Below are 48,955 nucleotides of genomic sequence, written 5' to 3'. Positions count from 1 at the left end.
TCCGGCGTCGGCAGCGTCAGATGTGTATAAGAGACAGGTACGTAAACACCACGTTCCCCTCAATCTGCCCCGGGTCGCTCACCTTCAGGTGGTTCGGGTCGGTGTACATCGCGCTGACCGCACGGTGAATGGTCTCTTCACTGGCCGAAAGATGCAGCGTGTTGCCCAGCGATTTCGACATCTTGGCGCTGCCGTCGATACCGGGCAGGCGGCTGGTATCGCTCAGCATCGCCTTGCAGTGGCGCAGCACCGGAGCGGGCAGCAGGCTATTCATCTTGTGCACAATCTCGTTGGTCTGCTCAATCATCGGCAGCTGGTCGTCGCCGACGGGCACGCACTCGGCCTTGAACGCGGTGATGTCCGCCGCCTGGCTGATGGGGTAGGCCATAAACCCGACCGGCAGCGAGCGGGCGAAGCCCTTCTGTGCAATCTCGTTTTTCACCGTCGGGTTACGCTCCACGCGGGCGACGGTGACGATGTTCATATACAGCATCGTCAGCTCGGCGAGGGCGGGCAGGGCGGACTGCAGGCAGATCGTGGTCATGTTCGGGTCGATGCCGGCGGCGAGGTAGTCGGCCAGCACTTCGGGGATGTTGTCGCGAATTTTTTGCGGGTTGCTGCCGTTGTCGGTCAGCCCCTGCAGGTCGGCAATCAGCACAAACTGGTTGTGTGTGTGCTGGAGCGCCACGCGCTGGCGCAGCGATCCGACGAAGTGGCCGAGGTGCAGCGGGCCGGTTGGGCGATCGCCGGTGAGGATGGTGGGTGCGTTCATAAAGACTCCTTAACGTTGTAATGCCGAAAGGGGTCTTAGAAAAGTGAAAGCCGCCTTTCGGCGGCTATCTGAAAATGGGGAAAACTACTCCGTGCCGCCTTTAAGAAGGCAGCCACCAGCGGTTTACGGTGAGGACGGCGTGGTTTATGTTCATCTCTTTACCGTACCACGTCCGGCGCGAAAAACAAAAGGGCACGTCATGCTGCAATCTCTCAACCACCTGACCCTCGCGGTCAGCGACCTGCAAAAAAGCGTCACCTTCTGGCACGAACTGCTTGGTCTGACGCTGCACGCCCGCTGGAATACAGGGGCCTATCTCACCTGCGGCGATCTGTGGATCTGCCTGTCGTACGACGAGGCGCGCCGGTATGTGCCGCCGCAGGAGAGCGACTACACCCACTACGCGTTTACCGTGGCGGAAGAGGATTTTGAACCGTTCTCGCAAAGGCTTGAGCAGGCGGGCGTCACCGTCTGGAAGCAGAACAAAAGCGAGGGGGCGTCGTTCTATTTTCTCGACCCGGACGGGCATAAGCTGGAGCTGCACGTGGGCAGCCTCGCCGCGCGGCTGGCGGCGTGTCGCGAGAAGCCCTACGCGGGCATGGTGTTTACCTCAGACGAGGCTTGATGCGCGCACTTTCAGCCTGCCCGCCAGCGTCACGTGCGTGGCGGCATCTTCCTCATTGCACAGGTACTCCACCGCCAGCCGTCCCAGCTCGCTGTAGGGCAGTTGAATACTGGTCAGCGGCGGGGTGAGCTGCTCGGAGATCTTCTGGTCGTCGTAGCCCGCCAGCAGCATGTCCTGCGGAATGCGCACGCCGTTCACCGCCAGCGCCTGATAGCAGCCAATCGCCAGCCAGTCGCTGGCGCAGAAGATGGCGTCCGGGCGTTCGGCCAGTTCCAGCAGAGAGGTGGTGGCGGTAAAGGACTCGCTGAACTGCCAGTTGGTCTGGCGCACCAGGCCGTCGTCGCACGCGAGTCCGGCCTGCTGTAGCGCCGCCTGGTAGCCTGCCAGTCGCTGGCGGGAGGCCTCCATCCAGCTCTCGCCGGTGATGTGGGCGATGCGCGTGGCCCCGCAGGCGATGAGGTGTTTAGTGACCTGGAAGGCGTTTGCGTAGTCGTCCGGGATAAACGACGGCAGCAGCGGCGAGCCGGGGTCTCGCTGGTTGAGTAGCACCAGCGGGATGCGGGTACAGTCGTGAAACGCCGTCATGTCCACCAGCGTGGTGACCGGAGAGGCGAGAATAATCCCGATGCAGTTGCGCTTCTCCAGCTGGCGGATAATGTTCAGCGCCAGCTCGATGTCGTCGCCGTAGTCGTAGACGGTGAGCAGGGTCTCGTTGCGCCACGCCGCTTCCCGCGCCTGGCTGATGGCGTCGATAAACGGGTCAAAGCTCTGCAGCGAGCTGACCAGCAGGGCGATCTCTTCCTGGTTGCGCGGCGCGTGAACGGTGGGGAGGCGGTCGTAGCCGAGCTCGGTGGCGACGCTAATCACCCGCTGGCGGGTGTCGTCGCTGAGCTTGATGTTGCGGGCCTGGTTAAGCACCAGCGATACCGTCGCCTGCGACACCCCTGCCGCCCGCGCAATATCATTCATCGTCACTTTTGTTTTTCGCTTCATCCGTCCTCTCCCTTTCGCGACTTCGCATCATACCCTAACCGCACGCTTTAGCGCCGTCGATCACGTTTCTCATTCATCGAAGCGTGAACTTTGTGAGGGGCATCGCTTTTCTAAACGCCGTGATTTGCGCATTTATCCCGCAGCTAATATTTATTAGCTAAACATTATCAGTAAGAGGATGCGTAATGAAAGAGCAGTGGAGCAGGGAGCAGGCACAGGCGTGGTATGAGCAAAAAGGCTGGCTGTGCGGGTTTAACTATTTGCCGTCGACGGCGGTGAACTGGACCGATATCTGGCAGGCAGAGACCTTCGATGCCGCAACCATTGACCGCGAGCTGGGCTGGGCGGCGGAGGCGGGCTACAACACCCTGCGCATCAACCTGCCGTTTATCGTCTGGGAGCATGACCGCGACGGGCTGATGGCGCGCATCGACCGCTTTTTGACGATTGCCGACGGTCACGGGTTCAGCACCATGCTGACCCTGATGGACGACTGCGGCTTCTCCGGCGACGAGCCGTACCTCGGCCCGCAAAAGCCGCCCGTTCCGGGCAAGCACAACAGCCAGGCGGCGGCGAGCCCCGGTCGCGATAAGGTGTGCGATCCCGACTGCTGGGCAGACATTGAACGCTATATCCGCGACGTTGTCCGCCAGTTCCGCGACGATAAGCGCGTGCTGCTGTGGGATCTGTATAACGAGCCGGGCAACCGCGGCATTTTCGCGACGGGCACGCAGGAGGTGCAGTACGACGCGAAGCTGGAGACCTGCGCCCACGCGCTGATGAAGCTGGCGTTCCAGTGGGTGCGTGAAGAAGACCCGACCCAGCCGCTCACCGTCTGCGCGTGGCGCGTCCCGCCGGAAGAGGAGGGCGAGACGTTCTTCCAGCACCCGCTGGACCAGACCGCGCTGGCGCTCTCGGACGTGGTGAGCTTCCACGCCTACACCCACACGGGGCGCATGACGGCGATGATTCAGCAGCTGCAAAAGCTCGGTCGCCCGCTGTTCTGCACCGAATGGCTGGCGCGCCACGTGGGCAGCACCATCGAAGAGCAGCTTCCTCTGATGTACATGGCGAAGGTTGCGCCCTATCAGTGGGGGCTGGTGCGCGGCAAGACCCAGACGTGGCTGCCGTGGCCGGTAGTGATGAAGGAGTCCACGGACTATTGTCGCCTCTGGTTCCACGACGTGTTTGAGGAGAACGGGATTCCGTTCTCACGCGCTGAAATTGCGCTGATGAAGAAGCTGCGCAAAATCGCCCCGAATCCGCAGGGCTAATAATAACGACCCGGCGCGCTGTCGCCGGGCAACCAGGTACGCACTATGGCAACGACAATGAAAATACCGTCTCGCGAGTTGTGGTCTTATTTTGGCTATGGTTTAGGTCAGTGTTTTAGCTTTGGTTTAGTGGGTTCGTTTATTAACTATTTTTACACCGACGTGCTGGGGATCTCGGCGCTGGCGGCGAGCACCATCTTCCTGATTGCCCGCGCGTGGGACGCGGTTCACGATCCGCTGTTTGCCAGCATAATGGACACCATTAACAGCCGGTTCGGCAAGTTTCGCCACTTTTTGCTGATCGCGCCGCTGCTGATTACCGGCGTCACGCTGCTGTCGTTCTATAAAATCGAAGCGGACATGACCACCAAAATCCTCTACGCCGGGGTGACGTATATCCTGTGGGGGACGCTGTACGCCATCTCCGATATCCCGTTCTGGTCGATGTCGTCGGTGATGACCAACGACTCCGCCCAGCGCACCCGCGCGGTGACGGCGGCAATGCTCGGGGTGAACGCCGGGATTGCCTGCGCCAATATCTTCTTCCCGAAGCTGGCGGCGTTCTTCGCCCAGTACAGCAACGATAAAGGCTACTTTATGGCGGCGCTGGTGATGATGCTGGTGGGCCTGCCGCTGATGCTCAACGGCTTTATGCAGATCAAAGAGCGCGTACCGCCGAGCCCGGAAAAGGTGACCATTCGCGACACCTTCCACAACCTGCGCCAGAACAAGCCGCTGTTTATCGTCCTGCTGTCGTTCTTTTTCTGCGTGTTCCACAACGTGGCGGGCGGGCTGTATATCTACTTCTTTATCAACAACCTGGGCGACGGCAGCCTGCAGATGGCGATTGGCGTGATGGGCATTGTGGCGGCGGTGCTGTGCCTGGTCGCCCCGATGCTGACGCGCCGGATGCAGAAGCGGAAGCTATTTATGATCCTCTGCGGGCTGGACGTGGCGGTGCGCGTGGTGATGTGGTTTGTCGGGTATCAACAGGTGACGATGCTGTTTATTCTGCTCGGCCTGAGCACCCTGTTCGTGATGATGACCAACATCCTCACCTCGTCGATGATTGCCGACACCATCGAGTACGCGGAGTACCACACCCACAAGCGCTGCGCGGCGATCACCTTCTCCGGGCAGACCTTTACCGGCAAGATGTCGGTGGCGGTGGGCGGCGGGCTCATCGGCGTGTTTCTGACGATAATTGGCTACGTGCCGCAGGCGCAAATCCAGAGCGAAGGCGTGCTGTCTGGGCTGTTCTTCGGGATTTGCCTGCTGCCGGCGATTGGGTCGCTGATCCGCATGGGCTTTATGTCGCGCTTTACCTTTACCGAGGAGAAGCATGCGGAGGTTTGTCGGTTGCTGGCGGAGCGCGAGCACGGCGTTGTACAACGCGGTGAGCCTGGGCAGAAGCATGAGCCTCCGCTTACGGTGAATTGATTAAGTAGCGCCCGCGCTGCGGGCGTTTCTTAAAAGCTACTTGATATCATGAAGCAACTTTAATAAAAGGCTATCATCGGTAGATTTAATTTTCTGAAAATAAACAGGCTCAGCTATAGGCGAATCCCATTGATGTATCTCATCCTTCTTAAACGGGATACATTTCATAGCGGTGTTTTTTAACCGTTTTATGCGAAGGTCATATTCGTCAAAGTTGTCTGGCGTAGTTTTCAGGCTCAGCGATCTGGCATGATTGATTTGCGTAGGGCAAATAAGCTGAATGTTTCCAAGCGAGAAAATGTTTACGCCGGTGATAAAGAATCTCGAAGGGATATCTTTATAGTAACGTGTGTTCCATGTTAAACCATCAAACATCGCTGGCGGGTGAGTGTGAGTATCTATGTAATATTGATGTGTGCGCCAGTCGCTAATGCCGGAAAGGTTCATGGTCATGTTAATGATCATATTGGGGGTGGGGCGGAAAATCATTGTCAGGACAAGCATGCTGACAGGAATAATAATTAGTGTATAAGTGATTATTTGCAATAAACTTTTATTTTTCTTTTCGTTTATCAGGATCATTCCTGGGAAAATACCCACAATAATCATCGCGACCGAGAGTGCAAGGAAAATGATAACCTGTAATAACGTATTACTTTCTTCGCTAAAATCTAGTTGACCCGCGATAAAAATGAGTGGGAAGATTTGTGTAAATGCAGGGGCAATCAATAACAGAGGCAGCCAGTTTCTGACGGCGTTTTTCTGTAAATATTTTACATCACGCGTATCATCAACATCCTTATATGACTGAACGTTGAACATAAGCCTGTAGGATAAGCCATACGATGCGGCCAGTATTATGGCTATCGCTAAGGCAAGAACGATAAAACCATTTATATCAAGAAAAAATTGTAAGCAGAACGCTCCGATAAGCACAACGCACATCACAACGCTATTACCAAAACAGATTGAGGTAAAGCTATGTGTCAAACCTTCGTATTTAACAAACTCTTTCTCATGTGCGGTGTAAATTAAGTAAGCAAGGAAAGATGAGATAAAAATGACAAGGCTGAAACCAAGTAGTGAGACAAGGGTAAACCCAAATATTATTCCTACTGCGCTACTCACGCTCAACGCATCATATAAAATATCAAGCCGGTCAATATTCGCAAGATAGAACCATATAACGCTAAATGTACAGGCTGTGACAAATGAAGAGGATGTTAAAATAGCGATGATAAACTTTCGTGTTAGCCGCTTAAGAAACTGGATATTCATCTTATGTAGTCTCCCTTTGAAATGAAGGAATACTAGTCACAAGGGAGAGGGAGTTCTACGCTCAAATTTAGTATGCCGGGAAGTGCATATTCAGGCTGACGCCTGCTGGCGTCAGCCCCGGGACCTTACAGCGACTTCACAAACGCCAGCAGATCTTCGTTGAGCTGATCCTGGTGGGTCAGCGCGAAGCCGTGCGGCGCGTTGTCGTACACCTTCAGCGTGGCGTTTTTGATCATCTCCGCCGCCAGCTTGCCGGTGCTTTCAAACGGCACGATCTGGTCGTTGCTGCCGTGGATCACCAGCGTCGGCACGTCGATTTTCGCCATATCCGGGCGGAAGTCGGTTTCGCCGAACGCGGTCACGCAGTCGATGGTGCCCTTCAGGGATGCCAGCAGGGCGATGTTCAGCGTCTGGGTCAGCGCGCCTGCGGAAACGGTCTGCCCTGCGTTGATGCCGTAGAACGGCGTGGCGAAGTCGCTGATGAACTGGGCGCGATCTTTACGTAGTCCGTCGCGAATGCCGTCGAACACGCTCTGATCCACGCCCTGCGGGAAGGAGTCGGATTTACCAAAGATCGGCGTGACCGCGCCCAGCAGCGCCAGACCGGCCACGCGCCCGCTGCCGTAGTTGTTGATGTAGCGGGTCACGTCGCCGCCGCCCATGGAGAAGCCCACCAGCGTCACGTCCTGGAGGTCCAGGGTGGTGATCAGGTCGTTAATGTCGGACGCAAAGGTATCGTAGTCGTAGCCGTTCCACGGCTGATCCGAGCGGCCAAAGCCGCGACGGTCAAAGGCGATGGCGCGGAAGCCGCGCTCCGCCAGGTAGTTCAGCTGGCTATCCCACATGTCGCCGTCCAGCGGCCAGCCGTGGCTGAAGAGAACCGGTTTGCCCGCGCCGCAGTCTTTGTAGTAAATCTGCGTGCCGTCTTTTGCCTTAAACGTTGCCATAGTGTGTTCCTGTACAGGTGATGGTTATGGTTATACCGGCGCGACCAGATAGCGAATTGCCGGTGATGTTGTGCCCTGATGAAAAGCCAGAACGCGGCTCTGCAGCAGGAGGTCATTCATGGTGTGGCGCTCCTGCTGGCGCAGATGCTCAATCCACGAGCCCATCAGGAAGGTCTCAATAAACAGGCCGGGGCGCTCAATATCCTCGTACACCGCCCAGCTCATCGCCCCGGCGCGGCGGCGCACCCGGCGCAGCTCGTGTACCGCCTCCAGGAAGGTTTTCGCGTTCTGCGGGTCTATGATGTACTCGTGCGACACCAGCACCGGGCCGCGCTCGTTCGGCAGCTCAATCTCCACGCCGTCCAGCGGCTGGCCGCTCAGGTCGAGGTTCAAATCAGGATCTTTCTCCAGCTTCCAGCGGAACACCGTTGCACTTGCCAGCACCATCCCCAGCGTGGCGACAACCAGCGAGGTTGGGGTGCCAAACTGAGAGGCGATCTGCCCCCAGATGGCGCTGCCCGTGGTCATCGAGCCGAAGAACACCGTCAGGTAGACCGCCAGCGCCCGGGCCTTCACCCAGCGGGCGGCGCTGCGCTGCGCGCCGAGGTTGAGGGTGGAGAGCACCGCAATCCACGCGAAGCCGGTGAAGAACTCAAACAGGTTCAGCAGCCAGACGTGGCGCACGAACGCCAGCGCCAGCATGGTGAGGGCAAAAACCAGGCTCGCGGCCACCATCAGCCGATCGGCGTTCAGCCGCTGGCGCAGGCGCGGCAGCAGGATCGCCCCGGCAATCGCCCCCAGACCAATGCACGCCAGCATCACGCCGTAGCCCGCCGGGCCTAAGCCCAGCTCGCGGCGCGCCACCAGCGGCAGCAGTGCCCAGCCCGCGCTGCCGAAAACGAAGAAGGCCACGGTGCGCACCAGCACGTTGCGCAGCACTGGCGCGGCGTGCACGTAGCGAATGCCGGAGCGCACCGCGGAGAAGAAGTGCTCCGGCGGCAGGCGCTGCACGGACGGGGCCGGACGCCAGCGCCACAGCACCCACGCTACGCCCACCACGGACAGCGCGTTCAGGGCAAACACCATCCACGGCCCGGCGAGCGAAAGCAGAAAACCGCCCAGCGCGGGGCCAATCGCCCGGCTGATGTTCACCCCGAGCGAGTTCAGCGCCACGGCGGCACCCAGCTCCGGCTTGCTCACCAGATCGGGCACCACGGCCTGGAACGGCGGCGAGCTCATCGCCGCGCCCACGCTCAGCAGGAACGTCGCCACCAGCAGAACGGTAGGGGTGACGTGTCCGGTGAAGGAGAGCACCGTCAGCCCGGCGGCGGCGATGAACACCCATAATTGAGAGAAGAGCAGGTATTTACGCCGGTCAACGATGTCCGCCATCACCCCGGACGGCAGTGCGAAGAGGAACATCGGCAGGCTGCTGGCGGCCTGCACCAGCGCGATATCCAGCGGGTCGGCGCTGAGCGTGAGCATGCTCCAGTTGATGCCGACGTCGCTCATCCATGAGCCGACGTTAGAGACCACCGTGGCGATCCACAGCATGCGGAACACCGGCTGGCTCAGCGGCTGCCAGGGCGAAACCGCCCGCGCGGGCGTCGTCTCAACGTGTGCGTCGCGAACGTCGTTAACCTGGGTCATGCGAACCTCTCCGTTGCCTTACGCTGCAGCCGCCACTGGCCCGGCCCGGTGAGGGCGAGAGTGGTGAAGATAATTAGCAGCAGCCAGCCAAACTGCCCTTCGGCAATCGACCAGTCCGGGTGTACCGCCAGCATCGCCACCAGCAGCACGGCGATAATCGGCAGGCACGCCAGGCGGGTGAAGACGCCCGCAATGATCAACAGCGGGCAGATGACTTCGGCGACGATCGCCGGGATCAGGCTCGCGTAAGGCCCGAAGCCGAACGGATCTTCAATACGCGTCAGCTCTTCGCTGAAGTGCAGCACCTTCGGCAGGCCGTGCACGTAGAGCAGCAGCAGGCTGCCGGTGAGGCGCAGGAAGAACAGCCCCAGGTCGACCCGAGGAGGCATAGTAGTGTTTTTCATCAGAATGCAAAGCAGCTGCAGCCCAGCGCCCCCCAGAAAGCGTTATCGTCGGACACCGGCATCTCTGACGTGCGGGCGAAATCATGCTGGTGGCTGTGAACCCCGCACGGGCCGCTGCAGTGGTGAGCCACACTCAAGCCGACGCGCGTGGCCTGCGGCGGCGCGCTGCGGTAGTGGCCCGGCACCTTCACCACCGGGGACCACTCGGGCAGAACCGGAATGGCCGGTGGCGCGAGCGGGCCAAAGCTGCCTGCGGCATAGACGATGTCGCCGTTCACCACGGTGAGGACGGACTCGATGCCCTTGATCTCCTCTTCCGGCACGCGGAAGTAGTCTTTGCTGAGCACCGCCAGGTCGGCGAGCTGGCCGACCTTGATCTGCCCCTTCTGGTTCTGCTCGCTGGAGAACCACGCGCTGCCCTGGGTCCAGAGCATCAGGGCGGTATCGCGGTCCAGACGGGCGCTGTGATCGTACATCTGCATCCCGCCGACGGTGCGGCCGGAGACCAGCCAGTAGAGCGCGGTCCACGGGTTATAGCTCGCCACGCGGGTGGCGTCCGTCCCTAAGCCCACCGGTACGCCGGTCTCGAGCATTTTTGCCACCGGCGGCGTGTGGCGGGTGGCTTCGATGCCATAGCGCTCGGCAAAGTACTCCCCCTGGAAGGCCATGCGGTGCTGGACGGCAATGCCACCGCCCAGCGCTTTGATGCGGTCGATGTTGGCCTGGGTAACGGTTTCCGCATGGTCGAAGAACCAGTGCAGGCCGTTGAACGGAATGTCGCGGTTAACTTTTTCGAACACGTCCAGCATGCGGCTGATGGATTCGTTGTAGGTGGCGTGCAGGCGGAACGGCCAGCGGTGCTCCACCAGATGGCGCACCACGCGCTCCAGCTCGTCCTCCATGCCCGGCGCGAGGTCCGGACGCGGCTCGAGGAAGTCTTCAAAATCGGCGGCGGAGAAGACCAGCATCTCGCCCGCGCCGTTGTGGCGGAAGAAGTCGCTGCCCTGGCCCGGCGTGAGCATGTCGGTCCATTTTTCAAAGTCTTCCAGCTCGTGGCCCGGACGCTGGGTAAACAGGTTATAGGCGATGCGGATGGTCATCTGCTTTTTCTCGTGCAGCTCGGCAATCACCTCGTAATCTTCCGGGTAGTTCTGGAAGCCGCCGCCCGCGTCGATGGCGCTGGTCAGCCCCAGACGGTTCAGCTCGCGCATAAACTGACGGGTGGAGTTAACCTGCTGCTCCAGCGGCAGCTTCGGCCCTTTGGCCAGCGTGGCGTAGAGGATCATGGCGTTCGGACGGGCAATCAGCATCCCGGTCGGGTTGCCGTTGGCGTCGCGCTGGATCTCGCCGCCCGGCGGGTTGGGCGTCTCTTTGGTGTAGCCGACCACCTTCAGCGCGGCGCGGTTGAGCAGGGCGCGGTCGTACAGGTGCAGAATGAAGACCGGGGTATCCGGCGCGGCGTCGTTAATCTCATCCAGCGTCGGCATGCGGCGCTCGGCAAACTGGAACTCGCTCCAGCCGCCCACCACGCGCACCCACTGGGGCGACGGCGTGCGCAGGGCCTGCTCTTTCAGCATCCGCAGGGCGTCGGCCAGGGACGGCACGCCTTCCCAGCGCAGCTCGAGGTTGTAGTTCAGCCCGCCGCGGATCAGGTGCAGGTGCGAGTCGTTCAGGCCGGGGATCGCGGTGTGGCCTTTCAAATCCACCACCTTAGTGCCGTCGCAGTGGTGCTGCATCACCTCGGCGACGGTACCCACTTCCAGAAATTTTCCATCGCGCACGGCAACGGCTTCCGCGACAGGGTTCTCGCGATCGACGGTGTGAAACTGGCCGTTAACCAGAATAAGATCGGCTTTACCGAGGGTAACCATAACTGCTCCTGACTGAGAGGGGGAATGGTCAGGATTATGGGAACCGGTTTCGGCAAAGATCCAGTTATACAATAGGATAGGTATACCAAAGTATAACTATACCTAAGGTTAACTATACGAAGAGATAATTACGCGCGGCGACGGAAAATCGCAGGATGAGGGTGACTTTATCGTCGCGGCGCTCGCGGCGATTTCTACCCTTAACCACTGGAAAATGCTATGACCTCTTCAAAGCTCGAAGTGTTAACCCCTGCGAACTGTCAGATCATCTTTATCGATCACCAGCCACAGATGGCGTTTGGCGTGCAGTCTATTGACCGCCAGGTGCTGAAAAACAACACCGTGGCGCTGGCAAAAGCGGCCAAAGTGTTCAACATCCCGACCATCATCACCACCGTAGAGACCGAAAGCTTCTCCGGCAATACCTATCCGGAGCTGCTGGACGTGTTCCCGGGCCAGGACATTCTGGAGCGTACCTCCATGAACTCCTGGGACGACCAGAAGGTGCGCGACGCGCTGAAGGCTAACGGCAAGAAGAAGGTGGTGGTTGCCGGCCTGTGGACCGAAGTGTGCAACAACAGCTTTGCCCTGTGCGCGATGCTGGAAGGCGACTACGAAATTTATATGGTGGCGGACGCGTCCGGCGGCACCTCCAAAGAAGCCCACGACTTCGCGATGCAGCGCATGATCCAGGCAGGCGTGATCCCGGTGACCTGGCAGCAGGTGATGCTGGAGTGGCAGCGCGACTGGGCGCGTAAAGAGACTTACACCGCGGTGATGGATATCGTGCGCGAACACTCCGGCGCGTACGGCATGGGCGTGGATTACGCCTACACCATGGTGCACAAAGCACCGTCTCGCCAGAAGAGCGAGCACCGCACCTTAGCGCCGGTCCCGGCTCGCTAAGTTCCGCTGGCGGGCTGGTCCCTCATCCGGCTCGCCGCTGCCTCTTTCTCTGGAGTTCACAATGAGTACTGGGCTGATATCCCTTGCCGCAGGCGTGTTGATTGGCCTGATGTATGCCGTGCTGAAGGTGCGCTCCCCTGCGCCGCCCGCGCTGGCGCTGATTGGCCTGCTGGGGATGCTGGCGGGTGAACAGGCGACGCGCCATCTGTTATCCCGCGACGGCGCGCCGCCTCCTCAGGTAACGGTTCCGCAGGTGAAATCGCAGACGGGAGCAACGTCATGAGAGCATGGATAATTTCGCTGGTGTGCGGCGTGGTTGCTGGGGTAATTTACGCCCTGCTCGACGTTCATTCCCCGGCACCGCCGGTTGTCGCCCTGCTTGGCCTGTTTGGCATGCTGGTGGGTGAACAGCTCATCCCGGTGGGACGGCGTTTACTGAGTCGCGAACCGTTTACCCTCGCCTGGTTTCGTCACGAATGCGTGCCGAAAATCAGCGGCACGGCGCCCCCTGCGCCCGCGAAGGACGATCGCGACGTTTAATGATTTTTTTGAGGAAAGACAGCATGACGCTGCCGTGGCGCATTGCCATCATTGATGACGAACGTTCCGTCCGCAGCGGGCTGAGTAATCTCCTGGAGTCGGAAGGGTATGCCGCCGATACGTTTGATTCGGCAGAGGTGTTTCTGAGCCATCCGCTCGCCCTGTCCGGCGCGGCGCTGGTGATCGCCGATATCAAGCTGCGGGGCATGAGCGGCCTGGAGCTGTTTGAAAAGCTGCGGCTGCTGGCTGTTCCCCCGCCGCCCGTGATCTTTATCTCCGGTCATGCTGATGAAAATATGCAGCGGTACGCTCTTAGCCTGGGCGCCGCTGCATTTTTGCGTAAACCCATTAACATCGATATTCTGCTGGATCATATACAGCGGGAGCTGGCCCGCCGACGATAAGGATCGCGGATGAACGAACACGAGCAGCCTGCATTCTGGCCCGCCCAGGGGAATCTTCACCAGGGGCGGGTTTTTGTCCTTAAAGAGGATGTGATTTTTACCGTGCTGGCGCAGGAGGGCGGTATCGCCTGGATGCACGCGCGCCATCCCCATTCAGGCGGCTCGTTCATCATTGCCACCGCGGTGAGCGACGAAGAGGAAGAACGGGCCACGCGGCTGCTAAAAAACGAATTTGCGCTGCGTGACGTGCTGCAGGACAGCTGGGCCATCCGCGCCGTTGCCTCCACCCAGTACCGGGGACGTTTCGCGCTGGTGTATGCGCCGTTTGCGTTTGAGCTGCTGGCGCGGCGCGCGGGCAGGGCGATCTCGGGGATCTCGCGCTTTATTGAGATGGCGATCCAGATCTGCGTTCCCCTGCGCCAGATGCACCTGCAAAACCTGATCCACGGCGATATCAAGCCCGGCGCGATTTTTGTTCATCACGATGCCACCTGCCGTCTGGGCAGCTTTGGCCTCTCCTGTAGCCTCTCCGGTGCCTTCTCCCAGACCCGGCTTGCCGTTTCAGGCGGTACGCCCGCGTATATGTCGCCGGAGCACACCACCCGCACCCGGCGTCCCGTTGACGGCCGCAGCGATCTCTACAGCCTCGGCATGGTGCTGTATGAACTCCTGACCGGACGCCTGCCGTTTGAGTTGGGGGAGGACGATCAAACCAACTGGGCGCACTACCATATTGCCTCGGAGCCGCTGGCCCCGGACGTGATTCGCCCGGACGTGCCGGGGATGCTCTCGACCATCATCCTCAAGCTGCTGGAGAAGCACCCCGATAACCGCTACCAGACGGTCGACGGGCTGATTGCCGACCTCCGCCGCTGCCAGGCGACGCTGACCTGTGAGGGCGAGATCGTCGCCTTTACCCCCGGCCAGCAGGACCGCACTCCCGCGATCCATCTGGCGGACTCCCTGTTCGCGACGCATCCGCAGGCGAATGACGTCATTGCCGCGTTTGAGCGGGTGGGGCAGAACCTGGTGCCGGAGCTGGTGACGATCGGCGGGCCGTCGGGGATTGGCAAATCGTCCATCATCGCGACGGCGCTCAAAACGCTGCAGCAGCGTCAGGTATTGCTGGCGGTGGGGAAAGTCGATCAGTTCTCGCCGTCTTTGCCCTACGGCGTATTAAGCTCCGCGTTCCGCACCCTGACGCTGCACCTGCTGGGGCTGCCCGCGGAAGAGGTGGCGAAGTGGAAAATCCGCCTGTCGCGCGCCCTGGAGGGGTACGAAGCGCTGGCCGTCAGCCTGGTGCCCGAGCTGGGGCTGCTCCTTGAGAGCAAGCCGCGCTACTCGGCGGATACGTTTTCCATTGATGCCCGGGCGCGCTTCAGCCATATGGTGCTGGCGCTGGTAAAAATCTTTGCTTCTCAGGGCTGCCCGCTGGTGCTGGTGCTCGACGATCTCCAGTGGAGCGACGCGGCCAGCCTGCATACGCTGAAACATCTGCTGGTGACCTGCGGCGCTATCCCGCTGCTGCTGGTGGTCGCCCACCGCGATATCGGTTCGTTGTCTGAACCGACGCTGCAACAGCAGCTGGCGAGCCTGCCGGAGGCGGCGCAAAACGCGACTGAAATTGTCCCGCAGGCGCTGTCCGTGAAGGCGGTGGCGCGCTGGCTGGCGACAATATTTCGTGCCCGCAGCGCGGCGACGACCGACCTCGCCACGCTGATCCACGAGAAAACCGGGGGCAACCCGCTCTTTGTGCACGAGTTTTTCCGCCGCATCGTGGATGACGGGCTGGTGGTGCACAACAAATATCAGGATAAGTGGCACTACGATCTGCAGGCGATCCGCGCCCGACACTACACCGAAAACGTCGTTACCCTGGTGCTGGAGCAGCTTGAAGAGCTGCCCGACGAGACGCGCCGCCTGCTGGGCAGCCTCGCCTGCCTCGGCGGCACGGGCGAGATGGAGATGATCTGCCGGGTGGTCAGCATGTCGATGGCGGAAATGCGCTATGCGCTGCATCCGGCGGTGATGGCCCAGCTCATTGTGCTGACGGAAAAAGAGTACGCCTTCACCCACGACCGGGTGCAGGAGGCGGCCTTTGCGATGCTGGATCAGCATGAGAAAAGCCATCTTCACCTGACCACCGCCAGCCTGCTGGCCGACGCCGCGCGTCAGGCCGCGGGGAACGAACTGCTGTTCCGCGCCGTTCACCACGTCACGGCCGCGCTGGACTGCATCCAGCCCGCGCCGCAGCGCCAGATGTTCCGCGAGCTGAGCCTGCTGGCCGCACGACGGGCAAAGCGTTCGGGGGATTATCCATCGGCGCTCAGCTATATCCAGACCGCCAGAGCGCTGGGCAACGCCGGGACGGTGTCAGACTTTATGCTTGATATCGAAGAGGCGGGCTGCGAGTTTGCTCTGGGGCACCTGGAGCGCACCCGCGAGCTGTGTGACGCCATCCTCGGCTGCCCCGGCGGGCTGACCGAAAAGGCGCTGGCGGCCAACCTGCTGGTGGAAGTGTACATTCGCCAGTCGGACAGCCGTCTGGCGCTGGAGGCGGCGCTCTGCTGGCTGGGGATTTTTGGTATTCAGATTGGCCGCCACCCTGAAGACGCCGACTGCGACGAGGCCTGGGAACACTTCTGCAACCGCACGGCCGACGCGCCGCAAAGCCTTTTTGCCCAGCTGTCGCGGATGGATAACCCGGAAACCGAAGCGGTGATGAACCTGCTCTACAGCGCCAGCATTTGCGCCAGCTTCATCTGCCCGCGCCTGCATTTTTTGCTGCTCTGCCGCATGATGCACCTGACCCTCGACCACGGCATCACTGGCGCCTCCACCACGGCGATGGCCTGGTTTGGCGTGCTGATTGGCCAGCGCTACGCCGAGTACCGCCTCGGGTTCCAGTACGGCACCCTGGCCCGCGAGCTGGTGAACCGCCACGGCTACGACGCGTTCGAAGCCAAAACCCTGCTGCCCCTCGACCAGCTCAGCGTCTGGACCCAGCCGCTGTCATTCACCATCGAGTGCGCAAAAGCCTGCTTCACCGCCGCCGTTACCCACGGCGATATGACGGTGGCCTGCTTTGCGGCCTGCCATCAGGTCATTAACTTCCTCTCACGGGGCGATCACCTGGACGGAGTGTTGACCAGCATCGATCGCGGCCTGGCGTTTGTACGTAAAACCCACTTCCAGGACGTAGAGACCATATTGATGCTCCAGCGCACCTTCGTGGAGTTTTTGCGCACGCCGACGATTGGCACCTGGACCGCGTCGCAGGCGCTGCCCGAGGCGCTGCTTCCCGCGTCGCCGGAGCAGGCCCCGGAGCAGACCTCCACCATGCTGTTCTGGTACTGGCTCTACCGTGGCATGGCGCACTTTACCTGCGGCGAGTATACCGACGCGCAGGCGGATCTTGAGATGGCGGGCTGGTACGCGTGGTCTGCGCCGGGCCATATCCATCTGCTGGATTACCATCTCTACAGCGCGCTGGCGCTCTCACGTCAGCTGACGCCGGAGACATTTTCGGCAAATCACCGCCGCAGCATTCACGCTCACTACGACAAAATCGCCCTCTGGGCGCGCATTAATCCCGGCACGTTCGCGGATAAAGAGGCGCTGATCTACGCCGAAATTGTCCGTCTGGACGGGATGAACAGCATTGCGCTTGAGCAGTATGAGAAGGCGGTCCGGCTCTCCCGCGAGGGTGGCTTTAACCCGATTAACGCCCTGGCCCACGAGCTGGCGGGCCGCTTTGCGCTGGCCTGCGGCTACCCGACCGCATCAGACGCGCACTTCCGCGGCTCGATTGCCGCCTGGGGCCGCGCGGGCGCGCAGGCCAAGGTGCGCCAGCTGGAGCAGGATTTCCCGCACCTGCTGGCCTCCGGGCAGGCCAGCGCCTACGACACGGTGGCGTTTGCCCAGAACGAGACGATCCGCGATCTGCAGAGCGTGATCAAGGCTTCCCGCGCGCTGTCGGAAGAGATCAATCTTGAGCGCCTGATTGAAAACCTGATGACCATCCTGCTCGAACGCGCCGGGGCGCAGCGCGGCCTGCTGCTTCGCGTGAGCGATAACCTGATCCCGGAGATCGAGGCCAGCGCCTGGACCAGCACCGACGGCGTGCGGGTGCGGATCCTGAAAGACGTGCCGATGGCGACCGACATGCCGCTGTCGGTGCTGGCTGCGGTGATCCGCACCGGGCAGGAGATCCGCACCGGCAAGCCGGAGGAGTTTCATCCCTTCAGCCAGGACCCTTATCTGGTGACCTCGGGGGCGGCGGTGATGTGCGTCCCGATGTTCAAACAGGCGCGGCTGGTGGGCGTGCTCTACCTGGAAAACCGCCTGATGCCGGAGGTCTTCACCGCCGAGCACTCGCGCGTGGTCAGCCTGCTGGGCGCGCAGGCAGCGGTATCCCTGGAGACGGCGCGGCTCTACGCCGAGCTGCTGGCGGAGAACATTCAGCGCCGCCGGGTGGAAAAAGAGCTGCGCGCCAGCCAGACCTCGCTGATGCTGGGCGAGCAGATCAGCCACACCGGCAGCTGGCGCTGGGAGCTGGAGCAGGATCTGATGTTTGTCTCGGAAGAGTACGCTCGCATTCTCGGCCTGCCCGACCAGCAAAAGATGATCTCCATGGCGGAGTTTTTAACCTTCGTCCACGAGGACGATTACGCCCGCATCAGCGCCATTGTCACCCAGAGCGTGCGCGACGGGCTCTCCATGCGTGCGGAGTTTCGTATTAAGCGCACCGACGGCTCAACGCGCTACATCCTCGGAATTGGCGATCCGGTGGGGGTGGGCAGCGAGGTGAACGAGTACTACGGCATTATTACCGATATCACCAGCCAGCGCGCCGCGGAGGATGCCATGCGGGTGGCGCAGGCGGATCTGGCGCGCGTTTCCCGCGCCACCACCGTCGGGCAGCTGACCTCCTCCATCGCTCACGAGATCAACCAGCCGCTGATGTCCATCGTCTCGAATGCCGGGGCGAGCCTGCGCTGGCTCAGCCGCGAGCCCGCCCGCCTGGATAAAGTGCGCGAAGGGCTGGAGGAGATCGCCGCGGAAGGCGCGCGTGCGGGGGAGATCATTCGCAGCATCCAGTCCCTGACGCGCAAGCAGGATCCCACCTTCTCGCGCATTGATATGCACTACCTGATCCACCATATCATCACGCTTTCGCGCAGCGAGCTGGAGCAGAGACACATTAGCGTTGATTATCTGTTGAACGCCAGCGACAGCTTTATCACCGGGGACAGCGTGCAGATCCAGCAGGTGCTGCTGAATCTGGTGATGAATGCGGTAGAAGCGATGGCCGAGGTGAGGGATCGCGCCAGCACCATCATCATCAGCACCGCCAACGCGGAAGGGAAAGTGATCGTTGAGATCGCCGATACCGGGAGCGGCATTGAGCCCGAACGGCTGGAGCAGATTTTTGACTCGTTCTACTCCACCAAGCCGCAGGGGATGGGGATGGGGCTGACCATCAGCGCCAGCATCATCGAGCGCCACTGCGGAAAGCTGAGCGCGCGCCGCCGGGAGCCGCACGGCACGGTGTTTACCTTCGCGCTGCCGCTGGCCGCGCAGGAAGGGTAAACGTTACTCCGCGGGCTGGCTTTTGGTCAGGCGCTCAACGGCCCTGACCAGCTCGGCCACGGAGCGCACCTGCATTTTCTCCATCACGCGGCGGCGGTGCACCTTCACCGTGATCTCGCTGACGCCCAGCTCGGCGGCAATCTGCTTGTTGAGCTTGCCGGTGATGGCAAGCTCAAGCACCTCGTGCTCGCGCGGCGTGAGGGACAGATGGCGCTGCTTCAGGGCGTAGTGCTCTTTATTGCGCTCGGCGTTGTTTTCCGCCAGCTGCAGCGCGGACGCAATGGCGTCGATCAGCGCGGCGGATTCAACGGGCTTGGTGAGAAATTCGTACGCGCCGCCTTTGATGGCGCGCACCGACATCGGGATAGTGCCGTGGCCGGTGAGAAAAATAATCGGGATCTCGCGCCCGCTGTCTTTGAGCGCGTCCGCCACCTCGAAGCCAGAGATGGCGGGCATCTGCATGTCGAGGATCACGCACGACGGCAGATCCTCAAACCGGTGTTGAAGAAACGTTTCTGCTGATGAAAAGCCGATGGCGTTTAAGTCTGCCGATTCCAGCAGCCCGATTACGGACTGCCTGACCGCGTCATCGTCATCAACCACATACACAATGTGTTCCATTCACCGCCCCGGTGCTGATTTAAATGTCGAGGATGCAAACAGTCCCAACGGTGGCGTAAGAGACTGTTTATGCTGACTTTCATCTTAACACATTAAATATCATTATCATTTAACAATATGATAACCATATGAAGTATAGCGAGCCGGGGCGGGGGCGGTGAAGGAATGAAACGCTGTTTTTATGCACCGACAAGCTCAATGCGGTTGCCGTCCGGGTCCGCGATTACCGCTTCATAGAAGCCGTCCCCGGTCATGCGCGGGGCGCTGAGCAGCGTGCCGTTTACCTGCGCCCGCTCGGCCATGCTGTCCACTTTTGCCTTGCTGCCGACGTTAATGGCGATATGCGCCCAGCCGATAAACTCCGGGTGCGACGGGGCATCGGGCAGGTCCGGCAGCGTCATCAGCTCGAGGGTCGGCCCGTCATCCAGGGTAATAAAATGGGATTCAAACCCCGGACGGTTTTTGCTGACGTAGCGTTCGTTACTGCGGCCATTAAACACCGTTTCCCAGAACTGAACCTGGGCCTCAAGGCTGCGGGTCCAGAGTGCGACATGTGCAATATTCATAAGATCCCTCGTTATTTGTCTGTGAGGACTTTCACCGATAAAACAGGCTACACTCTGGTTTTGAGCGCGACAAGCTGAGGAAACAACAATGCACTACACACTGAAAGAAAGCGACAAGGACAAAGCGGAAGGGTCAAGCGGCGCGGGCGCTCTGCAGCAAAAACTGCTGGAGTCCCGTTCGATTGTCATCTCCGGCGAGATCAACCAGGAGCTGGCGCAGAAGGTCATTACCCAGATGATCCTGCTGCAAAGCGTCAGCAACGATCCGATCAAGCTGTACATCAACAGCCAGGGCGGCCACGTGGAAGCGGGTGACACCATTCACGACTTCATCAAGTTCATCCGCCCGGAAGTGCACGTTATCGGCACCGGTTGGGTGGCAAGCGCCGGGATCACCATCTTCCTGGCAGCGAAAAAAGAGCACCGCTACTCGCTGCCGAATACCCGCTTTATGATCCACCAGCCGCTGGGCGGCGTGCGCGGTCAGGCGACGGATATTGAGATCGAAGCGCGCGAGATCATCCGCATGCTGGATCGCGTCAACAAGCTGATCGCTGACGCCACCGGCCAGCCGCTGGAAAAAGTGAAAAAAGACACCGACCGCAACTACTGGATGTCCCCGGCAGAAGCGCTGGACTACGGCATCGTGGGCAAACTGATTACCCATTACGACGAGCTGAACCTGGATTAAGTTTTACCGCCGTGTACGTGTCGGGTAGCGGCTTCGCCTTACCCGACCTACGCGCGCTCGTTTGACCCATGACAAGTTCCCCCTCTGCCTTCTTGCCTATAATCGCGCCTGTTTCCCCTCTCACTGGTGCTACCCATGGCGTATCAATTGAACCTGAACTGGCCGGAATTTCTTGAGAAATACTGGCAAAAACAACCCGTAGTGCTGAAAAATGCCTTCCCGAATTTTGTCGACCCGATTACCCCGGACGAGCTGGCAGGCCTGGCGATGGAGCCGGAAGTCGATAGCCGTCTGGTGAGCCACGCTAACGGCAAATGGCAGGCCAGCAATGGTCCGTTTGAGCACTTTGACGGTCTGGGCGAAACCGGCTGGTCGCTGCTGGCGCAGGCGGTGAACCACTGGCATATGCCCGCCGCGGAGCTGGTGCGTCCGTTCCGCGTCCTGCCGGACTGGCGTCTGGACGATCTGATGATCTCCTTCTCCGTGCCGGGCGGCGGCGTGGGTCCGCATATCGATCAGTACGACGTGTTTATCATTCAGGGGATGGGCAGCCGCCGCTGGCGCGTGGGCGACAAGCTGCCGATGCGTCAGTTCTGCCCGCATCCGGCGCTGCTGCACGTGGATCCGTTTGAGCCGATCATCGACGAAGATCTGGCCCCGGGCGATATTCTCTACATTCCGCCTGGATTCCCGCACGACGGCTTCACCCATGAAACCGCGCTCAACTACTCCGTCGGCTTCCGCGGGCCGAACGGCCGCGATCTGATCAGCAGCTTTGCCGACTACGCGCTGGAAAACGATCTGGGCGGCGAGCACTACAGCGATCCGTATCTGACCTGCCGCGAACACCCGGGCCGCGTGGAGCAGTACGAGCTCGATCGCATTCATCAGATGATGATCGACATGATTAGCAAGCCGGACGATTTCACGAAATGGTTTGGCAGCTTCGTCTCCACGCCGCGCCACGAGCTGGATATCGCCGCCGCCGAGCCGCCGTATTCGGCAGACGAGGTGCTGGACGCGCTGCAGGGCGGCGAAACGCTGTCGCGCCTGAGCGGCCTGCGCGTGCTGAACGTTAACGGCAGCTTCTTCATCAACAGCGAACAGCTGGAGACGGTAGACGCGAAGGGCGCGGATGCGCTGTGCCGCTACACCGAACTCGGCCAGGCCGAGCTGGGCGATGCACTGAAAAACCCGGCGTTTGTTGACGAACTCACCGGGCTGATTAACCAGGGGTACTGGTACTTCGACGAGTAACAGGAGGCGGCGTTTAGTCAGCCTAAACGCCGCTACGTTCAAACCAGCATATTACACGCCTTCCAGTAGTTCAAAAGCCGCTCGTCGTCGCGCTCTTTCTCCGCTTTGATTTTCATCGCCTGGGCGAGATTCTCTCGCGATAACTCATGGCCTTTTTGCACGATGTCCAGGACCGCTTCACCAAGAGCCAGCGAAATTTCTGCCCGATTATTGTTGCGAATCGTCATAAATACCTCCTCGTTGGTTGCGATAATTTAATTATGATCGGGAAATAATCAGTCGGAAATAATTCATCTCATTCTTATTTTTTCACTTCGGCGTTAAATAGACATCATATTCCATTCTGTCAATGATGTTTCAAAATGCTAATAAGCCTTTTAAACCTGAATTTATGCGCTACAGTTATTTTTCGTGCAACAGGCAAATAACCGAAACAGGAGAATGATTATGGTAGATAAAAGCGCAATTAAGGATCACACTCAGGTTGTCGCCAGCTGCGGAACGCACGTCGGGGTTGTGGACCATTTAGACGGCGAGCGTATCAAGCTTGCTAAGAGTGACCCTGAATCAGGCGGCAAGCACCACTTTATTCCTCTCGGCTGGGTCGATAAGGTCGAAGATAATAAAGTTATCCTGACCAAAAACCATAAAGAGGTTTTTGCTGAGTGGCAGGAAGCATAAATATATTTCTCGTAAAGAAATATATATCTTCGCTCCGGCTTTGTTCGGAGCGTAATAGTGTCTGCGCCCGGTGATTGCTGATATGGCAAAGGGATGGTACTGTTTTGCCTGTCCTTTTCCCGATGCAGGCCCCGAATTATGCTCCAGAGTGAAAATAGATCAGCGAAACGCATATTTTTTGTTGAGGATTTTCAGGTATTCGGCGAGCGCTACGGCATCGACTACCGTTTCCCGCTGTTAAAAGGGGATCAGATCAGCGGCAGCCCTGTGTTGCAGGGGAATGTAGAAGAGATGACGCTCTCGTCCGGCATTTCGCTGACCCACTCCGACGTGCATGTATTACAACCCTACGAAACCACATCCCGCCACAGCAGCCCGCTTTATATGCTGGTAGTGCTGGAAGGGTGCGTTACGATCGCGCTCAATGGCATCGACTATCACGTTCGTCCCGGCATGGCGTTCAGCGCCCGTCTGAGTGAGGAGCAGGTGATGAGCGCGCGTCACGACGCCGACAGCTCGCTGAAAACGCTCTCGTTTGGCGTGTACCCGCATGAAGCCGGGCGTGAAGCCCTGCTTGAGTCGCTGCTGCTGGAATGGCAAAACCTGAATACACCCACGTTTGTCTGGCACGTTCCCGAGTTTGTTATGTCAGGCATTCAGCATGCGCAGCAGCAGAGGGGAAGCGTGCTCGCGCGTAAGCTATTGCTGGAGGGGCTGATGTACCAGCTGCTCGGCCACGGCCTGAATCAGCGCCAGCAGCCTTGCCCGAGCCGCCCTGAGCATGCGCGCCTGGAACGCGTACGTAGCATGCTGGAACAGTCTCCTGAACGGGATCATACACTCGCGCAGCTGGCAGCCCTGGCTGCCATGAGCCCAAGCAGCCTGCGCAGCAAGTTCCGTCAGCGCTACGGCTGCACCCTCTTCGATTATCTTCGCGACTGTCGCCTTGCGCTGGCGCGCCGCTATCTGCTGGAAGGCCACAGCGTGCAGCAGGCGGCATGGATGTGCGGGTATCAGCATGCCACCAACTTCGCCACCGCGTTTCGTCGTCATTACGGGATTTCACCGGGCGACGTGCGCAAACTCCGCTAACGTAATTTCGCCCATCGCGCGAACGCATCCCGTGCGGTTTAGCATCACGCATACGTAACCTGGCGGCGCGCATAGCCGTTTGCACTCTCAAAAAGGTAATAATTCTTATTAACAATAAGAAATATCTCTGGAGAGGGTTATGTTTGCTAAATCGCGTCTGGCACTGCTGGTGGGATGGGTTACCGGTAGCGTCGCTTTTCCTTTACTGGCGCAGGATGCGCAAAAAACTGACACCGTGGTGGTGACCTCGCAGATGCAGTCTGCGGCCACCAAGCTTGAAACGCCGGATATTGAAACTCCGCAGTCGGTCTCTATCGTCACGCGCGAGCAGTTCGAAGAGCAGGGCGCAACCAGCGTGCGTCAGGCCGTGAGCTACACGCCGGGGGTCTACAGCAACCAGATTGGGGCGTCTAACCGCTTTGACTACATGGTGCTGCGCGGCTTCTCTGACGGCAGCCTGGACAACGTCTACCTGGACGGCCTGAAGATGATGGGCGACACCAACTCCCACAGCTCGCTGGTGGTTGATCCGTGGTTCCTGGACAGTATCGAAGTCGTGCGCGGTCCGGCCTCCGTGCTCTATGGCCGTTCATCGCCGGGCGGGATTGTGGCGCTTACCTCTCGTAAGCCGTCGTTCGATCCGGGCGGGGAGATCAAGCTCTTCGCCGGGAACAATAGCCAGCGTGGGGCGATGTTCGACGTCACTGGCCCGGTTGATGATAATGACCGCGTGGCGGTGCGCCTCAGCGGGATGACCCACTATGCCGATTCCCAGTTCGATCCGCTGAAGGAAGAGCGTTACGCGCTGATGCCGAGCCTGACCTGGCGTATCACCGATAACACCCGTCTGGATCTGATGGCCTACCTGCACCGCGATCCGGAAGGCGGCAGCCACTCCGGCCTGCCGTATGAGGGCACGGTTGTGCCGCACAGCGGGAAGAAAATCTCCAACACGTTCTTTGAAGGTGAAGACGATTACGACAAGTACGATCGTCGGGAAAACATGGTCGGCTATAACCTTGAGCACCTGTTTGACAGCGGCTGGTCCGTGCGCCAGAAGCTGCGCTACCTGCACACCAAAGTGGAGCTGAACCAGGTGTATGCCGCAGGCTGGCTGAATGACACCGAGCTGAACCGCGGCTATTCCGGCTCTGACGAGAAGATGAACGCCATCACCCTGGATAACCAGGTCGACGGCAGCTTCGACACCGGGGCGGTGAACCACCGCGTGCTGATCGGCATGGACTATCAGGACCGCACCAACAACGTGACCGGCTACTATGGCGGCTTCCCGCCGATTGACGCCTTCCACCCGGTTTACGGTGCGAAGCCGGACTACATCACCCAGTACAGCAGGGAAAAGCATAAGCTTCGCCAGACCGGTTACTACCTACAGGATCAGATGTCCGTTGACCGCTGGCGCCTGACGCTCGGCGGGCGTTACGACCAGGTGAGCGTGTCGAACGTCGACAACTTCAACCACACCCGCAGCGATCTGGATAAAAACAACTTCAGCAGCCGCGCGGCGCTGCTGTATCTGTTTGATAACGGCGTTGCGCCGTACGTCAGCTACTCCACCGCCTTTACGCCGACCAGCTTTGCTGACGAGCAGGGCAATATCCTGGATCCGATGAAGGGCAAGCAGTGGGAAGCGGGCGTGAAGTATGAGCCAGAAGGGATGAACAGCCAGTTCAGCGCCTCGGTGTTCCGCATCAACCAGAAGAACATTGCCACCAAAGAGGAGCCGACCGATCCGTACCGTTCCATCGGTGAAATCGAATCCGAAGGCGTTGAGCTGGAGGCGATTGGTCAGCTGACCGACAGCCTGCGCATGCAGGCGGCGTATACCTACACGGATATTCGCTATAAGAAGAGCAGCCCGGAAGAGGAGGGCAAGCGCGCCGTCTATGCCCCGCGTAACATGGCCAGCGCCTGGCTGAGCTACGACGTCAAAACCGGCCCGCTGGACGGCCTGACCGTCGGCTCCGGCGTGCGCTATGTCAACGGGATCGCCAGCGATCGCCAGAACACCCATACGCTTCCGTCGTACACGCTGGTGGACATGGTCGTGGGATATGACCTGTCGAAAGTGGGGCTCACGGGCGTGAGCGCGCAGCTGAACGTCAATAATCTGACGGACAAAAGCTACGTTGCGGCGTGTAACTCGCTCTCTTATTGCTACTTCGGTGCAGAACGCAGCATTGTGGGCAGCGTTTCGTGGAAGTTCTGAGTCGTTGATTTTGCCGGGTGGCGGCTTCGCCTTACCCGGCCTACTCTATTCCGTAGCGCCACCGGCGCTAAAAAACGTACTACTCCTCCATCGCAATCACAATCGCCTCGCCCATCTTCTTCAACGCCTCGCGATGTTTATCCGTCGGCGGCAGCGCCACGTTGATCCGCAGGCAGTTGCGGTACTTCCCTGACGCGGAAAATAACGATCCGGCCGCCGCCTGGATCTTCAGGCGGCACAGCTGCTTGCTGACGCACACCATATCCACCTTCTCCGGCAGCTCAACCCACAGCAGGAAGCTCCCCTGCGGGCGCGTGACGCAAATCTCCGCCGGAAAATACTGCCGCACCCAGCAGGTGTAGGTTTCCATATTCTGCTGATAAATCTGGCGCATACGGCGCACGTGGCGATGGTAATGGCCGTCGCGAATAAACGCCGCCACCGCCATCTGGGTGCCCGGCACGTTAAACCCGCCCGCGGCGTATTTCATGTGCATTACCCGGTCGTAATAGCGCCCCGGCACAATCCAGCCGACGCGCAGGCCCGGCGCCACGGTTTTGGTAAACGAGCTGCAGAGGATTACGCGGCCATCGATGTCCATCGAGTGAATAGTGCGCGGGCGCGGGTACTCCGCAGCCAGCTCACCGTAAATGTCATCCTCCACAATCACGATATCGTGCCGCTGGGCGAGGGCTAAAACCTGTTTTTTCCGCGCTTCCGGCATGATAAACCCGAGCGGGTTATTGCAGTTGGGCACCAGGATCACCGCCTTGATCGGCCACTGCTCCATTGCCAGCTCTAACGCCTCGATGCTGATCCCGGTTTCAGAGTCGGTGGGAATTTCAATCGCCTTGATGTCAAACCCGCGCAGCATCTGCATGGTGCCGTGAAAAGATGGCGACTCCACCGCCACGATGTCCCCCGGTTTGCACACCGAGAGCAGGGCGATCGACAGCGCGCCGTGGCAGCCGTTGGTGATCACAATGTCGCTTGCCGAGACGGTCGAGCCGCCGTCCAGCATCAGGCGGGCGATCTGCTCGCGCAGCTCAAGGCGGCCGTCGAGCACGTCATAGCTCAGCATCTCGCTTGGGTTATGCTGCGCAAGGCGGCTCATCTCGCGCCACAGAGGCTTCAGGCTCGGCTGGTTAATGTCCGGCGAACCGCCACCAAAGGAGATCATCTCTTTGTCGGCGCGGGCGTCCAGCAGCATCATCACCTCATCCCACTGGGTGACGTCCACCGGGCGCTGCACCGGGCGCGTCATCGCCGGGACGGGCGGCTGGGCTTTGCGTTTCGAGACAAAATAGCCGGAGCGCGGCTGGGGGGTGATCAGCTGAAGGTTTTCGAGGATCTGGTAGGCCTGCTGTATGGTGCTGATGCTCACGCCGTGCTCCTGGCTCAGGGCGCGCACCGACGGCAGACGCTCGCCGCTGCGATACAGCCCTTGTTCAATGCGTTCTGCCAGAAGGTTGGCCAGGTGTTGATAGCGTGTCATGCTGTATCCTTTATTTTCACCATACAGATTATTAAACCAGTACAGATTGCCGCAAAAAACGGCATGCAGATACCGTTTTAGCGGATCTGTATGTTAAACAAAAGTTGTTTTTGCATCTGTATTGCGCAGGTCGATTTCCAGGATGATAACCCCACTGGCACAGTGAGGAGAGCATTATGGAATTCAACGAGAACCGTTCAAAACGTCCGTTCGTCGTATTTGTCTGGATCGGCAAAACGATCCGCAACTGGTATCGCATCAACCGTACCCGCCGCATCCTGAGCCAGATGAGCGACGAGCAGCTCAAGGACGTTGGGTTATCCCGCAATGATATTTAAACCGTGGCCGGGTAGGGCGCAACCGCCACCCGGCGTTTTTCAGCTCAACAGCGCGAGCGTCTGCCGTTTCGGCCTTTCCAGCAAATCCAGCGCCTCCTGATACGAGCGCACGTTGTTATAGCCCATTACCAGCCCGTAGCGTTTGCCCGACCCGCGATACCACTCCGAGAGTGCATTGACCTGCAGCTGCTGTTCTTGCCAGCAGCGGGCCACTTCCCGGTCGCAGCTCCCTTTGGTGAGAAACGCCACGATATGCATCCCGCCGTCGTTTTGCTCGGTGAAAAACAGATCGCCATACACCTCGCGCAGGGCGGCAATCATCCAGTCGCGGCGGGTCTGGTACAGCGCACGCATCTTTTTGAGATGGCGGAAAAAATGCCCTTCGTTGAGAAACGCGGTGAGGATCTTCTGCATCAGCACCGGCTGGCCGCTGGTGGTGATATCCGCGCAGTCGGTAAAGGCTCCGACGGTGCTGGCGGGCATCACCACGTAGCCCATGCGCAGCGACGGCATGATGGTTTTACTGAAGGTGCCCATAAAGATCACCCGGTCGTGCTGGTCGAGGCTTTTCAGCGACGGCAGCACCTTGCGGGTGTAGTGAAACTCCCCGTCGTAATCGTCTTCGATGATCCACGCCTCGTTCTGGCTGGCCCAGTCGAGCAATTGCTGCTTGCGCGGCAGGGAGAGCGTCACCGCCAGCGGGCTCTGGTGCGAGGGGGTGACGATGGCAAAACGCGCGTCACGATGGTGACGAAGCAGGTATTCCGTATCAATGCCGCAGCGATCGACCGGCGCCGTGTGCAGGCGCGGCACGATCCGCTTCAGCAGCTGCTGGCCCATAAAGTAGCCCGGATCTTCAAATACCACCTTGTCGCTGCGGCTGGCGAGGGTGTCGAGGATCAGCCGCAGGCTGCCGCTGTAGCCGCTGGTGATCAGCACCTGTTCGGCGGTGCAGGACAAGCCGCGCGAGATATTGAGATAGCTGGCGATGGCCTGGCGCAGCGGATACCAGCCCAGGACGGGCGGGTTGAGCATCTCCTCCTGACGCATGGCGCGCGTCGCCTGGCCCGCCAGCAGCAGCCATTTTTTATACGGGAAGCTGTCGAGGGCGGGGATGCCGGGGCGCAGAAATCCGGCCCGCTCGCGCTGGCTGATAAGCGAGGCCGGAAGCGTGCCGGTAGGCTGTTCCGCAGGGGCATTGTTATCCGGTAGCAGTAAATCCGGGTTGACCCGCGTGCCGCGCGCGCCCTGGCTCACCAGATACCCTTCACCCGTCAGAATGGCGTACGCCGTTTCGACGGTTTTGCGCGCCACCTTCAGCTCTTCCGCCAGCACGCGGATGGCAGGCACCTTATCGCCCGGCTTCAGCACGCCGCGCGTGATGTTGTCGCGATAGCGGGTATAAATGTCGTGATAGCCCGGCTTCATGTCCTACCTCATTTCACGCTTTTTGTATCTTTTTACTATGTCATGAACGGCGTAGATTTGCCTCATCGCACGGCACATGCCGCACAAAAAGAGGAAAGACAATGAGCACTCGCGTTAACCACCATAAAGTTACACCTGCCCTCGCCAACGCGCTGTCTGCCCTGAGCATGGAGGTGGCAAAAACCTCCATCGACCCGGCGCTGAAGCACCTGATCGACATTCGCGTGTCGCAGCTGAACGGCTGTACGTTCTGTCTGGATATGCACTCTAAAGAGGCCAAAATCGCCGGGGAACGCGAGCTGCGCCTGTACCATCTGGCGGCCTGGCGCGAGTCCCCGCTGTTCAGCGCCCGCGAGAAAGCCGCGCTGGCCTTCACCGAAGCGCTGACCCAGATTGGCGTTCACGGGGTGAGCGACGCGCTGTACCGCAGCGTGGCGGAGCACTTCTCGGACGTGGAGATTTCAGAGCTGAACTTCGCCATCGTGGCGATCAACGCCTGGAACCGTCTGGGGATCACCTCCCGCATGGCGCCCGGCTCGCTGGACGCGGCTTACGGGCTGAATAAAGCTAACCTGGAATAATCCCGCGCTCGCGGATCATCGCCACCAGCGCCCGCAGTCCCGGCGGAACATGGCGATGGCCGGGGTAATACAGGCGCAGCCCGGCAAAGGGCTGCGCCCAGTCGTTTAAAACGCTCACCAGCTCTCCATTCTCAAGCTCTTCCCGGATATACAGTTCCGGCAAAAATCCTACCCCTAATCCCGCCTTTACGGCGCGGATCGAGGCGAAAAGATCGGATGTCGCAAAGCGCGGCGGTACGGCAAGGGCGTACGTTTCCCCCCCGACGCGCCAGCTCCCAGCGGTAGATCCCGCCGTGGGCCATGCGCATGCCGATCCCCTGATGTGAAAGCAGATCGTCCGGCGTCTGCGGAGTACCGTGACGGGCAAAATAGTCCGGCGTGGCGGTCACCAGCTGGCGGATCTCCCCGGTCAGCGGCACGGCGATCATGTCCTGCGGCACGGACTCCTCAAGGCGGATCCCCGCGTCGTAGCCTTCCGCGACGATGTCGATCATGCGCGCTTCGCTGACGGTTTCCACGCGCATCTTCGGATAGCGGATCATAAAGTCGATCAGCAGCTGGTCCAGAAACAGGGTGCCGATATGGTTCGGTACGTTCAGACGCAGCGTGCCGGCGGGTTCCCCGGTGTCGCTGTGGATCTCCTCGCTGGCGAGGCGGATCTCCTGCAGCGCCGGGCCAACGCGCGCCACGTAGCGCTGTCCGGCGTCGGTGAGCGCCACGCTGCGGGTAGTGCGGTTAAAGAGGCGAGTATCCAGGCGGCTCTCCAGCCCGGCGATGGCGTTACTGACCGCCGTGGCGGACATGCCGAGCTCCTGCGCCGCGCCGCGAAAGCTGCCGCGCCGCACCACCGCCATAACCACTTCCAGCTCTGTCAGACCTGAACGATGCATAGATTATCCTGAAAATCGAAACAACCCTTGCAGCATAGCGTGGATTATCGCAATGGAGAAGCCGTGCCAGACTGTGCTCACACAGCCTGAGGAGGTTTATATGCACACTATCGAACAGATCTTTATTAACGGCGAATTTGTTACCCCGCACGGCACCGAACGGTTTGATTTATATAACCCGGCGACGGCGCAGGTCATCGGGCAGGTACGCCTGGCGGATGAGGTTGACGCAGCGCGCGCCGTTGCGGCGGCAAAAGCGGCGTTCCCCGCGTGGTCACAGACGACAAAGCAGGAGCGCATTGCCGCGCTAAAACGTATGCACGCCGCCGTGGCCGCTCGTCACGACGATCTGCTGGAAGCGGTCATCGAAGAGTACGGCGCGCCCGCCTCGCGCTCGGCGTGGATGGCCAGCTATCCGGCGGAGGTGATTGCTCAGGCGATTGAGGCGCTGGAGGCGTTTGAATTCGTCACCCCCGCGGGCGCAGCCACGGTGCAGATGACGCCGCTTGGCGTGGCCGGGCTGATTACGCCGTGGAACAGTGATGCGGGGTTTATCTGCGGCAAGCTGGCGGCAGCGCTGGCCGCGGGCTGTACGGCGGTGATCAAGCCGAGCGAAATGAGCGCCCTGCAAACGCAGATTGTCACCGAAGCGCTGCGCGATGCGGCTCTGCCGCCGGGCGTGTTTAACATCGTCACCGGACGGGGTGAGACGGTCGGTGACATAATCAGCCGCCATCCGGACGTGGCAAAAATCTCGTTTACCGGTTCGACGCATACCGGCAAGGCGATCCTGCGCAACGCGGCGGAAAGCTTTAAGCGTGTGACGCTGGAGTTAGGTGGAAAATCGCCGACGATCCTGCTGGATGACGTGGATCTGGCGCAGGCGATCCCGCTGGTGATTCAGGCCGGGTTTATGAACAGCGGGCAGGCGTGCGTGGCCGGTACGCGCATTCTGGTGCCTTACTCGCGTAAGGCGGAGATCGAAACCGCGCTGGCGCAGGCCGTGGCGGCGGTGAACTCCGGCGACCCGCGCGATAAATCAACAGACGTCGGCCCGATGGTCAGCGCAAAGCAGTGGCAGCGGGTGCAGGGCTATATCCGCAAAGGTGTCGAAGAGGGGGCGCGCCTGCTGGCGGGCGGCGAGGGGCGGCCGGAAGGCACGCAGGACGGCTGGTTTGTGCGCCCGACGCTGTTTGCCGACGTGAACAACCAAATGATGATTGCCCGCGACGAGATTTTTGGTCCGGTTCTGTGCGTAATTCCCTATCGTGACGAGGCGGAGGCAATTGCCATTGCCAACGACACGGACTACGGCCTGAGCGCGGTGGTGCTGGGCGGTGCGGACCGCGCGCGCCGCGTGGCGCAGCAGATTGTTTCCGGTCGTGTGCTGGTGAACACCCTGGCCCATGAACCGAAAGCGCCGTTCGGCGGGTTTAAGCACTCCGGCGTGGGGCGCGAGATGGGCGAGTGGGGGATCCGGGCGTTTATGGAGCCGAGGTCGGTTCTGGGCTAAAGCTTCGCTCTTTACCGAAGCATTGTGCTTTTCCATCCTGCATTCTCTCCTCAACATCACAGCGGAGAGACCATCATGATCGCAGTCCTTTTCGAAGCCAAAGCCGCGCCTGCCCATCAGGCGCGCTACCTCCAACTTGCCGCAGAGCTTAAGCCTTTGCTGGCCGACATCGACGGCTTTATCGATATCGAACGGTTCCAGAGCCTGACGACCGACGGCAAAATTCTTTCCCTTTCCTGGTGGCGGGATGAAGAGGCCGTCCGCCGCTGGAAGCAGAACGTCTTCCATCAGGCGGCGCAGGCCGAAGGGCGGGAGTCGATTTTCTCTTTCTACCGTATTCGCGTGGCGCAGCTGGTGCGGGAGTACAGTTCCGAAACGGGAGGGCGCGCGGATGTATGACGTTCACGTGATTTTCCGCGACGGGCCCGGCGAGCTGGCGCGCTTTGGACAGCTTTTAGGCCGCAACGGCGTGGGGCTGGAAGGCGGTGGCGTATTCGGTACGGAGGCCCATTTCCTGGTGGAAGATGGTGAAAAAGCGCGACGCGTGCTGCTCGACGCCGGGTTTACCGTGCAGGCGGTGCGAAAGCCGGTGATCAGAAAGCTCAGGCAGGAACGCCCCGGAGAGCTGGGCGAGATCGCGACGGCGCTGGCGGCACGCGGCGTGTCTGTTCTTACCCAGTACAGCGACCATGCGAATCACCTTATTCTGCTGACGGATGATGATAAGCTGGCCGCAGAGATCACCGAACCCTGGGCAGCACATGTTAAAGACAAGCTTACCGACTGATAACGGCGCGGTGCTGGAGCAGGCCATTGCGGCGGTGGCGGCGGCAATGGCCGATCCGTCGCGCGTGAAGATGCTGTGTGCGCTAATGGACGGACGGGCGTGGACCGCCACCGAACTGAGCGCGGCGGCAGATGTAGCGCCGTCGACCGCCAGCGGGCATCTCGCCCGGCTGGTGGAGGGAAAGTTGATTACCTGTCTGTCTCAGGGGCGGCACCGCTACTATCGTCTGGCGGGGCACGACGTGGCGGAGCTGATCGAACAGATGATGGGGCTCTCCTGGAGCCGCATTGCGCCGCCGGAAACCACCGCGCCGAAGGCCATGCGGGAGGCGCGGACCTGCTACGACCATCTGGCGGGCGCGGTGGCGGTAAAGATCTACGATTTCATGCAGGCGGAAGGCTGGCTGGAGGCAGACGGTTCAGCACTCACGCTGTATGGCCGGGAGCAGTTTCTGAAGCTCGGCGTGTCGTTAAGCGCTCATCCGCGCCGCAAGGCCTGCTGCGCCTGTCTGGACTGGAGCGAGCGGCGGTTTCACCTCGGAGGCGAAGCTGGCGCGGCGCTGCTTATTCATCTGGAAAGCAAAGGGTGGATCCAGCGGGTGGCGGGGTATCGGGAGGTGGTGGTGACGGCTTCGGGAAAAAGTGCCGTCAGGAGGCATTTTAGCCGCTAAACTCCACTGCGGGCTGGTGCCCTCACCCCGACCCTTTCCCACAAGGAGAGGGAGACATCGTTTTCGCAATTCCTGCTCTTTCGTCTCGCGTTTCTTGATACTTACCCTGATAACTATTATCTTGACCGCGTGTGACGAGAGGTTTCCCCATGAGTGAAGAAGCGCTGTTTAGCCGCAGGCCGATGGGCATGCGGATGGCGATGATCGTGCGCCAGTGGCGAGCGGTGATCGATGATGCCATTCTCGATACCGGCTTAACCCAGTCGAGCTGGACGGTGATGATGCAGCTTCATCAGCTCGGGGATAACGTCTCAATGAGTGAGCTGGCGGAGGTGCAGGGTATTGAACTGCCGCCGCTGATGCGCACCCTGACACAGCTGGAAAAACAGGGTTACCTGCTGCGCACCACATCGCCTTATGACAAGCGCATCCGGCTTCTGACGCTGACGCCTGAGGGAAAAGCCATTTTAAAAAGGCTCACTCAGGTGATTGAGACCTATCAGGCGCGCGTGTCGCAACACATCGCGCCGGAGCATATCGAGATTTTCAGCGCCACGTTAAATCAAATCGCCTGCAATTTGCGGACAATCCGCGAAGAAGACAACAAGACCGAAAAATAATGACCCCTGAACAAAAATTTGCCCGCTGGGTAAGGGTGAGTATTGCCTCTTTCCTGCTGATGTTTATCTATTTTGTCGTCGCGGATATCTGGATCCCGCTGACGCCAGACTCCACCGTCATGCGCGTGGTGACGCCGGTTTCTCCGCGCGTCTCCGGCTACGTGGCGGCGGTACATGTCCACAACAACAGCCAGGTGAAGAAAGGCGATCTGCTGTTTGAGCTCGACGACACGCCGTTTCGCAATAAAGTGGAAGCGGCGCAAATCGCGCTGGAGCAGGCGCGTCTCTCTAACGAACAGCTGGACGCGCAGATCGCCGCCGCGCAGGCCAGCCTGAAAACCGCGGTGCTGACCGCGCGTAACGACAAGGTGACCTTCGAACGCTATCAGAAGCTGAGCACGTTACAGAACGTCTCGCAGGCGGATCTGGATAAGGTCCGCACCGCCTGGCAGAGCAGCGAGCAGTCCGTCAGCACGATTCAGGCCAACATCCGGAACCTGCGCATCCAGCGCGGCGAGCGCGAAGAACACCGCAACGTGACGCTGCAAAAATACCGCAACGCGCTGGATGAAGCAGAGCTGAACCTCGGCTGGACAAAGGTCTACGTCCAGGCGGACGGCACGGTCAGTAACCTGCAGTTAAGCCCCGGTTTTTACGCCTCATCCGGCTCCGCCGCGCTGGCGCTGGTAAACAACCAGACCGATATCGTGGCCGATTTCCGCGAGAAGAGCCTGCGCCATACCCGTCAGGGCACCGATGCCGCCGTGGTGTTTGACGCCTTCCCGGGGCAGGTGTTCCGCGCCCACGTGGCCAGCAGCGACGCGGGGATCCTCGCAGGCCAGGAGGCGGTTAACGGCCAGCTCTCCCAGCCGGAGACCTCTAACCGCTGGGTACGAGACGCCCAACGCATGCGCATTCACGTCACGCTGGATGAGCCGCTGCCGAAGCCGCTGCCAACCGGCGCGCGGGCGACCGTGCAGCTCTACAACAGCGAAGGGCCGTTTGCGCGCTTCTTCTCCGGAATGCAGATCCACCTGGTGAGCCTGCTTCACTATGTCTATTAATACGCTGGCGCGGGTCTTTACCCCGCACGGCAACATCGTCTACACGGCAAACGACTTTCGCCAGACCCTGCGCATCGTTTTTGCCGGGATGATTGCCCTGAGCATATCGAGCTTCTACAACACCAGCTACGGCGTGTTTTTCGTGGTCTATCCGATCATGCTGCTGTCGCTGGTGCCGGTGTTTAACCGCCACGTGGCGAAGCAGTTTATCTTCAGCGCATCGCTGAACTGCGTCGAAATGGTGATTATCATCGGCTATCTTTCCCAATGGCCGGTCATCATGACGCTGGTGGTATTTGCCCTTTACGTGATGCGTTTTCGTTTTATGAGCAAAGGGCCGCTGTTCTTGTTCGGCTCGATGGGCGTTGTGTGCCAGAGCGTAATGCTCAACTTTATGAGCTACCCCACCACCAACTGGCACACGCTGCTGTTTTCCAACATCGAAGCCAGCGTGATGGCGGTGTGCCTGAGCGCGCTGATGAACTACCTGCTGCCGGACGTGGAGCCCCGCAAGCCGCCGCCGCTGATTGAGAAAGACGACGCCCGCGTGCGCCACGAGTCGCTGCTCTCCGGCAGCGTCGCGACGATGATTTTCGTGGTGTTTCAGATTAGCGACTTAAGCGATTCGCTCTCGGCGCTGATGGCAGGAATTCTGATCCTGTTCCCTATGCACTATCGCGGCGCGGTGATGAGCTCCATCTGGCGCGTGGTCGGGGTAGTGCTGGGCTGCCTCTACATTCTGGTGGTGCAGCTTATCCTCTACGATCACAGCAGCCATATGCTGCTGATGATGCCGCTGATTGGCCTCGGCCTGGCGTTTGGCGCGCGGCTGCACGTGATGGAGAAAGTGGGCGCGGGCGTGGGGTTTTCCAGCATCACGACCATCGGCATTATGTTCGGGCAGAACATGCACCCGGACAGCGACCTGGTGTTCAGCGATCTCTATCGCATCACCTCCGTGACCTTTTCGCTGGTGGCGACGCTGACGATGGTCTTTCTGGTGCATTTGATCCTGAACCGTTTCGCCGCCACGCGCTACGTCATTCAGGGCTGATAGCGTTTGCCGCCGCTGAAGCTCCAGTCCTCAGCGGCCGTAAACTGGATAACGACCATCACGTCTCCACCTTCAATGCCCATCTTCTCATTCAGTTGCGCAGCCAGCTGGCGGTAGAGGGCAGATTTCTGTTCATTGCTCCTCGGCTTACCAGCAACGATATTAAACAGTATCGCCCCCTCCGTTCTGCCCGTGCTGAGATAGTGCCGATCAATGTATCGATCCCCGGCCGCGAAGCATTCAAAAAAATGGAACCTGTCCTGTGCGGGAACGGCGAAGGTTTCCGTCAGCGCCTGGTGCAGAATGTCCGAGATCTGCTTTTGCTGCATCTCGCTATAGCGGTCACCCGTCATGATACGAACAAACGGCATTATTGTTTCTCCTCTGCAAGGCTGCTCAGCGCGCTGACGGCGGCCGGCCAGCCTGCGTAAAACGCCAGATGGGTAAACGCTTCGGCTATTTCGTCGTCCGTCACGCCGTTTTGCCGGGCGAAGCCGATATGCCAGGGAAGCTGCGCGGTGCGCCCCAGGGCTGCCAGCGCGGCAAGCGTGATCAGACTGCGATCCCGCGGGGCTAGCTGCGGACGCTGCCAGATATCGCCAAAAAGTACCTGCTGGCTCAGTTCAGCCAGCTTAGGGGAAACCTGCGCAAGCGTGTCGCGATTCAGTGTTGTGCTCATTTTTATTCCTCCTGTCGTCTGGAAATCACTCTCGCAGGCTGCCACCATAAATAAAATCGCAATGTTCAGGACTGAATGTCCTGAAAATGAGGATGATATGGATAAACGCTTTTCAGCATTAGACCTGGACGCGCTGCGCAGCTTTGTGGAGGGGATTCAGTCCGCCAGTTTTGCCGAGGCGGCGGACAGGCTGTGTCGGTCCACCTCTGCGGTCAGTGCCCAGTTAAAAAAGCTGGAGCAGCAGTGTGGCGTGGCTCTGACCGTTAAGCAGGGGCGTACACTGGCACTGACCCGAGAGGGTGAAATTTTGCTGAGCTACGCCCGACGCATGCTGGTATTAAATGATGAAGCGCTCCGGGCTATCAGAGGTGAGTTGCTTCAGGGCGAGGTACGGCTGGGTATGCAGGAGGACTTTGGCGAGTCCGTGATGCCGAAGGTCCTCGGCGATTTTCACAGACAACACCCTGAGCTTCGCATGACGGCACGTGTCGATCGCAACCCGCCGCTGCTGCGCGGCGTGGCGGCGAATGAACTCGATCTGGCGCTGGTCTGGCAGGAAGGTCGAGAAGGCGACTACGTGCGAAGCGAACCGCTGGCATGGATTTGCCGGTCCCGCGAGGACATTGAGGTCCTTCTGCAACGAGGTGAGCCGCTGCCGCTGGTGATGTTTGACGCGCCCTGCCTCCTGCGAAGCCGGGCCATCGCGGCACTGGATGCCGCAGGTATTCCCTGGCGTATCGCTTATACCAGCTATAGCCTGAGCGGGCTGTGGGCGGGAGTTAGCGCGGGGCTGGGTATTACGCTCCGCACGCGTATTGGTCTGCCCGAGACGTTACGGATCGACAGCCACCTGCTGCCAGATGCAGGAGAGCTGGGTATCGCCCTGCATCAGGGGAGCGCCTCCCCCAATGCAGCTATTACCAGCATGAAGGCGCTGATCCTCAGGACGCTGAATGGATAAGCGTTGGGACTTGCGAGAGTAAGAACAGGATTAGGCCTATCGTCCCGCCCACCAGCGTGCCGTTGACGCGGATGAACTGCAGGTCTTTGCCGATGTTCAGCTCAATCTGGCGGGACATGTCTTTGGCGTCCCAGCTTTTGACCGTGTCGCTGATGTGGCGGGTCAGGAACGCGGCGAAATCTGGCGCGACGCGGTGCGCGGCCTGCTCCAGATGCTCGTTCAGCGACGCGCGCAGGCTGGCGTCGTTTGTTAGCGTTTCGCCAAACCACAGCCCGGCGTTGGCGATGCGTTGCTTCACGCGCGAGTCATCGCTTTGCATATCCGCCTTCAGCCACTGGCGCAGGTCAGCCCACATCTCGCCCAGATAGCGGTTAAACGCCTCATCGTTTTTCAGATAGTGCTTGATGTTGTCGGCTTTCGCCGCCATTTCCGGATCGTTTTTCAGGTTGTCGATAAGCTTCAGCGTGGCGCGGTCGAACGCCTGGCGGATCTGGTGCGTGCGGTCGTGGCTGATATCGTCCAGCAGCGTGTTCACCGCGTTCGACACCATCTCCGCGCTTTGATCGCCCAGCCATTCGGTAGGCAGCACCATCGCCTTGCGCGGGTGTTCGGTTTTCAGCCAGTGGACAATCTGATCGGCAATAAACTCCCGCGTGCTTTCCCGCTGAATCAGGGTAATCAGGCGGTTGATGATGGCGTCCAGCAGTACCTGATGGCGGTTGTTTTTGGTCATGCTCTCCAGCATGACGGCGCTGGTTTCGGTGAAATCCACCTTGTCGATGGCCTTATGCACCGCCCGTTTAAGCAGGCGCTGAATACGTCCGTCATCGGTCAGCTCGAGAAAACCGCTCATCACCTGCATCAGATGCAGCCCGACGCGCTGGGCGTTGTCGGGCTTGCTGAACCAGGCGCCAATCATCTGCGCTGGCTCATAGCGGCGGATCAGCGCCACAAGCGACTGAGTATCAAGAAACTTCTCCTGCACGAACTGGCCAAGATTGTCGCCGATTCGGTCCTTATTGCGCGGGATAATCGCCGTATGGCGCGAAATAAACGGAATGGGAACCCGGCGGAACAGCGCGACGACGGCAAACCAGTCCGCCAGCGCGCCGACCATCGCCGCCTCGGCAATGGCTTTGACGCCGCGCACCCAGAAGGTCTGCGGCAGGAAGAGGGTGGTGACAAAGGCCGCGGCGGCAATCAGCAGCAGCGACAGCGCCAGCAGCTTGGCGCGTTTGAGTTCAGCGATTTTTTCCATGGGTTAAGGATAGAGGGAAGCGGGGGAAAAGTGCAAAAATCGCCACAGCACCCACCCGCCAAACCCCATCAGCACCACGCCCGCCGTGCGCTCAATCCACCACAGCGAACGGCTGAGCTTCTGTTGCACCGCCGATAGCCCCATCATCGACACCAGCGCCAGATCCCAGACCAGCACCACCATCACCATCCAGAGACCGCAGGTCGACTGCTGAAGCAGCGTGACGTCCGGCCCGAGTAACGCCGTCATCAGCGCCAGATAGAACAACGCGTTCTTCGGATTAAGCAGCGCCGAGCCGAGCCCCAGCAGGATCTGCTTGCGCAGCGAGGGGCAGCGCTGACGGGGTTCATTCAGCGCCAGTGCCTGCGGTTGGCTGCGCACCAGATGCGAGCCGATCCACAGCAGGTACAGCGCCCCGCATACCTCGATAAGCGTAAACAGCCACGTAAACTGGCGCAGCGCGCTCCAGCCGATAATCACCAGAACAATATAGAGCGCGTTACCCGCGGCGATGCCGACGCACAGCCCGGCGCTGCCGCGCAGTCGGTAGCGCGCCGCGTAGCCCACAAGCAGGAAAAAATCCGGACCCGGGCTCAACAGCGCAACAAAATGCGCCAGCACCAGAGCGAGAAAAGCGGAAGGGAAGAACAGTTCCATAGCGACCTCAGTTAACCATCTGAGGACAGGCTACGGCGCTGCAGAACCTATTTATTGTCTGATATTGATCGGCCCGTGGCGTACTGGCGCGGCGTGGCGGCGGTATAGCTGACGAAGGTCTTATGAAAATGGCTCTGGTCGGCAAAGCCGCTCTGGTAGCCGACGTCGGCGATGTCGTCCCCGGCACGTAGCCGCGCTTTGGCGAACTCCACGCGGGAGATGTTGAGGAAGCTGCCCGGCGTCAGGCCGGTGTCCTGCCGGAAGGTGCGGATCAGCGTCTCCTTGCGCAGCGAGAAGCGTTGGGCAAGTTCGTCGAGAGAGGGCGGGCTGGTGAGATTGGAAAGAAACGCCTCCTGAACCTGCTGGCTGGTTGGGCGAAGCGCGTCTGCGTTATCCACGCAGCGGGGAAGGGCAGAAAGCAGCGCCTCAACGGACGCTGGAGACATTGTCTTAACGACGTCCAGGTAATGGGCAAACAGGGCAGGGTTACGAATCACCTGTATCGCCAGAGGAAGATCGGTGTCGATATAGAGCATATGGTAGCTGCGCGGCTGCCCGTCGACGGGGTTGCAGCTGTGCGGCACATAAGCCGGGATCGCAATGAGGTCCCCGGGATGAAGAATGTACTCTTGGTCATGGCACACGCAGCAGGTCTGGCCCTCAACAATCGCCCCGATGGAGAGTTGAGGGTGACAGTGGCGTTTGTACGCCCGCGTGCTTTGCCAGGTGCTGCGCAGCTCAATGCCTGAGGCGCGGTGAAAAGTCTGGCGAACGTGTCGGGTATCGGTCATGGTAACTCCTTCTGGACGTTTTTTATACCACGTCAGCGAACCGTCCGGCACTGCTTAACTCAGAACCTTCCGGATATACCCAACTTTACGTCCACAGCCAGTCATGTTGACTACCCTTAATACCCTAAGCGGTAAAACATGGAGATTCGATATGGCTTATCAGACAGTAAATCCTGCCACTAACCAGCTCATCAAAGAATACCCCTCACATACCGACGCGGATATCGAAGCGGCGCTGAAGGCGGCCGATGCGCTTTACCATTCGGAATGGGCGAAAGGTGACATCAGCCAGCGCCTGCCGGTGCTGCATAAGCTTGCCGACCTGATCGACGAGCGCGTGGAGGATCTGGCCAAAATTGCCAGCCAGGAGATGGGTAAGCTCATCGAACAGAGCCGCGGCGAGGTGAAGCTTTGCGCGCAGATCGCCCGCTACTACGCCGACAACGCGAAGCAGTTCCTCGCCCCGGTGAAGTACGACTCTGAACTTGGGGAAGCGTGGGTGGAGCATCACCCCATCGGCGTGCTGATGGCCGTCGAGCCGTGGAACTTCCCGTACTACCAGCTGATGCGCGTCCTGGCACCAAACCTGGCGGCGGGTAACCCCGTTATCGCCAAGCATGCCAGCATCGTGCCGCACTGCGCCGAGACCTTTGCACATCTGGTGCGCGAGGCGGGTGCGCCGGAAGGGGCGTGGACGAACCTGTTTATCTCGTCCGAACAGGTGGCGAATATCATCGCAGACGATCGCGTGCAGGGCGCAGCGCTAACCGGCTCCGAAAAGGCGGGCAGCGTGGTGGCCGCGCAGGCGGCGAAGCACATTAAGAAATCGACCCTCGAACTGGGCGGTAACGACGTCTTCGTGGTGCTGGACGACGCGGACCTGGATAAAGCGGTTAAGATTGGCGTGAATGCGCGGCTCAACAACGCCGGGCAGGTCTGTACCGCGGCGAAGCGCTTTATCCTGCACGAGAAAATTGCCGACGCGTTCCTCAGCAAATTTACCGAGGCGTTTAAGCAGGTGAATATTGGCGATCCGCTGGACGAGAGCACCACGCTGGGGCCGCTCTCTTCCAAAGATGCGCTGGAAACGCTGACCAAACAGGTTAACGAGGCTGTGAAAAACGGTGCCACGCTGCACTTTGGCGGCAAGCCGGTGCAGCGCGACGGGAGCTTCTTCGAACCGACGATCCTGACGAATATATCGCGTGAGAACCCGGCGTACTTCGAAGAGTTCTTCGGCCCGGTTGCGCAGATGTACGTGGTGAAAAACGACGACGAGGCGGTCGCGCTGGCGAACGACTCCCACTACGGCCTGGGTGGGGCGGTGTTCAGCCAGGACATTGAGCGCGCGAAGAAAATGGCGTCGCGGATCGAGACCGGGATGGTGTACATCAACTGGCTCACCGATACCGCAGCAGAGCTGCCGTTCGGCGGCGTGAAGCGTTCCGGCTACGGACGCGAGCTGTCGGATCTGGGGATCAAAGAGTTTGTGAACCAGAAGCTGGTGGTGGTGCGTAAGTAAGAGGTAATAAAAAAACCTGCCGGTTGGCAGGTTTTTTCAGTTGATTATTGTACTTCGATCTTGTCCCAGCCGCTTTTGAACATGCAGCTGTCGACTAACGTATCCCGGCGATATTCATTCGCGTCTTCAACCGTGTAGCTCGTGGAAATATCCTTTTTCTTGTTCTTTTTGTCCGTTTTTTCCGAGCTCGAACCGGTCACTACGTTATCCGGAGGCAGATCGATCAGGGCCTGCGCTTCGCATTCCGTGAGCTTTTTATTCATCTCAGCGTCGCTCACGCCCGGTTTTACCCATTTGTACTGGACGCAGCCAGTGAGCATCAGCGTGAGGCTCAGAACGCAAAGCGCGGTAATGCGGTGTTTCATCAGAAGCTAACTCCACCGCCGACATATGCGCCATCAATCAGGGTGTGGTTTGGACGACCATCTTTACCGTCAACGCTCACGTGGCGGTAGCCCACTTTCAGCGTAACCGGTTTGATTGGGGTCCAGCTTACGCCGCCGTTAGCTTCAACGTAGTTTTTCACGCTGTTGTTCAGGCCTTCTGGTGCCGCATAACCTTCGCCATAGACGTGGATGTTGTCGGTCAGCGCAACATTTACGCCGCCGCCAATCGGGAAGGCCACGCCGTTATCGCCTTTTTTCGGGCCGATGTAGATGGCTTTTGCGCCCGCATTCAGCATCACCGGGCCCACTTCCAGGTTATAGCCTGCGCCCACGCCACCGGTCTGGGTACCGTCATCGGTGTTTTTCAGCCAGTTACTTTCGAGATAAACACCGGATGAGGATTTGCCCATTTCCAGGTTGAGGTTGGTAAAGTTTTTACCCTGCTCAATGCTGCCGCCCATTGCCAGTGCGGAACCCGAAATGGCGGTCAGTGCAGAAAGAAGAAGAATGTTCAGTTTTTTCATGTTTCGTGCCTCATCATCAAATTAATCTGGGGGCACCTTAACAAGCGATGTTTATGACTGCAAATGTGATGTAAATCGACTTTTCATGCTGTAATTGTTAATTCTTTTATCTTTATTTGTAACGCTTAAGTTGGGTTGTCGGTGTGTCAACGCGCAAATTTCAGGTGTTGAGGAACAGTTTAATTTTTTGACTAAACGAAATCTGAACGAGGCAGGGATAGTGATTTGAGATGCATTAATTGCGCTTCTAATAATTTCCAATTCCATTTCTAAAATCACATAAAAAAACAAATTTTTACATTTTTATGGTCATTATTCGTTCAGATGTCCGGCCACGTTTCCTTTCCATGTCATTTTTCTGACACGTTTGTTCATTACGTTGTGGGCTTCACTTTCCGGATGCTAACAATATGAAAAGAAAAATCATTCCTGTGCTTATCGGCTGTACGCTCTCTTTCTCTGGCCTGGCGGCGCAGCCCACGGCTGAGCACTATGTTGTCAGCTTCCCTGACGGCTCACACGTGAAATACAGCGGCGCGTTTGCCGGTGCGTTTCCGAATGGACTCCCGGTAGGGATTGGCTCCGGCCTGCTGTTTACGGGCAAGCAGGGCGATGCTCTGACCTTCGCGACCGTAACCGATCGCGGTCCTAACGCCGATGCGCCCAAAATGGGTAAAAACGAAGCCAAAATTTTTGTCACGCCGGATTTCGCGCCGCTGCTGATGACCATCCGCGTTCAGAACGGCAAAGCGGAGGCAACGGATGCCCGCCCGCTGCATGATGATAAAGGCGAGATTAACGGCCTGCCGCTGCAAAGCGGCGTGATTGGAGCCACCAATGAGGTGGCGTTCAGCGATACCCTCAAAATTCTGAAGGGTGACAACCGCGGGCTGGACACGGAAGGCATCACCCCGGACGGCAAGGGCGGCTTCTGGCTGTGCGACGAGTATGGCCCGTTCCTGATGAACGTTGACAGCAAAGGGAAAATTCTGGCGATCCACGGGCCGCAGGCGGCGGAAGGGGAAAAATCCATCGCGGGCGGTCTGCCAAACGTTATTAAATGGCGCCAGCCGAACCGGGGCTTTGAAGGCCTGACCCGGATGCCGGACGGGCGGATTATCGCCGCCGTGCAAAGCACGCTGGATATCGACGGTAAGAGCAAAAAGCAGGCGCTGTTTACGCGTCTGGTCAGCTTCGACCCGGCGACCGGGAAAACGGCGATGTACGGCTACCCCATCGACAGCGCGGCCTACAGCAAAAACAGCGACGCTAAAATCGGCGACATCGTGGCGCTGGACGACCAGCACATCCTGCTGATTGAACAGGGTGAGGATAAAAATGACGCGATGCGTAACCTTATCTACAAGGTGGATCTCAGCAAGGCGAGCGACCTGACCGCTTTCGACAAGCCGGGCGAGTACCCGGAGTTTGATGATGAGAAAACACTGGCACAGCGCGGCATTACCCTTGCTGCAAAAACGCAGGTCGTCGATCTGCGCGCGCTGGGCTGGAAACAGGAGAAGGCCGAAGGGCTGGCGCTGATCGACGGCAAACGGCTTGCGGTGGCGAACGATAACGACTTTGGCGTGAAGGTGGCGATGCAGCATCCGGTCGAGGGCAAAAAGCTCAAAGACTATCGGGTGAACGAGGAAGGCAAGCTGACGCTGGACGATAAACCGGTGGAAACCACGCTCAGCGTGAAGCCGCTGAAGAAGCCGGAGTCAGAGAGCGAGCTGTGGATTGTGACGCTGCCGGAGGCGTTGAAATAATTTTACCTCTCATCCTTCCCCTCTCCCCACAGGGGAGAGGGGAAGCAAGGCGGTTATTTCTTCAGACCTGCAAACGCTGCCCGAATCTCCTCCTCCGGCAGCTGGATACCAATAAACACCATCACGCTGTGCGGCGCTTCATCGCCCCACGGGCGGTCCCAGTCGGCGCTGTACAGGCGCTGTACGCCCTGAAACAGCAGGCGGTTCGGCTCGCCGTCGATCCACAGCATGCCTTTGTAGCGCAGCAGCTTGTCGGCAAACGACAGCAGCAGGTTTTCCATTACCCGGGAGACCTCGCTGATGTCCACCGGATAGTCCAGCTCCACCACAATCGACGCCACGTCGTTTTGCTTGTCTCCCATAAAGTGGAAGCGCGGTTTCGTGGTGACGTTCTCCTCCAGCATAAAGCCGTTGGTGTTAAACAGCTGGGATAGATCGATATCGCCATGCGTCACCGTATAAATCGGCGCGCGCGAGTTGATGCGCGTCAGGCGCTCGCGGAGTTTTTCGCTGTCGCCTGCCACGTCGGTTTTGGTCAGCAGAATGCGGTCGGCGTAGCCCACCTGAGACTGGGCAATGGTGAACTGGTTCATCTGCTCGTCGGCGTGGACCGCGTCTACCAGGGCAATCACCCCGTCCAGCAGGTAGCGCTGGCAAAGAATATCGTGCGAGAAAAAGGTCTGAATAATCGGGCCGGGGTCGGCCATGCCGGTGCACTCGATCACCAGGCGGTCGAAGCCGATGTCACCGCGATCGCGGCTGTCGAGCAGGTCCAGCAGGGCGTCTTCCAGCTCGTTAGAGCGGGTGCAGCAGATGCAGCCGTTGGTCAGGGTTTTGATTTGCGTGGCGCGGTCTCCGATTAATTGATCGTCAACGGAGACTTCGCCAAATTCGTTTTCGATGACGGCGATTTTGAAGCCGTGCTGTTCATTCAGGATGTGGCGCAGCAGGGTGGTTTTACCGGCGCCGAGGAAACCGGTCAGCAGGGTAACGGCAATCGGGGTCATGGTCTCTCCTTTAGCAGCAGCGGACGCCGCCTTCTCCACTTCCGCCGTAGCGCGCTTCCTGACGCTCGCGGAAGAATTCGGTGTAGGTCATGTACGGCTTATCCGGATGGTTGGTCTTCATATGCTCAACGTAGTTGTCATAGTCCGGAATGCCAATCAGCATTTTCGCCGCCTGACCGAGGTATTTTTTTGCTTCGCCTAAGTTACCAAACATTGGGAGTTCCAGATAGAAGAAGCCCGGAGGCGCGCAGCGATCCGGGCCTACAGTGACAGGCTTAATTAATGGTGTGAAGAGGTCTTCACGCCGCCTTCCGGCACCGGCACGTACGGGGTTTCTTTATCCGTACGGCCATCGGTGTTGCGCACTTTCATCCAGGTTTTGATGCCGTAGAAGATAATGCTGTACACCACCACCAGGAACAGAATGCTCAGACCCGCGTTGGTGTAGTTGTTCACCACGATATGGTTCATGTTGGCAATCTGCTGCGCGGTCAGATCCGCGCCGCCTGCGGCAATCTTCTCTTTGTACTGGTTAGCCATGAAGAAGAAGCCTTCCAGCTGCGGGTTGGTGCTGAACAGCTTCAGGCCCAGCGCCCAGGTGGTGCAGAGCAGCAGCCACAGCGCAGGAACCACGGTCACCCAGATGTATTTGGTGCGCTTCATCTTCACGAGGACGACGGTACCGAGCACCAGGGCAACGGCTGCCAGCATCTGGTTAGAGATACCGAACAGAGGCCACAGGCTCTTCACTCCGCCGAGCGGGTCAACAACGCCCTGATACAGCAGGTAGCCCCACAGGCCTACGCACCCGGCAGTACCCAGAACACCCGCTACCAGAGAGTCGGTTTTCTTCAGGAACGGCACGAAGTTGCCCAGCAGATCCTGCAGCATGAAGCGGCCCGCACGGGTACCGGCATCCAGCGCGGTGAGGATGAACAGCGCTTCGAACAGAATACCGAAGTGGTACCAGAAGCCCATGTCCGCCCACGGCAGCACTTTGTGGAACACGTGTGCGATACCCACGGCCAGCGTCGGCGCGCCACCTGCGCGGTTCAGCACGGACGGTTCGCCAATGTCCTTCGCGGTCTGCATGATCTGCTCAGGCGAGATCACGAAGCCCCAGGAGCTGACGGTCGCCGCCGCGTGTGCGCTGGCCTCTTTCAGCTGCGCCATGATCAGCGCGGTATTTTCCCCGCCCATCTCATGCAGGTTTGGCATGGTGATGCCCAGACCCGCCGGTGGAGTGTTCATCGCGAAGTACAGGCCTGGCTCGATAATCGACGCCGCTACCAGCGCCATGATCGCCACGAAGGACTCCATCAGCATCGCGCCGTAACCGATAAAGCGCGCGTCGGTTTCGTTGGCCATCAGCTTCGGCGTGGTGCCGGAAGCGATCAGCGCGTGGAAGCCAGACACGGCGCCGCAGGCGATGGTAATAAACAGGAACGGGAACAGGGCGCCTTTCCACAGCGGACCGGTGCCGTCAATGTACTGCGTCACCGCCGGCATTTTCAGCTCAGGGTTGATGATGACAATCCCGATCGCCAGCCCGACGATCACGCCGATTTTCAGGAAGGTCGCCAGGTAGTCGCGCGGAGCGAGAATCAGCCACACCGGCAGCAGGGCGGAAACGAACGCGTAACCGATCAGCGCGAAGGTGATGGTGGTGTCTTTAAAGGTCAGCGCCGGGCCCCAGTACGGGTCGTGCGCAATCACGCCGCCGAAGTAAATGGAGGCGACCAGCAGTACGATACCAATGACCGACACTTCACCCACGCGCCCAGGACGCAGGAAGCGCATATAGATGCCCATGAACAGCGCAATCGGTACGGTAGAACAGACGGTGAAGACGCCCCACGGACTTTCGGCCAGCGCTTTCACCACGATCAGCGCCAGCACCGCGAGGATGATGATCATGATCAGGAAGCAGCCGAAGAGGGCGATAGTGCCCGGCACGCGGCCCATCTCTTCTTTGATCATCTCGCCCAGCGACGAACCGTTACGGCGCGAGGAGATAAACAGCACCATAAAGTCCTGCACCGCACCCGCCAGCACCACGCCCGCCAGCAGCCAGAGCGTACCTGGCAGGTAGCCCATCTGGGCGGCCAGCACCGGGCCGACCAGCGGGCCAGCGCCTGCAATGGCGGCAAAGTGGTGACCAAACAGCACGTAGCGGTTGGTTGGCACGTAGTTCAGACCGTCATTGTTAATGACCGCCGGGGTGGCGCGCGTCGGGTCGAGCTTCATGACCTTTTGCGCGATGTATAAGCTGTAGTAGCGATAGGCCACAAGGTAGACGGAAACCGACGCGACCACGATCCACAGGGCGCTGACGTGTTCGCCCCGGCGTAATGCGACAACCGCCAGACAAAAAGCGCCGAGGATCCCGAGTAAGGCCCAGGGCACGTGCTTAAGTAGTTTTTTAGTATCCATAGTAAGACCTGGTTTTTTATGTAAAGAAAAAAGGGTCAGGGTTCGTTGTGAGGAGGTATTGATTAATGCTGGAGCGATCGTGCCAGATCCGCGCGCGCGTAAAGGGCGGTAAATGAGTGAGTGGTTGAAAGTGATGGGTGAGCGGTCAAAGGACGCGGCGAGTGGTTCAGGCTCGCCGCTGGTCGGGGAAATTATGTGATTGAGATCACGTGGTTTTCCGGGCTGCGCTCCATCGACAGGTAGCTTTCCAGCGTCTTGATGAGCTTCTCCTTCAGCCAGCTTGGCTCCAGGATCTGAATATTCGGCAGCCAGTAGAACAGCAGCGGCAGGATCTGGTTTTCGTGTGCCGCCTGGCAGCGCAGCGTGACGCCGCCGCGCCGCTCCTCCAGCAGCTCCTGTTCCGGCAGGAGATCGCGGCGCAGGAAGTAATGTGAAATATTATCCTTAATGAATATTTTCACGGTGAAAGTAGTTTCGGACACCCACGGGTCGAGGCTTTTTTCCAGCAGTTCCCGGACATTTTCATCAGGAGTAAAAAAGTTTTTTTGAACATCAAACCAGCTAATCTGGCTTAATGAAAAGGATTTCAACCGGCTATTTTCGGTAGCTTGTAAATACCATATATTTTTTTTGTTAATGAGTTTATAGGGATTAATCCTGTCTCTTATACACATCTGACGCTGCCGACGACGGA

46 protein-coding genes and 3 pseudogenes are annotated in these 48,955 nt (G+C 59.4%); 25 read left to right on the top strand and 24 right to left on the bottom strand.

From position 1 onward, the window contains the following. Positions 1-34: 34 nt before the first annotated feature. Positions 35-772 (bottom strand): annotated as a pseudogene (locus HBA26_RS16295) (tryptophan--tRNA ligase); the annotation flags it as partial. A 199-nt stretch (positions 773-971) separates the two neighbouring features. Here HBA26_RS16295 and fosA point away from each other — a divergent pair. Further along, positions 972-1,397 carry a FosA/FosA2 family fosfomycin resistance glutathione transferase gene (gene fosA, locus HBA26_RS16290; protein WP_126345401.1) on the top strand — a complete coding sequence of 142 codons (426 nt, stop codon included), beginning with the start codon at positions 972-974 and terminating at the stop codon, positions 1,395-1,397. Here the strand turns inward: fosA and HBA26_RS16285 are convergent. Beyond that, the gene (locus HBA26_RS16285) at positions 1,383-2,390 is read right to left on the bottom strand and encodes a LacI family DNA-binding transcriptional regulator (RefSeq protein WP_126345402.1); all 1,008 of its coding nucleotides are present in this window, start codon (positions 2,388-2,390) and stop codon (positions 1,383-1,385) included. The genes fosA and HBA26_RS16285 overlap by 15 nt on opposite strands. 185 nt (positions 2,391-2,575) lie before the next feature. On the opposite strand from HBA26_RS16285, the gene HBA26_RS16280 reads away from it, so the two are divergent. Further along, positions 2,576-3,664, top strand: coding sequence for a cellulase family glycosylhydrolase (locus HBA26_RS16280; RefSeq protein WP_063942943.1), 1,089 nt, complete (start codon positions 2,576-2,578; stop codon positions 3,662-3,664). Between the two features lie 45 nt (positions 3,665-3,709). Beyond that, the gene (locus HBA26_RS16275) at positions 3,710-5,104 is read left to right on the top strand and encodes an MFS transporter (protein WP_241235450.1); all 1,395 of its coding nucleotides are present in this window, start codon (positions 3,710-3,712) and stop codon (positions 5,102-5,104) included. A gap of 36 nt (positions 5,105-5,140) precedes the next feature. On the opposite strand, the gene HBA26_RS22940 is transcribed toward HBA26_RS16275, so the two are convergent. The 5 genes from HBA26_RS22940 to HBA26_RS16250 all read right to left on the bottom strand — a co-directional run bounded on the left by HBA26_RS22940 (position 5,141) and on the right by HBA26_RS16250 (position 11,254). Then, positions 5,141-6,382: a hypothetical protein gene (locus HBA26_RS22940; protein WP_223824771.1), complete on the bottom strand. Its 1,242-nt coding sequence runs from the start codon at positions 6,380-6,382 to the stop codon at positions 5,141-5,143. 125 nt (positions 6,383-6,507) lie between these two features. Continuing rightward, positions 6,508-7,329 carry an alpha/beta hydrolase gene (locus tag HBA26_RS16265; RefSeq protein WP_126345403.1) on the bottom strand — a complete coding sequence of 274 codons (822 nt, stop codon included), beginning with the start codon at positions 7,327-7,329 and terminating at the stop codon, positions 6,508-6,510. A 30-nt stretch (positions 7,330-7,359) separates the two neighbouring features. Continuing rightward, positions 7,360-8,979 (bottom strand): MFS transporter, encoded by a 1,620-nt coding sequence (locus HBA26_RS16260; protein ID WP_126345404.1) that lies wholly within the window; start codon positions 8,977-8,979, stop codon positions 7,360-7,362. Further along, complete coding sequence (locus tag HBA26_RS16255) at positions 8,976-9,383, bottom strand: DoxX family protein (RefSeq protein WP_126345405.1); 408 nt, start codon at positions 9,381-9,383, stop codon at positions 8,976-8,978. Before HBA26_RS16255 ends, HBA26_RS16260 begins: the two co-directional genes overlap by 4 nt. After that, positions 9,383-11,254, bottom strand: coding sequence for an amidohydrolase (locus tag HBA26_RS16250; RefSeq protein WP_126345406.1), 1,872 nt, complete (start codon positions 11,252-11,254; stop codon positions 9,383-9,385). The genes HBA26_RS16255 and HBA26_RS16250 overlap by 1 nt, the downstream gene beginning before the upstream one ends. 219 nt (positions 11,255-11,473) lie before the next feature. Here HBA26_RS16250 and HBA26_RS16245 point away from each other — a divergent pair, with 219 nt between their 5' ends. From HBA26_RS16245 to HBA26_RS16225, 5 genes are all read left to right on the top strand, one after another. Then, a complete protein-coding gene (locus HBA26_RS16245) occupies positions 11,474-12,160 on the top strand; it encodes a hydrolase (protein ID WP_023331928.1) in 687 nt (228 codons plus the stop codon). A 61-nt stretch (positions 12,161-12,221) separates the two neighbouring features. Beyond that, positions 12,222-12,443, top strand: a complete 222-nt coding sequence (locus HBA26_RS16240; protein WP_028015362.1) for a DUF1427 family protein — start codon at positions 12,222-12,224, stop codon at positions 12,441-12,443. Further along, the gene (locus HBA26_RS16235; RefSeq protein WP_028015363.1) at positions 12,440-12,700 is read left to right on the top strand and encodes a XapX domain-containing protein; all 261 of its coding nucleotides are present in this window, start codon (positions 12,440-12,442) and stop codon (positions 12,698-12,700) included. The genes HBA26_RS16240 and HBA26_RS16235 overlap by 4 nt, the downstream gene beginning before the upstream one ends. A gap of 23 nt (positions 12,701-12,723) precedes the next feature. Then, positions 12,724-13,104, top strand: a complete 381-nt coding sequence (locus HBA26_RS16230) for a response regulator (RefSeq protein ID WP_048960182.1) — start codon at positions 12,724-12,726, stop codon at positions 13,102-13,104. Positions 13,105-13,113: 9 nt separating this feature from the next. Then, positions 13,114-18,696 (top strand): ATP-binding sensor histidine kinase, encoded by a 5,583-nt coding sequence (locus HBA26_RS16225; RefSeq protein ID WP_126345407.1) that lies wholly within the window; start codon positions 13,114-13,116, stop codon positions 18,694-18,696. Positions 18,697-18,699: 3 nt separating this feature from the next. Here HBA26_RS16225 and HBA26_RS16220 read toward each other — a convergent pair whose 3' ends face one another. After that, positions 18,700-19,317, bottom strand: coding sequence for a response regulator (locus tag HBA26_RS16220; RefSeq protein ID WP_049138629.1), 618 nt, complete (start codon positions 19,315-19,317; stop codon positions 18,700-18,702). A gap of 179 nt (positions 19,318-19,496) precedes the next feature. Next, positions 19,497-19,883 (bottom strand): VOC family protein, encoded by a 387-nt coding sequence (locus HBA26_RS16215; RefSeq protein WP_126345408.1) that lies wholly within the window; start codon positions 19,881-19,883, stop codon positions 19,497-19,499. Positions 19,884-19,968: 85 nt separating this feature from the next. On the opposite strand from HBA26_RS16215, the pseudogene HBA26_RS16210 reads away from it, so the two are divergent. Both HBA26_RS16210 and HBA26_RS16205 read left to right on the top strand, forming a co-directional pair. After that, a pseudogene (locus HBA26_RS16210) lies at positions 19,969-20,574 on the top strand (ATP-dependent Clp protease proteolytic subunit); the annotation flags it as partial. Between the two features lie 135 nt (positions 20,575-20,709). Next, complete coding sequence (locus HBA26_RS16205; RefSeq protein WP_126345409.1) at positions 20,710-21,831, top strand: cupin domain-containing protein; 1,122 nt, start codon at positions 20,710-20,712, stop codon at positions 21,829-21,831. 38 nt (positions 21,832-21,869) lie between these two features. Here the strand turns inward: HBA26_RS16205 and HBA26_RS16200 are convergent, their stop codons facing one another. Next, complete coding sequence (locus HBA26_RS16200) at positions 21,870-22,058, bottom strand: hypothetical protein (RefSeq protein WP_028015370.1); 189 nt, start codon at positions 22,056-22,058, stop codon at positions 21,870-21,872. Between the two features lie 220 nt (positions 22,059-22,278). On the opposite strand from HBA26_RS16200, the gene HBA26_RS16195 reads away from it, so the two are divergent. From HBA26_RS16195 to foxA, 3 genes are all read left to right on the top strand, one after another. After that, positions 22,279-22,512, top strand: a complete 234-nt coding sequence (locus HBA26_RS16195) for a DUF2171 domain-containing protein (RefSeq protein ID WP_028015371.1) — start codon at positions 22,279-22,281, stop codon at positions 22,510-22,512. 138 nt (positions 22,513-22,650) lie between these two features. Then, a complete protein-coding gene (locus tag HBA26_RS16190) occupies positions 22,651-23,604 on the top strand; it encodes an AraC family transcriptional regulator (protein ID WP_126345410.1) in 954 nt (317 codons plus the stop codon). A 121-nt stretch (positions 23,605-23,725) separates the two neighbouring features. Further along, positions 23,726-25,834 (top strand): ferrioxamine B receptor FoxA, encoded by a 2,109-nt coding sequence (gene foxA, locus HBA26_RS16185; protein WP_126345411.1) that lies wholly within the window; start codon positions 23,726-23,728, stop codon positions 25,832-25,834. A 79-nt stretch (positions 25,835-25,913) separates the two neighbouring features. Here foxA and HBA26_RS16180 read toward each other — a convergent pair whose 3' ends face one another. Continuing rightward, positions 25,914-27,329 carry a PLP-dependent aminotransferase family protein gene (locus HBA26_RS16180; RefSeq protein ID WP_041911335.1) on the bottom strand — a complete coding sequence of 472 codons (1,416 nt, stop codon included), beginning with the start codon at positions 27,327-27,329 and terminating at the stop codon, positions 25,914-25,916. A 176-nt stretch (positions 27,330-27,505) separates the two neighbouring features. Between HBA26_RS16180 and HBA26_RS16175 the strand changes: the two genes are divergently transcribed. Further along, entirely contained in the window at positions 27,506-27,667 is a 162-nt protein-coding gene (locus tag HBA26_RS16175) for a DUF1127 domain-containing protein (RefSeq protein WP_126345412.1), read from the top strand. A gap of 39 nt (positions 27,668-27,706) precedes the next feature. Here HBA26_RS16175 and HBA26_RS16170 read toward each other — a convergent pair whose 3' ends face one another. Further along, positions 27,707-29,095, bottom strand: coding sequence for a PLP-dependent aminotransferase family protein (locus HBA26_RS16170; RefSeq protein WP_126345413.1), 1,389 nt, complete (start codon positions 29,093-29,095; stop codon positions 27,707-27,709). A gap of 101 nt (positions 29,096-29,196) precedes the next feature. On the opposite strand from HBA26_RS16170, the gene HBA26_RS16165 reads away from it, so the two are divergent. Then, entirely contained in the window at positions 29,197-29,676 is a 480-nt protein-coding gene (locus HBA26_RS16165; RefSeq protein WP_014882392.1) for a carboxymuconolactone decarboxylase family protein, read from the top strand. On the opposite strand, the pseudogene HBA26_RS16160 reads toward HBA26_RS16165, so the two are convergent. Further along, a pseudogene (locus HBA26_RS16160) lies at positions 29,663-30,566 on the bottom strand (LysR family transcriptional regulator). The gene HBA26_RS16165 and the pseudogene HBA26_RS16160 overlap by 14 nt on opposite strands. 100 nt (positions 30,567-30,666) lie before the next feature. Here HBA26_RS16160 and HBA26_RS16155 point away from each other — a divergent pair. From HBA26_RS16155 to HBA26_RS16125, 7 genes are all read left to right on the top strand, one after another. Further along, positions 30,667-32,079: an aldehyde dehydrogenase family protein gene (locus tag HBA26_RS16155; protein WP_100171019.1), complete on the top strand. Its 1,413-nt coding sequence runs from the start codon at positions 30,667-30,669 to the stop codon at positions 32,077-32,079. Between the two features lie 75 nt (positions 32,080-32,154). Continuing rightward, entirely contained in the window at positions 32,155-32,478 is a 324-nt protein-coding gene (locus tag HBA26_RS16150; RefSeq protein WP_028015378.1) for an antibiotic biosynthesis monooxygenase, read from the top strand. Then, the gene (locus tag HBA26_RS16145) at positions 32,471-32,866 is read left to right on the top strand and encodes a hypothetical protein (protein WP_059357822.1); all 396 of its coding nucleotides are present in this window, start codon (positions 32,471-32,473) and stop codon (positions 32,864-32,866) included. Before HBA26_RS16150 ends, HBA26_RS16145 begins: the two co-directional genes overlap by 8 nt. Beyond that, entirely contained in the window at positions 32,841-33,536 is a 696-nt protein-coding gene (locus HBA26_RS16140; RefSeq protein WP_100171020.1) for a winged helix-turn-helix domain-containing protein, read from the top strand. Before HBA26_RS16145 ends, HBA26_RS16140 begins: the two co-directional genes overlap by 26 nt. A 149-nt stretch (positions 33,537-33,685) precedes the next feature. Continuing rightward, a complete protein-coding gene (locus tag HBA26_RS16135) occupies positions 33,686-34,156 on the top strand; it encodes a MarR family transcriptional regulator (protein ID WP_028015381.1) in 471 nt (156 codons plus the stop codon). Continuing rightward, positions 34,153-35,220: an HlyD family secretion protein gene (locus HBA26_RS16130; RefSeq protein ID WP_100171021.1), complete on the top strand. Its 1,068-nt coding sequence runs from the start codon at positions 34,153-34,155 to the stop codon at positions 35,218-35,220. Before HBA26_RS16135 ends, HBA26_RS16130 begins: the two co-directional genes overlap by 4 nt. Then, the gene (locus tag HBA26_RS16125) at positions 35,210-36,274 is read left to right on the top strand and encodes a DUF2955 domain-containing protein (protein WP_045259544.1); all 1,065 of its coding nucleotides are present in this window, start codon (positions 35,210-35,212) and stop codon (positions 36,272-36,274) included. Before HBA26_RS16130 ends, HBA26_RS16125 begins: the two co-directional genes overlap by 11 nt. Here the strand turns inward: HBA26_RS16125 and HBA26_RS16120 are convergent. Next, positions 36,265-36,645, bottom strand: a complete 381-nt coding sequence (locus tag HBA26_RS16120; protein WP_100171022.1) for a tautomerase family protein — start codon at positions 36,643-36,645, stop codon at positions 36,265-36,267. The genes HBA26_RS16125 and HBA26_RS16120 overlap by 10 nt on opposite strands. Beyond that, positions 36,645-36,953 carry a carboxymuconolactone decarboxylase family protein gene (locus tag HBA26_RS16115; protein WP_028015385.1) on the bottom strand — a complete coding sequence of 103 codons (309 nt, stop codon included), beginning with the start codon at positions 36,951-36,953 and terminating at the stop codon, positions 36,645-36,647. The genes HBA26_RS16120 and HBA26_RS16115 overlap by 1 nt, the downstream gene beginning before the upstream one ends. 97 nt (positions 36,954-37,050) lie before the next feature. Here HBA26_RS16115 and HBA26_RS16110 point away from each other — a divergent pair, with 97 nt between their 5' ends. After that, entirely contained in the window at positions 37,051-37,914 is an 864-nt protein-coding gene (locus HBA26_RS16110) for a LysR substrate-binding domain-containing protein (RefSeq protein ID WP_100171023.1), read from the top strand. Here the strand turns inward: HBA26_RS16110 and HBA26_RS16105 are convergent. From HBA26_RS16105 to HBA26_RS16095, 3 genes are read right to left on the bottom strand one after another with little or no spacing between them, the layout of a single operon-like run. Then, positions 37,895-39,172: a DUF445 domain-containing protein gene (locus HBA26_RS16105; protein WP_047363829.1), complete on the bottom strand. Its 1,278-nt coding sequence runs from the start codon at positions 39,170-39,172 to the stop codon at positions 37,895-37,897. The two genes, HBA26_RS16110 and HBA26_RS16105, sit on opposite strands and share 20 nt — an antisense overlap. A gap of 3 nt (positions 39,173-39,175) precedes the next feature. Beyond that, complete coding sequence (locus HBA26_RS16100) at positions 39,176-39,829, bottom strand: LysE family translocator (protein WP_100171024.1); 654 nt, start codon at positions 39,827-39,829, stop codon at positions 39,176-39,178. Positions 39,830-39,876: 47 nt separating this feature from the next. Further along, positions 39,877-40,620, bottom strand: a complete 744-nt coding sequence (locus HBA26_RS16095; protein WP_126345414.1) for an AraC family transcriptional regulator — start codon at positions 40,618-40,620, stop codon at positions 39,877-39,879. 151 nt (positions 40,621-40,771) lie between these two features. Between HBA26_RS16095 and HBA26_RS16090 the strand changes: the two genes are divergently transcribed. Next, positions 40,772-42,142, top strand: a complete 1,371-nt coding sequence (locus HBA26_RS16090; RefSeq protein WP_126345415.1) for an NAD-dependent succinate-semialdehyde dehydrogenase — start codon at positions 40,772-40,774, stop codon at positions 42,140-42,142. 44 nt (positions 42,143-42,186) lie between these two features. On the opposite strand, the gene HBA26_RS16085 is transcribed toward HBA26_RS16090, so the two are convergent. Both HBA26_RS16085 and HBA26_RS16080 read right to left on the bottom strand, forming a co-directional pair. Next, the gene (locus HBA26_RS16085) at positions 42,187-42,507 is read right to left on the bottom strand and encodes a hypothetical protein (RefSeq protein WP_028015390.1); all 321 of its coding nucleotides are present in this window, start codon (positions 42,505-42,507) and stop codon (positions 42,187-42,189) included. Then, positions 42,507-43,052, bottom strand: coding sequence for a YfaZ family outer membrane protein (locus tag HBA26_RS16080; protein WP_049138647.1), 546 nt, complete (start codon positions 43,050-43,052; stop codon positions 42,507-42,509). The genes HBA26_RS16085 and HBA26_RS16080 overlap by 1 nt, the downstream gene beginning before the upstream one ends. Positions 43,053-43,462: 410 nt before the next feature. Between HBA26_RS16080 and HBA26_RS16075 the strand changes: the two genes are divergently transcribed. Further along, complete coding sequence (locus HBA26_RS16075) at positions 43,463-44,821, top strand: esterase-like activity of phytase family protein (protein ID WP_166720958.1); 1,359 nt, start codon at positions 43,463-43,465, stop codon at positions 44,819-44,821. Positions 44,822-44,874: 53 nt separating this feature from the next. On the opposite strand, the gene yjiA is transcribed toward HBA26_RS16075, so the two are convergent. From yjiA to HBA26_RS16055, 4 genes are all read right to left on the bottom strand, one after another. Next, the gene (gene yjiA / locus HBA26_RS16070) at positions 44,875-45,828 is read right to left on the bottom strand and encodes a GTPase (RefSeq protein WP_048959792.1); all 954 of its coding nucleotides are present in this window, start codon (positions 45,826-45,828) and stop codon (positions 44,875-44,877) included. A gap of 10 nt (positions 45,829-45,838) precedes the next feature. Further along, positions 45,839-46,042 carry a YbdD/YjiX family protein gene (locus HBA26_RS16065; RefSeq protein WP_003856610.1) on the bottom strand — a complete coding sequence of 68 codons (204 nt, stop codon included), beginning with the start codon at positions 46,040-46,042 and terminating at the stop codon, positions 45,839-45,841. A 65-nt stretch (positions 46,043-46,107) separates the two neighbouring features. Further along, on the bottom strand, positions 46,108-48,261 hold the full coding sequence (locus HBA26_RS16060) for a carbon starvation CstA family protein (protein ID WP_088204609.1): 2,154 nt from the start codon (positions 48,259-48,261) through the stop codon (positions 46,108-46,110). A gap of 191 nt (positions 48,262-48,452) precedes the next feature. Further along, on the bottom strand, positions 48,453-48,955 hold a 503-nt coding region (locus tag HBA26_RS16055), incomplete at its 5' end, for a WYL domain-containing protein (RefSeq protein WP_166720957.1).

It is taken from the genome of Enterobacter sp. 725m/11, assembly GCF_011683705.1.
Taxonomy (GTDB): Bacteria; Pseudomonadota; Gammaproteobacteria; order Enterobacterales; family Enterobacteriaceae; genus Enterobacter; species Enterobacter bugandensis.
Note: the sequence above shows the minus strand (reverse complement) of the source record. Positions and strands in the feature narration are given on the sequence as shown.

What these genes read in the sequence shown, in the direction of transcription:
- HBA26_RS16260 (WP_126345404.1), bottom strand. Translation starts at nt 8,979, where the DNA reads ATGACCCAGGTTAACGACGTTCGCGACGCACACGTTGAGACGACGCCC.
- HBA26_RS16080 (WP_049138647.1), bottom strand. Translation starts at nt 43,052, where the DNA reads ATGAAAAAACTGAACATTCTTCTTCTTTCTGCACTGACCGCCATTTCG.
- HBA26_RS16240 (WP_028015362.1), top strand. Translation starts at nt 12,222, where the DNA reads ATGAGTACTGGGCTGATATCCCTTGCCGCAGGCGTGTTGATTGGCCTG.
- HBA26_RS16245 (WP_023331928.1), top strand. Translation starts at nt 11,474, where the DNA reads ATGACCTCTTCAAAGCTCGAAGTGTTAACCCCTGCGAACTGTCAGATC.
- yjiA (WP_048959792.1), bottom strand. Translation starts at nt 45,828, where the DNA reads ATGACCCCGATTGCCGTTACCCTGCTGACCGGTTTCCTCGGCGCCGGT.
- HBA26_RS16140 (WP_100171020.1), top strand. Translation starts at nt 32,841, where the DNA reads ATGTTAAAGACAAGCTTACCGACTGATAACGGCGCGGTGCTGGAGCAG.
- HBA26_RS16180 (WP_041911335.1), bottom strand. Translation starts at nt 27,329, where the DNA reads ATGACACGCTATCAACACCTGGCCAACCTTCTGGCAGAACGCATTGAA.
- HBA26_RS22940 (WP_223824771.1), bottom strand. Translation starts at nt 6,382, where the DNA reads ATGAATATCCAGTTTCTTAAGCGGCTAACACGAAAGTTTATCATCGCT.
- HBA26_RS16230 (WP_048960182.1), top strand. Translation starts at nt 12,724, where the DNA reads ATGACGCTGCCGTGGCGCATTGCCATCATTGATGACGAACGTTCCGTC.
- HBA26_RS16205 (WP_126345409.1), top strand. Translation starts at nt 20,710, where the DNA reads ATGGCGTATCAATTGAACCTGAACTGGCCGGAATTTCTTGAGAAATAC.
- HBA26_RS16250 (WP_126345406.1), bottom strand. Translation starts at nt 11,254, where the DNA reads ATGGTTACCCTCGGTAAAGCCGATCTTATTCTGGTTAACGGCCAGTTT.
- HBA26_RS16120 (WP_100171022.1), bottom strand. Translation starts at nt 36,645, where the DNA reads ATGCCGTTTGTTCGTATCATGACGGGTGACCGCTATAGCGAGATGCAG.
- HBA26_RS16190 (WP_126345410.1), top strand. Translation starts at nt 22,651, where the DNA reads ATGCTCCAGAGTGAAAATAGATCAGCGAAACGCATATTTTTTGTTGAG.
- HBA26_RS16195 (WP_028015371.1), top strand. Translation starts at nt 22,279, where the DNA reads ATGGTAGATAAAAGCGCAATTAAGGATCACACTCAGGTTGTCGCCAGC.
- HBA26_RS16135 (WP_028015381.1), top strand. Translation starts at nt 33,686, where the DNA reads ATGAGTGAAGAAGCGCTGTTTAGCCGCAGGCCGATGGGCATGCGGATG.
- HBA26_RS16225 (WP_126345407.1), top strand. Translation starts at nt 13,114, where the DNA reads ATGAACGAACACGAGCAGCCTGCATTCTGGCCCGCCCAGGGGAATCTT.
- HBA26_RS16085 (WP_028015390.1), bottom strand. Translation starts at nt 42,507, where the DNA reads ATGAAACACCGCATTACCGCGCTTTGCGTTCTGAGCCTCACGCTGATG.
- HBA26_RS16125 (WP_045259544.1), top strand. Translation starts at nt 35,210, where the DNA reads ATGTCTATTAATACGCTGGCGCGGGTCTTTACCCCGCACGGCAACATC.
- HBA26_RS16095 (WP_126345414.1), bottom strand. Translation starts at nt 40,620, where the DNA reads ATGACCGATACCCGACACGTTCGCCAGACTTTTCACCGCGCCTCAGGC.
- HBA26_RS16255 (WP_126345405.1), bottom strand. Translation starts at nt 9,383, where the DNA reads ATGAAAAACACTACTATGCCTCCTCGGGTCGACCTGGGGCTGTTCTTC.
- HBA26_RS16075 (WP_166720958.1), top strand. Translation starts at nt 43,463, where the DNA reads ATGAAAAGAAAAATCATTCCTGTGCTTATCGGCTGTACGCTCTCTTTC.
- HBA26_RS16200 (WP_028015370.1), bottom strand. Translation starts at nt 22,058, where the DNA reads ATGACGATTCGCAACAATAATCGGGCAGAAATTTCGCTGGCTCTTGGT.
- HBA26_RS16175 (WP_126345412.1), top strand. Translation starts at nt 27,506, where the DNA reads ATGGAATTCAACGAGAACCGTTCAAAACGTCCGTTCGTCGTATTTGTC.
- HBA26_RS16115 (WP_028015385.1), bottom strand. Translation starts at nt 36,953, where the DNA reads ATGAGCACAACACTGAATCGCGACACGCTTGCGCAGGTTTCCCCTAAG.
- HBA26_RS16090 (WP_126345415.1), top strand. Translation starts at nt 40,772, where the DNA reads ATGGCTTATCAGACAGTAAATCCTGCCACTAACCAGCTCATCAAAGAA.
- HBA26_RS16060 (WP_088204609.1), bottom strand. Translation starts at nt 48,261, where the DNA reads ATGGATACTAAAAAACTACTTAAGCACGTGCCCTGGGCCTTACTCGGG.
- HBA26_RS16105 (WP_047363829.1), bottom strand. Translation starts at nt 39,172, where the DNA reads ATGGAAAAAATCGCTGAACTCAAACGCGCCAAGCTGCTGGCGCTGTCG.
- HBA26_RS16285 (WP_126345402.1), bottom strand. Translation starts at nt 2,390, where the DNA reads ATGAAGCGAAAAACAAAAGTGACGATGAATGATATTGCGCGGGCGGCA.
- HBA26_RS16110 (WP_100171023.1), top strand. Translation starts at nt 37,051, where the DNA reads ATGGATAAACGCTTTTCAGCATTAGACCTGGACGCGCTGCGCAGCTTT.
- HBA26_RS16275 (WP_241235450.1), top strand. Translation starts at nt 3,710, where the DNA reads ATGGCAACGACAATGAAAATACCGTCTCGCGAGTTGTGGTCTTATTTT.
- HBA26_RS16235 (WP_028015363.1), top strand. Translation starts at nt 12,440, where the DNA reads ATGAGAGCATGGATAATTTCGCTGGTGTGCGGCGTGGTTGCTGGGGTA.
- HBA26_RS16265 (WP_126345403.1), bottom strand. Translation starts at nt 7,329, where the DNA reads ATGGCAACGTTTAAGGCAAAAGACGGCACGCAGATTTACTACAAAGAC.
- HBA26_RS16145 (WP_059357822.1), top strand. Translation starts at nt 32,471, where the DNA reads ATGTATGACGTTCACGTGATTTTCCGCGACGGGCCCGGCGAGCTGGCG.
- HBA26_RS16280 (WP_063942943.1), top strand. Translation starts at nt 2,576, where the DNA reads ATGAAAGAGCAGTGGAGCAGGGAGCAGGCACAGGCGTGGTATGAGCAA.
- fosA (WP_126345401.1), top strand. Translation starts at nt 972, where the DNA reads ATGCTGCAATCTCTCAACCACCTGACCCTCGCGGTCAGCGACCTGCAA.
- HBA26_RS16150 (WP_028015378.1), top strand. Translation starts at nt 32,155, where the DNA reads ATGATCGCAGTCCTTTTCGAAGCCAAAGCCGCGCCTGCCCATCAGGCG.
- HBA26_RS16155 (WP_100171019.1), top strand. Translation starts at nt 30,667, where the DNA reads ATGCACACTATCGAACAGATCTTTATTAACGGCGAATTTGTTACCCCG.
- HBA26_RS16100 (WP_100171024.1), bottom strand. Translation starts at nt 39,829, where the DNA reads ATGGAACTGTTCTTCCCTTCCGCTTTTCTCGCTCTGGTGCTGGCGCAT.
- HBA26_RS16165 (WP_014882392.1), top strand. Translation starts at nt 29,197, where the DNA reads ATGAGCACTCGCGTTAACCACCATAAAGTTACACCTGCCCTCGCCAAC.
- HBA26_RS16220 (WP_049138629.1), bottom strand. Translation starts at nt 19,317, where the DNA reads ATGGAACACATTGTGTATGTGGTTGATGACGATGACGCGGTCAGGCAG.
- HBA26_RS16170 (WP_126345413.1), bottom strand. Translation starts at nt 29,095, where the DNA reads ATGAAGCCGGGCTATCACGACATTTATACCCGCTATCGCGACAACATC.
- HBA26_RS16215 (WP_126345408.1), bottom strand. Translation starts at nt 19,883, where the DNA reads ATGAATATTGCACATGTCGCACTCTGGACCCGCAGCCTTGAGGCCCAG.
- HBA26_RS16065 (WP_003856610.1), bottom strand. Translation starts at nt 46,042, where the DNA reads ATGTTTGGTAACTTAGGCGAAGCAAAAAAATACCTCGGTCAGGCGGCG.